Annotated in this window: 59 protein-coding genes and 1 pseudogene (1 of these 60 running past the window's edge); 20 read left to right on the plus strand and 40 right to left on the minus strand. The window is 32.4% G+C overall.

Annotation, left to right across the window (positions count from 1 at the left end; genetic code table 11):
• Positions 1-102 precede the first annotated feature (102 nt).
• Positions 103-822, minus strand: a complete 720-nt coding sequence (locus tag L987_RS04330; protein WP_002482838.1) for a type 1 glutamine amidotransferase — start codon at positions 820-822, stop codon at positions 103-105.
• Complete coding sequence (locus L987_RS04335) at positions 819-2138, minus strand: Mur ligase family protein (RefSeq protein ID WP_047503213.1); 1320 nt, start codon at positions 2136-2138, stop codon at positions 819-821. Before L987_RS04335 ends, L987_RS04330 begins: the two co-directional genes overlap by 4 nt.
• A gap of 166 nt (positions 2139-2304) precedes the next feature.
• Here L987_RS04335 and L987_RS04340 point away from each other — a divergent pair, with 166 nt between their 5' ends.
• Both L987_RS04340 and L987_RS04345 read left to right on the plus strand, forming a co-directional pair.
• Positions 2305-2808, plus strand: coding sequence for a ferritin (locus L987_RS04340; RefSeq protein ID WP_011302773.1), 504 nt, complete (start codon positions 2305-2307; stop codon positions 2806-2808).
• Positions 2809-2979: 171 nt separating this feature from the next.
• Positions 2980-3534: a 3'-5' exonuclease gene (locus tag L987_RS04345; protein ID WP_011302772.1), complete on the plus strand. Its 555-nt coding sequence runs from the start codon at positions 2980-2982 to the stop codon at positions 3532-3534.
• Between the two features lie 61 nt (positions 3535-3595).
• On the opposite strand, the gene dinB is transcribed toward L987_RS04345, so the two are convergent.
• The 7 genes from dinB to gatC form a co-directional block, all read right to left on the minus strand.
• Positions 3596-4666 (minus strand): DNA polymerase IV, encoded by a 1071-nt coding sequence (dinB, locus tag L987_RS04350; RefSeq protein ID WP_011302771.1) that lies wholly within the window; start codon positions 4664-4666, stop codon positions 3596-3598.
• Positions 4667-4862: 196 nt separating this feature from the next.
• Positions 4863-5423 carry a DUF3267 domain-containing protein gene (locus L987_RS04355; protein ID WP_011302770.1) on the minus strand — a complete coding sequence of 187 codons (561 nt, stop codon included), beginning with the start codon at positions 5421-5423 and terminating at the stop codon, positions 4863-4865.
• A gap of 224 nt (positions 5424-5647) precedes the next feature.
• Positions 5648-7009 (minus strand): 23S rRNA (uracil(1939)-C(5))-methyltransferase RlmD, encoded by a 1362-nt coding sequence (rlmD, locus tag L987_RS04360; protein WP_011302769.1) that lies wholly within the window; start codon positions 7007-7009, stop codon positions 5648-5650.
• An 85-nt stretch (positions 7010-7094) separates the two neighbouring features.
• On the minus strand, positions 7095-8012 hold the full coding sequence (locus L987_RS04365; protein WP_002482831.1) for a diacylglycerol kinase: 918 nt from the start codon (positions 8010-8012) through the stop codon (positions 7095-7097).
• 158 nt (positions 8013-8170) lie between these two features.
• Positions 8171-9598 carry an Asp-tRNA(Asn)/Glu-tRNA(Gln) amidotransferase subunit GatB gene (gatB, locus tag L987_RS04370; RefSeq protein WP_011302768.1) on the minus strand — a complete coding sequence of 476 codons (1428 nt, stop codon included), beginning with the start codon at positions 9596-9598 and terminating at the stop codon, positions 8171-8173.
• 12 nt (positions 9599-9610) lie between these two features.
• Positions 9611-11068 carry an Asp-tRNA(Asn)/Glu-tRNA(Gln) amidotransferase subunit GatA gene (gatA, locus tag L987_RS04375; RefSeq protein WP_002482829.1) on the minus strand — a complete coding sequence of 486 codons (1458 nt, stop codon included), beginning with the start codon at positions 11066-11068 and terminating at the stop codon, positions 9611-9613.
• Between the two features lies 1 nt (position 11069).
• Positions 11070-11372 carry an Asp-tRNA(Asn)/Glu-tRNA(Gln) amidotransferase subunit GatC gene (gatC, locus tag L987_RS04380; RefSeq protein ID WP_002482828.1) on the minus strand — a complete coding sequence of 101 codons (303 nt, stop codon included), beginning with the start codon at positions 11370-11372 and terminating at the stop codon, positions 11070-11072.
• A 375-nt stretch (positions 11373-11747) separates the two neighbouring features.
• On the opposite strand from gatC, the gene putP reads away from it, so the two are divergent.
• Positions 11748-13283: a sodium/proline symporter PutP gene (gene putP, locus L987_RS04385; RefSeq protein ID WP_047503218.1), complete on the plus strand. Its 1536-nt coding sequence runs from the start codon at positions 11748-11750 to the stop codon at positions 13281-13283.
• Positions 13284-13405: 122 nt separating this feature from the next.
• Here putP and L987_RS04390 read toward each other — a convergent pair whose 3' ends face one another.
• From L987_RS04390 to L987_RS04440, 11 genes are all read right to left on the minus strand, one after another.
• The gene (locus tag L987_RS04390) at positions 13406-14614 is read right to left on the minus strand and encodes a CamS family sex pheromone protein (RefSeq protein ID WP_011302765.1); all 1209 of its coding nucleotides are present in this window, start codon (positions 14612-14614) and stop codon (positions 13406-13408) included.
• 12 nt (positions 14615-14626) lie between these two features.
• Entirely contained in the window at positions 14627-16630 is a 2004-nt protein-coding gene (ligA, locus tag L987_RS04395) for an NAD-dependent DNA ligase LigA (protein ID WP_011302764.1), read from the minus strand.
• A 3-nt stretch (positions 16631-16633) separates the two neighbouring features.
• Positions 16634-18850 (minus strand): DNA helicase PcrA, encoded by a 2217-nt coding sequence (pcrA, locus tag L987_RS04400; RefSeq protein ID WP_047503220.1) that lies wholly within the window; start codon positions 18848-18850, stop codon positions 16634-16636.
• Positions 18850-19539 (minus strand): heptaprenylglyceryl phosphate synthase, encoded by a 690-nt coding sequence (locus L987_RS04405; RefSeq protein WP_011302762.1) that lies wholly within the window; start codon positions 19537-19539, stop codon positions 18850-18852. Before L987_RS04405 ends, pcrA begins: the two co-directional genes overlap by 1 nt.
• A gap of 118 nt (positions 19540-19657) precedes the next feature.
• On the minus strand, positions 19658-20332 hold the full coding sequence (locus L987_RS04410) for a M15 family metallopeptidase (protein WP_047503222.1): 675 nt from the start codon (positions 20330-20332) through the stop codon (positions 19658-19660).
• A 249-nt stretch (positions 20333-20581) separates the two neighbouring features.
• A complete protein-coding gene (locus L987_RS04415) occupies positions 20582-20884 on the minus strand; it encodes a YerC/YecD family TrpR-related protein (protein ID WP_002482821.1) in 303 nt (100 codons plus the stop codon).
• Between the two features lie 86 nt (positions 20885-20970).
• On the minus strand, positions 20971-22266 hold the full coding sequence (purB, locus tag L987_RS04420; protein WP_041079959.1) for an adenylosuccinate lyase: 1296 nt from the start codon (positions 22264-22266) through the stop codon (positions 20971-20973).
• A gap of 214 nt (positions 22267-22480) precedes the next feature.
• Positions 22481-22669: an NETI motif-containing protein gene (locus L987_RS04425; protein ID WP_002482819.1), complete on the minus strand. Its 189-nt coding sequence runs from the start codon at positions 22667-22669 to the stop codon at positions 22481-22483.
• Positions 22666-23244, minus strand: a complete 579-nt coding sequence (locus L987_RS04430) for a DUF2179 domain-containing protein (protein ID WP_037538142.1) — start codon at positions 23242-23244, stop codon at positions 22666-22668. Before L987_RS04430 ends, L987_RS04425 begins: the two co-directional genes overlap by 4 nt.
• 85 nt (positions 23245-23329) lie before the next feature.
• On the minus strand, positions 23330-24151 hold the full coding sequence (gene nadE, locus L987_RS04435; protein WP_047503232.1) for an ammonia-dependent NAD(+) synthetase: 822 nt from the start codon (positions 24149-24151) through the stop codon (positions 23330-23332).
• A complete protein-coding gene (locus L987_RS04440; protein WP_011302757.1) occupies positions 24144-25613 on the minus strand; it encodes a nicotinate phosphoribosyltransferase in 1470 nt (489 codons plus the stop codon). The genes nadE and L987_RS04440 overlap by 8 nt, the downstream gene beginning before the upstream one ends.
• A 223-nt stretch (positions 25614-25836) precedes the next feature.
• Here L987_RS04440 and L987_RS04445 point away from each other — a divergent pair, with 223 nt between their 5' ends.
• Positions 25837-26901, plus strand: a complete 1065-nt coding sequence (locus L987_RS04445) for a nitric oxide synthase oxygenase (protein ID WP_011302756.1) — start codon at positions 25837-25839, stop codon at positions 26899-26901.
• Positions 26902-26940: 39 nt separating this feature from the next.
• A complete protein-coding gene (locus tag L987_RS04450; RefSeq protein WP_011302755.1) occupies positions 26941-27744 on the plus strand; it encodes a prephenate dehydratase in 804 nt (267 codons plus the stop codon).
• 120 nt (positions 27745-27864) lie between these two features.
• Here the strand turns inward: L987_RS04450 and L987_RS04455 are convergent, their stop codons facing one another.
• Positions 27865-29424, minus strand: a complete 1560-nt coding sequence (locus tag L987_RS04455) for an SLC13 family permease (protein WP_011302754.1) — start codon at positions 29422-29424, stop codon at positions 27865-27867.
• A gap of 134 nt (positions 29425-29558) precedes the next feature.
• On the minus strand, positions 29559-30641 hold the full coding sequence (locus L987_RS04460) for a glycosyl hydrolase family 28-related protein (protein ID WP_011302753.1): 1083 nt from the start codon (positions 30639-30641) through the stop codon (positions 29559-29561).
• Positions 30642-30778: 137 nt separating this feature from the next.
• On the opposite strand from L987_RS04460, the gene L987_RS04465 reads away from it, so the two are divergent.
• The 4 genes from L987_RS04465 (at position 30779) to L987_RS13465 (ending at position 34233) form a co-directional block, all read left to right on the plus strand.
• The gene (locus L987_RS04465; RefSeq protein WP_011302752.1) at positions 30779-31330 is read left to right on the plus strand and encodes a cysteine hydrolase family protein; all 552 of its coding nucleotides are present in this window, start codon (positions 30779-30781) and stop codon (positions 31328-31330) included.
• A gap of 56 nt (positions 31331-31386) precedes the next feature.
• Positions 31387-32316 carry a manganese-dependent inorganic pyrophosphatase gene (locus L987_RS04470; RefSeq protein ID WP_011302751.1) on the plus strand — a complete coding sequence of 310 codons (930 nt, stop codon included), beginning with the start codon at positions 31387-31389 and terminating at the stop codon, positions 32314-32316.
• A 145-nt stretch (positions 32317-32461) separates the two neighbouring features.
• Positions 32462-33841 carry an aldehyde dehydrogenase gene (locus L987_RS04475; protein ID WP_047503235.1) on the plus strand — a complete coding sequence of 460 codons (1380 nt, stop codon included), beginning with the start codon at positions 32462-32464 and terminating at the stop codon, positions 33839-33841.
• A 299-nt stretch (positions 33842-34140) separates the two neighbouring features.
• Positions 34141-34233 carry a type I toxin-antitoxin system Fst family toxin gene (locus L987_RS13465; protein WP_011302749.1) on the plus strand — a complete coding sequence of 31 codons (93 nt, stop codon included), beginning with the start codon at positions 34141-34143 and terminating at the stop codon, positions 34231-34233.
• Between the two features lie 133 nt (positions 34234-34366).
• On the opposite strand, the gene pglS is transcribed toward L987_RS13465, so the two are convergent.
• On the minus strand, positions 34367-35404 hold the full coding sequence (gene pglS, locus L987_RS04480; protein WP_047503237.1) for a 6-phosphogluconolactonase: 1038 nt from the start codon (positions 35402-35404) through the stop codon (positions 34367-34369).
• A gap of 132 nt (positions 35405-35536) precedes the next feature.
• On the opposite strand from pglS, the gene L987_RS04485 reads away from it, so the two are divergent.
• Positions 35537-35941, plus strand: coding sequence for a YolD-like family protein (locus tag L987_RS04485; protein ID WP_002482807.1), 405 nt, complete (start codon positions 35537-35539; stop codon positions 35939-35941).
• A 125-nt stretch (positions 35942-36066) separates the two neighbouring features.
• Here the strand turns inward: L987_RS04485 and L987_RS13685 are convergent, their stop codons facing one another.
• Positions 36067-36237 carry a hypothetical protein gene (locus tag L987_RS13685; RefSeq protein WP_002482806.1) on the minus strand — a complete coding sequence of 57 codons (171 nt, stop codon included), beginning with the start codon at positions 36235-36237 and terminating at the stop codon, positions 36067-36069.
• A gap of 616 nt (positions 36238-36853) precedes the next feature.
• Here L987_RS13685 and L987_RS04490 point away from each other — a divergent pair.
• Entirely contained in the window at positions 36854-37894 is a 1041-nt protein-coding gene (locus L987_RS04490) for a C45 family autoproteolytic acyltransferase/hydolase (RefSeq protein WP_002482805.1), read from the plus strand.
• A 68-nt stretch (positions 37895-37962) separates the two neighbouring features.
• Here the strand turns inward: L987_RS04490 and L987_RS04495 are convergent, their stop codons facing one another.
• From L987_RS04495 to L987_RS04505, 3 genes are all read right to left on the minus strand, one after another.
• The gene (locus L987_RS04495; protein WP_047503239.1) at positions 37963-38814 is read right to left on the minus strand and encodes a DUF4097 family beta strand repeat-containing protein; all 852 of its coding nucleotides are present in this window, start codon (positions 38812-38814) and stop codon (positions 37963-37965) included.
• On the minus strand, positions 38811-39371 hold the full coding sequence (locus L987_RS04500) for an HAAS signaling domain-containing protein (RefSeq protein ID WP_011302746.1): 561 nt from the start codon (positions 39369-39371) through the stop codon (positions 38811-38813). The genes L987_RS04495 and L987_RS04500 overlap by 4 nt, the downstream gene beginning before the upstream one ends.
• Positions 39372-39466: 95 nt before the next feature.
• A complete protein-coding gene (locus tag L987_RS04505) occupies positions 39467-39913 on the minus strand; it encodes a hypothetical protein (protein ID WP_156676095.1) in 447 nt (148 codons plus the stop codon).
• A 206-nt stretch (positions 39914-40119) separates the two neighbouring features.
• On the opposite strand from L987_RS04505, the gene L987_RS04510 reads away from it, so the two are divergent.
• Positions 40120-40680, plus strand: a complete 561-nt coding sequence (locus L987_RS04510) for a thioredoxin family protein (protein WP_002482801.1) — start codon at positions 40120-40122, stop codon at positions 40678-40680.
• 81 nt (positions 40681-40761) lie between these two features.
• On the opposite strand, the gene pmtD is transcribed toward L987_RS04510, so the two are convergent.
• The 7 genes and pseudogenes from pmtD to L987_RS14090 all read right to left on the minus strand — a co-directional run bounded on the left by pmtD (position 40762) and on the right by L987_RS14090 (position 45037).
• Positions 40762-41490, minus strand: coding sequence for a phenol-soluble modulin export ABC transporter permease subunit PmtD (pmtD, locus tag L987_RS04515; protein ID WP_011302743.1), 729 nt, complete (start codon positions 41488-41490; stop codon positions 40762-40764).
• The gene (gene pmtC, locus L987_RS04520; RefSeq protein WP_011302742.1) at positions 41490-42362 is read right to left on the minus strand and encodes a phenol-soluble modulin export ABC transporter ATP-binding protein PmtC; all 873 of its coding nucleotides are present in this window, start codon (positions 42360-42362) and stop codon (positions 41490-41492) included. Before pmtC ends, pmtD begins: the two co-directional genes overlap by 1 nt.
• A 20-nt stretch (positions 42363-42382) precedes the next feature.
• Complete coding sequence (gene pmtB, locus L987_RS04525) at positions 42383-43045, minus strand: phenol-soluble modulin export ABC transporter permease subunit PmtB (RefSeq protein WP_011302741.1); 663 nt, start codon at positions 43043-43045, stop codon at positions 42383-42385.
• Between the two features lie 15 nt (positions 43046-43060).
• Positions 43061-43947: pseudogene (pmtA, locus tag L987_RS13470) on the minus strand (phenol-soluble modulin export ABC transporter ATP-binding protein PmtA).
• Complete coding sequence (gene pmtR / locus L987_RS04535; RefSeq protein WP_011302738.1) at positions 43944-44324, minus strand: PSM export ABC transporter transcriptional regulator PmtR; 381 nt, start codon at positions 44322-44324, stop codon at positions 43944-43946. Before pmtR ends, pmtA begins: the two are co-directional and overlap by 4 nt.
• Before the next feature lie 206 nt (positions 44325-44530).
• Positions 44531-44719 (minus strand): SE1626 family protein, encoded by a 189-nt coding sequence (locus tag L987_RS04540; protein WP_002482795.1) that lies wholly within the window; start codon positions 44717-44719, stop codon positions 44531-44533.
• A gap of 222 nt (positions 44720-44941) precedes the next feature.
• Positions 44942-45037 (minus strand): Trp-rich small protein, encoded by a 96-nt coding sequence (locus L987_RS14090; protein WP_100217374.1) that lies wholly within the window; start codon positions 45035-45037, stop codon positions 44942-44944.
• A gap of 203 nt (positions 45038-45240) precedes the next feature.
• Here L987_RS14090 and L987_RS04545 point away from each other — a divergent pair, with 203 nt between their 5' ends.
• The gene (locus L987_RS04545; protein WP_047503240.1) at positions 45241-46530 is read left to right on the plus strand and encodes an aminotransferase class I/II-fold pyridoxal phosphate-dependent enzyme; all 1290 of its coding nucleotides are present in this window, start codon (positions 45241-45243) and stop codon (positions 46528-46530) included.
• Between the two features lie 47 nt (positions 46531-46577).
• Here L987_RS04545 and L987_RS04550 read toward each other — a convergent pair whose 3' ends face one another.
• Positions 46578-47045 carry a bacillithiol transferase BstA gene (locus L987_RS04550; protein WP_002482793.1) on the minus strand — a complete coding sequence of 156 codons (468 nt, stop codon included), beginning with the start codon at positions 47043-47045 and terminating at the stop codon, positions 46578-46580.
• A gap of 298 nt (positions 47046-47343) precedes the next feature.
• Here L987_RS04550 and L987_RS04555 point away from each other — a divergent pair, with 298 nt between their 5' ends.
• Positions 47344-47832: a GNAT family N-acetyltransferase gene (locus tag L987_RS04555; protein ID WP_047503242.1), complete on the plus strand. Its 489-nt coding sequence runs from the start codon at positions 47344-47346 to the stop codon at positions 47830-47832.
• A gap of 28 nt (positions 47833-47860) precedes the next feature.
• On the opposite strand, the gene L987_RS04560 is transcribed toward L987_RS04555, so the two are convergent.
• The 4 genes from L987_RS04560 to groES form a co-directional block, all read right to left on the minus strand.
• Complete coding sequence (locus L987_RS04560; protein WP_047503244.1) at positions 47861-48334, minus strand: MarR family winged helix-turn-helix transcriptional regulator; 474 nt, start codon at positions 48332-48334, stop codon at positions 47861-47863.
• Positions 48335-48529: 195 nt separating this feature from the next.
• Positions 48530-48736 carry a hypothetical protein gene (locus tag L987_RS04565; RefSeq protein ID WP_011302733.1) on the minus strand — a complete coding sequence of 69 codons (207 nt, stop codon included), beginning with the start codon at positions 48734-48736 and terminating at the stop codon, positions 48530-48532.
• Between the two features lie 318 nt (positions 48737-49054).
• Complete coding sequence (groL, locus tag L987_RS04570) at positions 49055-50677, minus strand: chaperonin GroEL (protein WP_047503246.1); 1623 nt, start codon at positions 50675-50677, stop codon at positions 49055-49057.
• 62 nt (positions 50678-50739) lie between these two features.
• Positions 50740-51027 carry a co-chaperone GroES gene (gene groES, locus L987_RS04575; RefSeq protein ID WP_002482789.1) on the minus strand — a complete coding sequence of 96 codons (288 nt, stop codon included), beginning with the start codon at positions 51025-51027 and terminating at the stop codon, positions 50740-50742.
• 177 nt (positions 51028-51204) lie between these two features.
• Between groES and mroQ the strand changes: the two genes are divergently transcribed.
• Entirely contained in the window at positions 51205-51957 is a 753-nt protein-coding gene (gene mroQ / locus L987_RS04580) for an intramembrane glutamic endopeptidase MroQ (protein WP_002482788.1), read from the plus strand.
• A gap of 56 nt (positions 51958-52013) precedes the next feature.
• Here mroQ and L987_RS04585 read toward each other — a convergent pair whose 3' ends face one another.
• Entirely contained in the window at positions 52014-53618 is a 1605-nt protein-coding gene (locus L987_RS04585; RefSeq protein ID WP_231558573.1) for an SdrH family protein, read from the minus strand.
• A gap of 219 nt (positions 53619-53837) precedes the next feature.
• Here L987_RS04585 and L987_RS04590 point away from each other — a divergent pair, with 219 nt between their 5' ends.
• The 5 genes from L987_RS04590 to agrC form a co-directional block, all read left to right on the plus strand.
• A complete protein-coding gene (locus L987_RS04590) occupies positions 53838-54467 on the plus strand; it encodes a nitroreductase family protein (RefSeq protein ID WP_047503250.1) in 630 nt (209 codons plus the stop codon).
• A 170-nt stretch (positions 54468-54637) separates the two neighbouring features.
• Positions 54638-55423 carry a carbon-nitrogen family hydrolase gene (locus tag L987_RS04595; RefSeq protein WP_047503251.1) on the plus strand — a complete coding sequence of 262 codons (786 nt, stop codon included), beginning with the start codon at positions 54638-54640 and terminating at the stop codon, positions 55421-55423.
• A 758-nt stretch (positions 55424-56181) separates the two neighbouring features.
• Complete coding sequence (locus tag L987_RS04600; protein WP_011302729.1) at positions 56182-56751, plus strand: accessory gene regulator AgrB; 570 nt, start codon at positions 56182-56184, stop codon at positions 56749-56751.
• Between the two features lie 2 nt (positions 56752-56753).
• Entirely contained in the window at positions 56754-56915 is a 162-nt protein-coding gene (agrD, locus tag L987_RS04605) for a cyclic lactone autoinducer peptide AgrD (protein WP_002482783.1), read from the plus strand.
• Positions 56916-56940: 25 nt separating this feature from the next.
• A protein-coding gene (gene agrC / locus L987_RS04610) for a quorum-sensing sensor histidine kinase AgrC (RefSeq protein ID WP_011302728.1) crosses the window boundary here: on the plus strand, positions 56941-57671 show its 5' portion. It continues 565 nt past the right edge of the window; the window shows 731 of its 1296 coding nt (coding positions 1-731); the start codon lies at positions 56941-56943; its stop codon lies beyond the right edge, outside the window.

Consider the following 57671-nt stretch of genomic DNA (forward strand, 5'->3'; position numbering starts at 1 on the left):
TGTTTGCCCATAAAAAATACACCCCTAAAAGTTAGATTTTTAGTCCAACTTTTGGGGTGCGCATCAAATTCATATCGCTTTACGAGTGTGCTTTTTTATAATTTAATTTTTAGCTACGCGATCAACAATAACTTGTTTAGCAGCTTCTTCTTCAGTATTATCTACTTGTTTAGGCTCAAAAGCAATGCCTTTACGTTCACATGCTTTTTCTAATAAATAATCAGTAATTTCATGGTTTTTTGGTAAAATTGGACCATGTAAATATGTACCTAATAGATTTTTATAATGAATACCTTCTTTTGCATCTTCATCATTATTTCCATATCCATGTGTAACGTGACCTAAAGTACCAAATTTATGATATGTACGGCCACCATGATTTTCAAAACCAACTATTGTTCCAAAAGTTTTACTTTCAATCACAATATCGCCTGTAAGACGATTTGTTTGTGACTCAGTATAAAAGTCTAAAATATTTAAACCAGCTAATTCTGTACCATCTGGTGTAATGTATTTACTCCCCAAGAACTGATACCCACCACAAATTGTCAGACCGGGCATGCCTTCTTCAATGGCATCTTTCAATACCGTTTTTATTTTGCTTAATTCTTTCGTAGCCAAGGCTTGTTCTCTATCACTGCCACCACCAATGAAAAATATATCACAGTTATCTAGCGTGATACCTTCTGTTTCATTGATATCAACTACATTTAATTGGATATTCCTCAATTTAGCACGTTGTCTTAACGCAATGATATTACCAATATCACTATATAAATTTAATTTATCAGGCATAAAATGATAAACAGTTAATTCATTCATTTCGCTTTGACCTCCTCAAAAGAGTGGTTTAATTGTTCTAACATAGGTGCGAGCGAAGTATAATTTGGAATTGCTACAGTAAAGCTCTCTTTATATTCCATAGATTTAGCAGTCGCTTTGTAAATATCGCGCTCTAAGATAACAGGTACTGTAACACCAGCCAATTTTAATCTTAATTGAAGTTCTTCTGCTCTAGTTCCTGTAACAATAATTGTCTCTATTTGTTGTCTTGTTAATTTTTCAAAATCTGCATCATATATCCACGATGTATCTCTACCATCTGCAGCATTATCATTTAAACTGATAAGGTAAACCTTACTACCGCTTAATTGTTCACCTACTGAGAGACTTGCGTTCATCCCTGCAGGATTTTTGGCTAAGTTTATCATAGCTTCTTTGCTATCTTGTTTAAAATATTGCATACGGCCGTTGTCTGATGTATACGTTTCAAAACCTTTTCTGATGCCGTCATCATTAATGCCTAACTCTCTTAATACAGAATATGCAGCAATCGCGTTATAAGCATTAAAATCACCAGCTATTTTCATATTAAACGTTTTAGAACCAATATTTAAGTTTATAAACGGTGTCAGTGTAAATGAGGATACTTCATATTGTGTATCCTCACGTTTAAAACCACATTCACAGTGATAATGACCAATTTGGTTATATTGGATATAGTCATAATGGAGTAAACGTCCGCAGTTTGGACAATAACGGCTTTCATTCATTGTACTTTGTTCAAATTCGTGTGCGTGTGCCTTCATGCCATAGTAAACAACCGTGTCACTCGCAATTTTCAACCTACTCACAAATGGATCATCTGCATTCAATAATAATTTAATGCCCTTATTATTAATCGCCTTTGCTATGTTATTAACCATAATATCAATTTCACCAAAACGGTCCATTTGATCTCGGAAGAAATTCGTAACAACCATCATCGTTGGTGTTACTTCGTTAAGCACTCTCGGAATAGAGCCCTCGTCAATTTCAATGACTGCGATTTTTGTATTTTTCTTATTTTGCAAAATAAAAGCAGATGTAATACCTGCAGCCATATTTGCGCCTTCATTATTATGTATGATTTCTATATCATTAGCTTTTAATGTATGACCGATTAGGTTTGAAGTGGTTGTTTTCCCATTCGTACCACTTATAAAAACAATCTCATCAACTTGAGATGCTAACTTTCTTAATATATTTTTATCTACTCTTCTAGCTACTTGACCGGGCAAGTCTGTGCCTTTTTTGCCAGCAGCTTTACTTGCTTGCCTTGCCAATTTTGCTAAGCGGGTTGCAGTCCAGTATCTCATTTAGCTCCTCCTCTACTCTTCACTCAAATATTATAACACGATTATGTTGTATTCCAAACAATTCTCAATCCAATTTACATGAGTCTTTTTCAAATAAAGTAGCGTATAATTTACTACTAAGTCTAGTTTTGCTATACTGAAAAAAAGTATAGGAGGCTTATTAATTATGTTAAACAAAGAACTATTAGATGCTTTAAATGAACAAATGAATCATGAATTTTATGCTGCTCACGCTTATATGGCTATGGCTGCCTTTTGTGACGACAATTCTTACGAAGGTTTTGCAAATTTTTATATTCAACAAGCTAAAGAAGAAAGATTCCATGGTAAAAAAATATATGACTATATTAACGATCGTGGAGAACATGCTTTATTTACAGCAATTCCTGCACCAAAAACAGAGTTCAGCAGCATCTTAGAAACGTTTGAAGATGGTTTGGCTCAAGAACAAGACGTTACACATAGATTCTATAATTTATCAGATTTAGCTAACAAAGATAAAGATTATGCTACGATTTCATTCTTAAATTGGTTCTTAGACGAGCAAGTTGAAGAAGAAGCTATGTTTGAAACGCATATCGATTACTTAAATCGTATTGGTGATGATAGTAATACACTTTACCTTTATGAAAAAGAGTTAGCTGCACGTTCATTTGATGAATCAGAATAATTAATAGGTAATACTCACGAATTTATATATCAGAAAAGTCTGGGACATCAATAAATGTCCCAGACTTTTTTGATTAGGTAGTAAATGTTAGTTCAATTTCATTAACTTGACTGTTTTTCATTTATTCTATAAAGTCATAACATATTCCATTATAGAAAGGGAACTTGCTCCATGAGTAACGATGCATTTATAGCTTTAGATTTTGAAACTGCCAACGGTAAACGTACAAGTATTTGTGCTGTTGGTATGGTTAAAGTAGTCAACCACCAGATAACAGAATCTTTCTATACACTTGTTAACCCTAATGACTATTTCTCACAACAAAATATCGCAGTACACAGCATACATCCTGAACAAGTTGAAGATGCGCCTACATTTCAAACAGTATATCCCTATATGTTGCAATTTATCGGCGATTTACCCGTCGTTGCACACAATGCAGCATTTGATATGAACGTTCTACACGAAAGTATTAGTGCTTTTGGTTTTGATACCCCTAACATGACTTACTTTTGCTCTTTACAACTTTCAAGAAGAACAGTAGAAAATCATCGCTATGGTTTAAATTACATGATGCAATATTATAATTTAGATTTTCATGGACATCATGATGCGCTCAATGATGCTAAAGCATGCGCTATGATTACGTTCCGTCTCTTAAAACATTATGATGATTTACCTAGTATGTTAAATATCTACGGCAAGGATTTAAAAGATAAAGATTAATTCTATTTCCTTGATATGTCTGTAAAATAGCTTATCTACTATAAATCATTTTCTATCTTAATTAAATATAATCGTATATTGTCATATTTTCATATGTCGCTTTTTCAAGATTACCAACAGTCACCCCTACAAGACGAATAGGCGTTTCAGGATTTTTTAATTCTGTATATAAATCATAAGCAATATTGTATATGTCAGTTTCTGAGCGAACCGGGTCTCTAAGACTACGTTGTTTCGACAAAGATTCAAACTTAAATGTTTTAATTTTTACTGTTACTGTTTTTCCAGATTTTTGTAATTTAGCTAGACGTTCTGCTGTTTTATTACTTAATTCCCAAATTTTTTGTAAAATTTCTTCATCATCATTCATATCTGTGGCAAATGTTCGTTCTGTACCAACAGATTTCCTGATTCTAGTAGGCTTTACTGGATTATGATCTATACCCCTCGCTTTATTGTACAAGCCATGTCCACGCTTACCAAATAGTCTAATAAGGTCCCGTTCACTTTGATTATATAAATCTTGTCCTGTATAAATCGCTTCTTGATGCATTTTTTGTTTTGAAGCTTTACCAACACCAGGAAAATCTCCAATATCTAAGCCCATTAAAATATCATGAACATTTCTATAGTCAATAACTGTTAAACCGTTGGGCTTGTTCATACCACTTGCTAATTTAGCTAAAAATTTATTATATGATACACCTGCTGACGAAGTAAGCATTGTAGCTTCATAAATATCTCTCCTGATATATTGAGCGATTCGAGAGGCTGGTAAATCAGGTCTGACAAGATGTGTGATATCCAAATATGCTTCATCCAAAGACAAAGGTTCAACAACCTCTGTATAACTTTTAAATATATTCATAATCTTTTCCGATGCAGTTTTATAAGCTTCGAATCTTGGCGTCACATAGTACCCGTTAGGACATAATTTATGCGCTTGTGCAGTGGGCATCGCAGAATGTACACCATATTGTCTTGCCTCATATGATGCCGTTGATACGACCCCTCTTCCACTAGCTTTACCACCAACAATGACAGGTTTTCCTTTTAGTTTAGGGTTATCCCTCATTTCTACTTGTGCGAAAAAGTAGTCCATATCCACATGTATAATCCGTCTTTCTGACAATGCCCTCACCTCCTGTATTCGATATAATTTATAATTGTGTTGTTTTTATCTTACATCCTCCATCATCATTTTTCTTTGAATTTGCTCAATAAAAAAAAGGAACAGTACACGTTTAAGTGAATCAGTTTGAATTTAATATTCAAATGATCATTTACTCAAACGGAGCTGATCCTTTATCAAAGTTACATTTATCATTTTATGATTTCAATTCAGTTCGAAATTCTTGAGCAGGGGCAGGCGCTTGTGTATAAAATTTAATCCCTTCTTCTGTATCTTCAATAAGTTGTACATGTTTATTTAATAAACCTGTAAGGAAATACATATCCATTACGCAATATCCTATGTGAAAACATGCAATAAAGATAATAGATGAGTAAGCAAAATACGAAAATATTACTAATAATACGCTTGTGATAATGACTAAAGGGGCTAACATAATTGTCATGTATTGCCATTTTTTAAAATAAACATTTGGCATATGTGTTGTAATCAAACCTGATTTAATACGATATGTAGGTTTATTACCTTTTGACATTACTCTGAACATTATATTATGAATAAATTCATGTAAGAAATACACTACTGCAAAACCAACAATACCAAAAATAATATTAAAAATTATGTTTTGTTCTATAATATGGGTCATAGAATATGCCATTTTATAAGAAATCAAAATGCTAATCATCACAATAGTTAATTGAAATAAAATAAAACCTTCAACTGCTTTTTTATTAGAAAACAAATCAATTTTAAACATTAGACGCCCTCCTCGTCACTCGTTATTAACTAGAGTATACAACGATTATCACCACTATGAAAGGGGGTAAAGTGAAAGTAAGTTGCTTGTAATTGAATTTTAACAAACTTACTCATTTTGCAATATTTTGCAATGTTTAGCAAACAAATTATTAATTATTTTTACACAAGTCATATATACAAAACGTATTTAATTATAAGTAATACAGTCTTTACATCAATGCTTTATATACGTTCAAATTGTGCCACTGTTTCAACATGTGTCGTATGCGGAAACATATCAACCGGTGTAATTTGTGTTAACTTATATTGGTTTGCTAATAATTGTGCATCACGCTGTTGCGTTGATGGGTTACATGATATGTAGACAATTTTTTGAGGATTTAGCTCTAATAATGTCTTCAAAAATGTTTCGTCACAACCCTTTCTAGGTGGATCAACCATTACAACATCTGGTCTTATTCCTTCTGATTTCCATTTTAAGATAACTTCTTCTGCCTTACCACAGACAAAAGTAGTATTTTCAAATTGGTTTATAGTCGCATTTTGTTGAGCATCTGTAATGGCTTCTGGCACAACCTCAACACCATAGACATGTTTTGCTTTGGGAGCCATATATAAACCAATGGTACCAATACCGCAATAAGTATCCAACACTGTTTCTTCTCCCTGTAGCTCAGCATAATCTATAGCACGTTGATATAGTTTTTCTGTTTGGATAGAATTAATTTGATAAAATGATTGGTCATTAATTTTAAATGTGACATCTGACAACATATCGACAATCTCATCTTTACCATAAAGTGTATATGAATTTTGTCCCATTATAACGTTGGAATGTGTATCATTTACATTTTGTTTAATACTCACAATTGCTGGAAAATGTTGTTTTAAACGTTCTGTTAGGATGTCACCTTGTTTAAATTTTTTGCCATTTGTTACAAAAATGACCATGAGTTCTCTAGAATGATGCCCTGTTCTTATTACAACATGACGCATCATGCCTTGCTTTTTACGCTCATTATAAACACTGATGTTTAGTTCATTGAACCACGCTTTTAATTTATTTATAACTTCTTGGTGTAGTTGGTCTTGAATCAAACATTCATCCATATTAATAATATCGTGGCTACGTTGACGATAAAATCCTGTTATAACTTTATTCTCATTGTTTTTACCCACTGGAATTTGTGATTTATTTCTGTAGTACCAAGGATTTTCCATACCAATCGTGTCATGAATGATTGTATCTTTAAATCCAGCTTTACGTTGAAATAAATTCACAACTTGTTCTTTTTTCATATTTAACTGCGCTTGATATGTCATGTGCTGCAACTGACAACCACCACATTTATAATAATATATACACGGTGGTTCTACTCGATCAGTGCTTTTTTCTTTAATTTCAACCAGCTTACCAATTGCGAAGTTCTTTTTCACTTTGATTACTTTAAACGCTATCACTTCATTAATGAGTGCATTGGGCACAAAAATTGGATAACGATCAAATTTCACAACACCATGACCTTCATGTGTTAAATCTATCACTGTTCCTTCAATTACTTCATTTTTTTGTATCGCATTCATTACTTCACCCCACATTAAAAGAGGTTAGGATGTATGTTGACTGACCTAACCTCGTAGTTTAATCTAAATCGTATTTTTATTTGTATCATTGTTCTATAATTTCTTCATTTTTAATATCATTTGGTGTGAATACTTCAATATGTTGTTTCAAGTTTAAAAAATTACCAGGTAATTTGCCTCCATATTCACCATCTACATTTAATTGCATATCGGTGAATGATGAAACGCTAATAGATTTGGCCTTCTTGTAATGTACTTTAGGATGCTTGGTATGTTCACCTCTTGATGCTAACGTCATAATGTGGCCTAATTCAGCTAAGTTAGCTTTTTCAACGATAATTAATGTAAAGTAACCATCATCCAATTTAGCATCGGGGACTAATTTTTCAAACCCAGCCATTGAATTCGTAAGCCCTAGTAAGAATAACAAGGCTTCTCCTTGGAATACTTCGTCATCATATTCAATACGAATATCCACGGCTTTCATTTGAGGTAACATTTCAAAACCTTTGATATAATACGCGAATGGTCCTACAATGGATTTCAACTTACTCGGAGTTTCGTATGATACTTGAGTTAGTTGTCCACCTGCAGCTAAGTTAATAAAATAACGACTATTCATCTTACCAATATCCACACGTGTCATATGTCCCTCAATAATGACATCTATCGCACTCATGATATCTGTGGGTAAATGTAATGCACGACCAAAATCATTCACAGTGCCCATCGGTATAATACCTAAACTTGGTCTATTTGGCTTTTCAGCAATGCCATTTATGACTTCATTTAAAGTACCATCTCCACCAGCTGCAATCAGTACATCGTAATTTTGTTCTAAACTACGTGCTGCTTCTGTAGTTGCGTCGCCTACTTTTTCTGTGGCATATGCGCTTGTTTCAAATCCAGCTTTTTCTAATTTAATTAAAACATCTGGTAATGTGCGTTTAAATAATTCCTTTCCAGATGTTGGATTATAAATGATTCTAGCTCTTTTTCTCATAATTTATCCCTCTACTTCATATACTCAATACCTATATTATATGATTTACATAGATGTTAAAAGCATTTTAGGTTAAATTCCAAAGAAAATATTTAAGGCACATCGCATTTAAAAGACCCTGTAGCATAATTTGAGCTACAGGGTCTAGATATATTGAATTATCGTTTATCCAATTCTTGTTTTAACAATTGGTTAACTAACTGTGGATTAGCTTGGCCTTTAGAAGCTTTCATAATTTGTCCAACTAAGAAGCCCATAGCCTTACCTTTACCATTCTTATAGTCTTCAATAGATTGCTCGTTATTATCCAATGCTTCATTTACAAATTTAAGCAATGTTGCTTCGTCAGAAATCTGCACTAAGCCTTTATCTTCCATAATTTGTTTTGCATCCCCGCCATTTTCAGCTAGTTCAGGGAATACTTTTTTAGCTATTTTACTACTCATTGTGCCATCTTCAATTAATTTAATCATACCCGCTAAGTTTTCTGGCGTTAACTTAGTATCTAATAAATCAATTTGATTTTTATTTAGATATTCGTTTACGCCACCCATTAACCAGTTAGATGTCAATTTAACATCTGCACCTTCTGCAACTGCACCTTCGAAGAAATCAGACATTTCTTTTGTCAGTGTAAGTACGTGTGCATCGTAGGCAGGTAAACCATATTGATTTACATACTTTTCTTTTCTTTCATCAGGTAATTCAGGAATCGTTTGACGAACGCGTTCTTTCCATTCTTCATCTACATATAAAGGTACAATATCTGGTTCTGGGAAATAACGGTAATCGTCAGATCCTTCTTTAACACGCATTAATAATGTCTTACCATTAGACTCGTCAAATCGACGTGTTTCTTGTAAAATTTCTCCACCATTTAACAATTCTTCTTCTTGACGTTTTTCTTCGTATTCAAGACCTTTACGAACATATGTAAAGGAGTTTAAGTTTTTCAACTCAGCTTTTGTACCAAATTCTTCTTGACCATACGGACGTAATGAAATGTTGGCATCACAACGTAATGAACCTTCTTCCATCTTACAATCTGAAACGCCTGTATATTGAATGATTGAACGTAGTTTTTCTAGGTATGCGTATGCTTCTTGAGGAGAGCGAATATCTGGTTCCGATACGATTTCAATTAATGGTGTACCTTGTCTATTTAAATCAACTAAAGAATAACCATCTTTATGTGTTGATTTACCAGCATCTTCTTCCATGTGTAAACGCGTAATACCAATGCGTTTTGTTTCACCATCAACCTCGATATCGATATAACCATTTTCACCAATTGGTTGATCAAATTGTGAAATTTGATAAGCTTTTGGATTATCTGGATAAAAATAGTTTTTACGGTCAAATTTAGATTCTGTAGCAATTTCCATGTTCAATGCCATTGAAGCTCTCATGGCCCAATCAACAGCACGTCTGTTTACAACTGGTAATACACCTGGATATGCTAGGTCGATAACATTTGTGTTTGAGTTCGGTTTTGCTCCAAAATGCGCTGGCGCTGGAGAAAACATTTTAGAATCTGTTTTTAACTCAACGTGGACTTCTAGTCCGATAACTGTTTCAAAATGCATGATTTCCACTCCTTATAGTTTTTCGTATTCATTATGAAAATTAAATTTTGTTTCATATTGGTAAGCGACACGATATAGTGTTTTTTCATCAAATGGTTTACCTATAAATTGTAAACCGATTGGGCGGCCATTTGATTGTCCACAAGGAACAGAAATACCTGGTAAACCAGCTAAATTAACTGGCGTTGTTAATAAATCGTTCGCATACATTGTAAGTGGATCATCTATTTCGTCACCTAAATTGAAAGCTGTTGTAGGTGTAGTTGGACCAACGACAACATCATAATTTTCAAATATACGATTGAAATCATCTTTGATTAATGTTCTAACTTTTTGTGATTTTTTATAAAATGCATCATAATAACCTGAACTTAATGCAAATGTTCCCAAGAAGATACGGCGTTTAACTTCCTCACCAAAGCCCTCACTTCTAGACATTTTATATAATTCTTCTAATGAGTTCGCTTCTGGAGAATGATATCCATATCTAATACCATCGAAACGAGACAAGTTAGAAGAAGCTTCAGAAGATGCAATTACATAATAAGAAGGAATCCCATACTTCGTATTCGGTAATGATACTTCTTCTACAGTGGCACCAAGACCTCTTAAAGTTTCGACTGCTTCTTTTACAGATGCTTTGACTTCATCAGAAACACCTTCACCTAAATACTCACTTGGAAGCGCGATTTTCAATCCTTTAATATCTTTACCGATATCAGAAGTGTAATCAGCATCTTCAACTGGCGCACTTGTTGAATCATTTTCGTCTACCCCAGTAATTGCTTCCAAGACTAATGCATTGTCTTTAACTGTACGTGTCAATGGTCCAATTTGATCTAATGACGATGCAAAGGCTACTAGACCAAAACGTGATACACGGCCATATGTTGGTTTCAAACCGACAATTCCACAATAAGCTGCTGGTTGACGAATTGAGCCACCAGTATCAGAACCTAAACTGAAAGGAACTAAACCAGCTGCAACTGCTGCGGCAGAACCACCCGAAGAACCACCAGGTACTGCAGTATGATCGAAAGGATTTACAGTTTTTTTGTAATATGATGTTTCAGTGGAACCACCCATAGCAAATTCATCCATATTTAATTTACCAATAAGCACTGCTTGTTCATTTCGTAATTTATTCATCACAGTTGATTCATAAATTGGTACAAAGCCCTCTAACATTTTACTAGCACATGTTGTTTCTACACCTTCAGTAATAATGTTATCTTTAATACCCATTGGAATACCAAATAACTTGCCTTCCATTTGGTCTTTTGCTTGTAATTCATCTAATTCTTGTGCTTTTTTAATAGCATTTTCTTTATCTAATGCAAGAAACGATTTGATCGTTGGATCAGTTTCTTCAATTGCATCGTAAATATCACTTACAACTTTAGATGGTGTAATTTCTTTGTTTTTGATTAAGTTGATCAAATTCTCAACAGATTCATAACGGATGGTCATCTTAAGCGTCCTCCTCATTCATGATAGATGGTACTTTAAACTGTCCATCTTCCGTCTCTTTAGCATTTTTTAATGCAAGCTCTTGAGGGATGCCCTCGATTGCTTTATCTTCACGTAATACATTTTGTAAATCTAGTACGTGATATGTTGGTTCAATTTCACTAGTATCCGCTGTATCTATTTGATTAGCAAAGTTTAAAATGCTTTCTAATGTATTTTGCATTTCAGTCGTTTCATCTTCAGTAATTTGAAGTCTTGCTAAATTTGCTATATGTTCAACTTCTTCTCGTGTAACTTTAGCCATTAAATAAAAGCCTCCTTTTTACTCATTCATTACAAAATTGTACCAAAATTTCGTTGAAAAATCTAAGTTTTTCAATAATAACGGTAAATTAAAATTTTATATTGCTATTATTTACTTGTCATTCATACGTTAAAAATGGCATTGTTTAAATTTCACCACCTAAATCACGCACGATTTATTTTTTTAAATGCATAATCAATCATTGCACTTTATATTTCATGTAACTATACATCATTATATGGAAGCGCTTAACAAAGCATGGCTAAAATGTATTTTTTCATTAAACTAAAATAATACTATTCTATTTATAAATTACATTGTATAATAATTCATATACCACAATAGAATCATTTAAAACAAAGGGAGATGAGGACGATGCTGATATTAGGCACTTCATTGGCCAACCAAGTACATGCAAGTTGGCAAACATATATAATGATCATCATATATTTCACTATATTATTATTTATCGGTTACTACGGATACAAACAAGCTACAGGTAATTTAAGTGAATTTATGTTAGGTGGTAGGAGCATCGGTCCTTATGTGACAGCACTTTCAGCAGGTGCATCAGATATGAGTGGCTGGATGATTATGGGTCTACCAGGATCTGTTTATAGTACTGGGTTATCTGCTATGTGGATTACCATTGGTCTTTCATTAGGCGCCTATGTAAATTATTTTGTCGTTGCACCTCGTCTACGTGTCTATACAGAATTGGCTGGTGATGCGATTACATTACCAGATTTCTTTAAAAACAGATTAAATGACCACAATAATTACATAAAAATTATATCCGGCTTAATTATTGTTGTTTTTTTCACTTTATACACACATTCCGGTTTTGTATCAGGTGGTAAATTATTCGAAAGTGCCTTCGGTTTGAATTATCATTGGGGATTACTAATGGTTGCATTTATAGTCATATTTTATACATTTTTCGGTGGTTATCTTGCGGTATCTATCACCGACTTCTTCCAAGGAGTGATCATGTTAATCACTATGGTGATGGTCCCTATCGTTGCACTTATCGATTTAAACGGCATCGATACGTTTAAACAAGTAGCAGAGAGGAAACCAACAAATATGAATCTATTTAAAGGCACAACCGTTTTAGGTATCATTTCACTGTTTGCTTGGGGATTGGGTTATTTCGGACAACCTCATATTATTGTTAGATTTATGTCTATAAAATCGCACAAATTATTACCAAAAGCACGAAGATTAGGTATTAGCTGGATGGTGATTGGGTTATTAGGTGCTGTTGCAGTTGGTTTAACAGGTATTGCCTTTATTTCTGAACGCAACATCAAGTTAGAGGATCCTGAAACTTTATTTATCGTTATGAGCCAAATTTTATTCCACCCTTTAGTTGGAGGCTTCTTATTGGCAGCAATTTTGGCAGCCATCATGAGTACAATTTCTTCACAATTACTGGTAACTTCAAGTTCCTTAACGGAAGACTTTTATAAACTCATTCGTGGTGAAGATAAAGCTAAAGCACACGAGAAAGAATTCTTAATGGTTGGTCGTTTATCTGTATTAATTGTAGCGATTGTGGCTATATGGATTGCTTGGTCGCCAAACGATACGATACTAAATTTAGTTGGTAATGCTTGGGCAGGATTTGGTGCCGCATTTAGTCCATTAGTTATCTTCTCACTCTATTGGAAAGGTCTATCACGTACTGGTGCACTTGCAGGCATGATTACCGGCGCATTGGTCGTAATTATTTGGATTGTTTGGATTAAACCATTAGCTTCTATCAATGAGCTATTTGGTATGTATGAAATTATTCCTGGATTCTTAGCAAGTGTGATTACTACTTACTTTGTTAGTAAATACACTAAAAAACCTGGTTCATTTGTGACACATGACCTAGATAAAGTAAAACAAATCGTAAAGGAATAGTTTGATATTATAACTGTTAAATCAATACAAAACGCCAAACTGGTATATCATTATAATTGATATCAGTTTAGCGTTATTTTTTGTCTATGCAAGATTGTCATTATCTTGGTTAATTGTTTCGGTTAATTGTTGTTTTTATAAATATGAACTTGTGGTTCTTTGTCGTCTTTCGTTTTACTTATAAGTGCTTTCGGATTATTACCATCTTTAATATGAATTTCATATTCATCAATACCATCAAAATATTTATCAGCTTGTTCTGTTACATATTGAGTGATACCAATCGTTTCTGCTTTACCGTAATAATCTATAGGTAAATCAACGGATAGTTGTTTCGCTTTTTTATTATCAAATTTAACTGTACCCACTGCTTGTGTGAAATTATTAAAATAGGTTTGTAGGTTGTCATTAAATTGTTTGAAATCGGAATTTAAATTTTCATCAAGCTCTCCCGCTTCTTCAGAAGGTAATAAGGCTGTTTTTTGATTAATATCTTTCCAATCATTAATACGTGTCTTACCATCTTCAACCGTTGTCCCTGCAATAAACTCACCTGGAACAATTGAATTTTCACCAGATTGTTTATAAATAGCAAAATGTATAGGTATTTCTTTCAAATCCTTATTTTCCCGAATTCGAGAAAGTAATTCTTCTGCCATTTGTTTACCTTGTTTTTCAATTTCTTTATCGTCGAGGTCTTTGCTATAGGTTTCACCGTCTTTTTCTTTTTGATAATAATATGTACTATTCATAGCTAAACCTATTGTCATACCTTTTATTTTTTTACCTTTTGTATCACCACTCGCATAAAAATCTTGTTCTAAAATATTAGATAAATATGCAGGTGATTGTTCAGCAATTTTTTCAGGATCTGTTTCACCTTTGTGAGATGGATTTAGTCCCAAGTTTTCATTTGCTTTTTTCTCTTTTCTATCACTTTCATCCATTTTGTTAACTTCATCTTTAGTATACTTTGGATTTAGAAAAGCGTTAATCATATCTTTATCTAAGTATTGTCCATCTTGATATAAGTAGTCATCCGTTGGAAATACACTTTTACTTAAATCTAACAAACCATTTTCAAAGTCTTCACCATTGTAACTGTTCGCCATGTTATCTTGTAATAATCCACGTGCTTGGCTCTCCTTAAATGGTAAAATCGTTCTATAATTATCACCTTGCACATTTTTATCCGTTGCAATTTCTTTTACGGAACCTGACTCTTTTTGTTGCTCTTTTTCATTAGATTGTTCTTTTGATTTTTCATCATTATTTCCACAAGCTGTTAATACCAAAATTGCTGAGATGAATAGTATAATCGTTCGTTTCATGCATAATCTCCTCTATCCCTCTATTTCATTTTGTTTCTGAACAAAAGCTTCTTCTGACCAAATTTCTGTACCAAATTTTTCTGCTTTAGCTAGTTTAGAACCAGCATCTTCACCTGCTATGACCAAATCGGTATTTTTTGTTACGCTATTGGTTACTTTTGCACCTTGTAATGCTAACCAATTGGATGCTTCATTTCTTGTCATTTGATATAACTTACCAGTTAGGACAATTGTTTTGTCTTTAAAATCTGGGTGTCCTTCTAATTCTGTTGTCTTAACACCTTTATAAATCATATTAACATTTTTTGCTTTTAATTTATCAATTAATGCACGTATATCTTCATTTTCTAAATAAGTTACTACAGATTGAGCTAGCTTATGCCCCACATCATGAATATCCATTAACGCTTCTTCCGTCACATGAAACAGTTCATCTATCGTTCCATATTTTTCAGCAATCACTTGGCTAGCTTTAACGCCTAAATGTCGAATACCAAGACCAAATAATAATTGTTCTAATGAATTCGATTTAGCTTTTTCAATAGCATTGAGTAAATTATCTACTTTTTTCTCGCCCATACGGTCCAGTGGTAAAAGATCTTCTTTCGTCAAATAGAAAATATCTGCTACATCTTTTATTTTCTCATTTTCATATAACTGTTGGATTATTTTAGTTCCTAAGCCATCTATATTCATCGCTTGTCGTGAAACAAAGTGAATTAATCCTTCTACTAATTGCGCTTGGCATTTAGGGTTAATACAACGTAATGCCACTTCGCCTTCTATTCTAACTAATTCATGTTCACAACTAGGACAATGTGAAGGCATGTGATAGATTTCTGCATCATCAGGTCGTCTGTCTAATACACTTTTAATTACTTCAGGTATGATGTCGCCTGCTTTTTTAATTACAACGCTATCACCTATTCTTATATCCTTATCATGGATTAAATCTTCATTATGTAGTGAAGCGCGAGAAACGGTTGTACCTGCTACCCTAACTGGTTCAAGAACAGCTGTGGGTGTAACAACACCTGTTCTACCGATACTCAATTCAATATCTAATAATTCCGTAACCACTTCTTCAGCGGGAAATTTATATGCAATAGCCCAGCGCGGTGATTTTTGAGTGAAGCCTAATGTTTCCTGTTGTTCTAAAGCATTGACTTTAATAACAATACCATCAATATCATAAGGCAAGTTTTCACGTTGTTTTGTCCATTTGTCAATGTAAGTCATAACTTCTTCTATCGTTTGAACGCGTTGACGTTCTTGGTTTGTTTTAAAGCCTAGTTGGTCAAGTTCATCTAATGCTTCACTTTGAGTATCTGCATTAAACTGGGTAAAATCATTCACACTATATAAGAAAACGCTCAGTTTACGTTTGGCAGCTAACTTTGAATCTAATTGTCGTAATGAACCAGCCGCTGCATTTCTTGGATTAGCAAATGGCTGTTCTTCATTCGCAGCTTTCGCTTCATTTAAATTAACAAAAGACTTTCTAGGCATATACGCTTCGCCTCTGACTTCAAAAGTTCTACTTTCATTAATTTTTAATGGTATCGCGTGTATTGTCTTTAAATTTTCAGTAATGTCTTCGCCCGTGGTGCCATCCCCACGAGTTAAACCTTGAACAAATCGACCGTTCTCATATTTTAATGAAACTGCAAGTCCATCAATTTTCAATTCACACATGTACTCAACATTTCCTATATTATCACGTATACGCTGATCAAATTTTCTTAAATCTTCTTCGTTAAACGCATTACCTAAACTAAGCATAGGCGTATCATGATTCACTTTTTCGAATGTGGACTGCGCACTACCACCTACTCTAACTGTAGGTGAATCCGCAGTACGATATTCTGGATGTTGCGTTTCTATATCTATCAATTCATGGAGTAATTTATCATACTCACTATCAGGTACTGATGGATTATCTTTCACATAGTACTCATAGCTATATTGATTTAATAATCTATGCAACTCATCTACACGCGATTGTATATCAGCCACTTGTTACTCCCCCTTTTTTTCAATAGGTGCAAATTGTGCTAGCAAGCGTTTTGGTCCTTCAGATTTAAAGATAATATCTAATTCGACAGAACCATTTTTTTCTTTTACATTACTTACCATGCCTTCGCCCCATGACTTATGCATTACTTTATCACCAACATTCCAATTGGTAGCTGATTGCTTTTGTTTTGTTGCAGTAGCACGTTGGCTATGCGCTCGTTTAGCAGGTTTTTTGGTAGCATTCTGGAAACGATTGCTCGTTGCCTGTGCTTGAGATTTTGATTTACCTTTAGATTCATTTTCCAATAAATCTTCAGGAATTTCTCTTAAAAATCTCGAAGGCATATTGGATTGAGGACGACCAAATAACATTCTAGATGTTGCATGTGTTAAGTATAAGGTCTCCTCAGCACGTGTTATTGCAACGTAACAAATACGTCTTTCTTCCTGCATTTCATGTTCATCATCACTCTTAATCGCTCTGATATGTGGGAATAAAGATTCTTCCATACCCATTATAAATACAATTGGAAACTCAAGACCTTTGGCAGAGTGCATCGTCATGAGCGTAATACCATCTTCAATTTGAGCATCATCAATATCAGCAACCAGTGATAAATCAGTTAAAAAGTTAATTAGCGATTGCTCTTCTAAGGGTGTGTTTTCTTCATAATCTTTAGGTACAGACATAAATTCATCGATATTTTCTAATCTACTTCTAGATTCGAGCGTTTGTTCACGTTCTAACATGTCTCTATAGCCTGTCTTAGTCAATACTTCTTCTACAATCTCTGTAATTTCAAGAAATTCTTGTTGTTTAATTAAATTTTGCATAACATCATAAAAACTAATACATTCTTGCGTCACTTTTTTAGATAGTCCTATAAAATCAACCTCTGCTAATGCATCAAACATACTTAAATCATTTTGTGCCGCATATGCTTGAATTTTATCTACAGATGATGGACCGATGCCGCGTTTAGGAATATTGATTACTCGACGTAAACTAATGTCATCATTACTATTTGCAATAATACGTAAGTAACTTAATAAGTCTTTAATTTCTTTTCTGTCATAGAACTTTTGACCACCAACCATAGTATACGGTAAGTTCGATTTCATAAATGTTTCTTCAAGTACACGTGATTGTGCGTTTGTACGATATAAAATGGCCATATCTTGATACTTTTTACCATTTCTTTGGTGTTTCATAATTTCACGCACGACGTATTCAGCTTCATCTCGCTCAGTCGTAGCTTCATAGTAATGAATTTTATCGCCACTCGTATTACCAGTCCATAACCCTTTCGGTTTACGTTCTGAATTATTTTTAATGACTTCATTCGCTGCATTTAATATATTTTTTGTAGAACGATAATTTTGTTCTAAGAAAATCGTTTTGGCTTCTGGATAATCTTCTTCAAAAGAAAGAATATTTTGGATATCTGCACCACGCCAACCATAAATTGATTGATCTGAATCTCCAACAACGCATAAATTTTTAAATTTAGCGGCAAGTAATTTAACTAAAGTATATTGTGCTTTATTCGTATCTTGATATTCATCGACATGAATGTATTGAAATTTATTTTGATAATAATCTAATACATCTGGTACACGTTCGAATAATCGAATCGTCACCATGATCAAATCATCAAAATCAAGTGCTTCATTTCTAGATAATTGTCTTTGATAACCTTTATAAACGGTTGCAACCATTTGTTCATGATAGTCATTTGCTTCTTTTTGTGCATCCTCAGGTGTTTTCAATTCATTTTTAAGGTTACTTATCGCCCCGATAAACATTCTAGGTTCGAATTTTTTACTATCTATATTTTCATTTTTCAGTACATCTTTAATCACTGATTTTTGGTCAGTTGGATCAATAATTGTAAAGTTACGTTCTATACCAATACGGTCTGCATCTCTTCTCAAAATCCTCACGCACATTGAGTGGAATGTAGACATCCACAATACCTGAGCTTGTTCTCCAACTAATGTTTCAACACGTGCTTTCATTTCTTTTGCTGCTTTATTAGTAAAAGTAATCGCTAAGACGTTATACGGAGACACGTCTTTTTCATCTAGCAAGTATGCGATACGATGGGTTAACACACGTGTTTTACCTGAGCCGGCACCTGCCATAATTAGTAGTGGCCCCTCTGTCGTACGTACTGCTTGACTCTGTTCATCATTCATCTTGTTTACTAATGCATTCATTAATGTGTCTCCTTTACTTTAACTGTTTTTAGTGCTTTGTTTATATCTTCGTATATAATATTTCCGACAATGATTGTATCTGCAATAGAAGCCATCATTTCTGCTTCTTCGTAGTTACTAATACCGCCACCATAAAATAATTGTGTTTCCGTTAACATGTCTGCTGCTGCCTTTACCAAGTTAGTTTCGCCATACACACCACTATACTCTATATACATAACTGGTAATTGATACATATCATTGATCATTTGTGCATAAGCTTCAATATCTTCATCATCTATCATCGTGTCAGCTTGCGTTAATTTGGCTACCTTGCAATCTGGATTAAGTACCACATATCCTTCGAACACAACTTCATTAAAATCTATCAATGTACCATATGACTTTAACGCTTCTAGTAATAAACCATTATGGTATTTTACATCTCTACTGTTTAAAACAGTTGGAATAAAATATAAGTCAAAGCCAGGTACAACACTTTCAAGATTAGATATTTCAAGTACTATTGGTAATGAATAACATTTAACTTTATGCATTAAGTGCGCAACATTTTCTTCAGTGATGTCATCCGTTCCACCAATCATAATTGCGTCCGTATCTGATGTACAAATTTTCATTAAATCTTCGTCACTGATGGGCTTTGCGGGGTCCAATTTAAAAATATGTCTCCACTTATTCATGTCAGTCATGATATGTTTCTCCTTCTTTTAGCATACATATGATTATATCATTTTTATGTCTCGAGTTCTAAAATACTGAAGAAAAAATCACCCCAAATTTCTGAGGTGATTTTGCATCATCTTGATATTACTTATTAAGATGGTAATAGCTTTCTAAATTTGTATTTTTCTCATTGATTGTTTTTGCCAATTGAGGTCCTACATACCTTAAATGCCATGGTTCATAAGCATAGCCAGTTTGTTTTGATTGGTTCTTAGGATACCTAATAATAAAACCATAATTGGCTGCATGTTTAGCTAACCATTGTGCTTCTTTAGTTTTTTCAAAATCTGTATGAAAATCATTTAATGGTTGGCTTGTTCCTACATCAAATGCTAAACCTGTTTGGTGTTCAGAATGTCCAGGTTTAGCAGCATATTTAGTTGTCTTTTGCTTACCATCCTTCTCAACAAAAGTATCTACCACTTTTTCTTGATTCTCAAAATTTCTATATCCACTTGTCATGGTCAAATCTAAATTTCTTTTTTCTGCTTGCTTCAATAATTTGTTTAGTTGCTTTTTAGCTATTTTATTTTCGCCTGGTTTATATTTCGCCGGAAGTGCAAGTTGTTTATTCACAATGACATGACCATTGACATAGGTTACACCATTGTTTTCATATTTGAGTGGTAAGGCATTCTTGGGTTTAACAATATTGTCATTAGTTGGTTTAAAATTATTAGCTGATAGAATCATAATAAAAATAACAATAAGACATAAACATACTAAAGTGAACAGAAAAAGCATCACTTTTTTTGACATAGATCTCTTCCTTTCATTCTATAAAAACCATCGCCTATTTTAAAATGGAATCCCATTTTCATAAATGTCTGCTACATATTTCATTACCCTTCTTCAATGTTATAAACCGCAAAAATAATACAAAATGCCAGACAATCACATCGTTATAATATCTCATATTTTAAAATCAAATCCATCATTAGTATAAAAAAATGACGACTTTGGTTACTATACCTAGTCGTCATTCGATAAAATTTATGGTTTAAATCATTAATCGGCCGTTTCTATATTCATACGATCAAGAATCATCGTGTAAGCATCATTACCCCATTGTAGTGATCTCTTCACACGAGAAATTGTCGCTGTTGATGCACCTGATTCTTGTTCGATGGTTGCATATGTGTAACCTTGTTTAATCATTTTTGCAACTTGTAATCGTTGTGATAATGATTGGATTTCGTTCACTGTACATAAATCATCAAAGAATTCATAACACTCTTCTCTATTTTCAAGTGTCAATATTGCATCGAACAGTTCATCTAATGCTTTTCCTCTAAGTTTTTCTATTTGCATTTAAAACAACCCCTGTATTTTTCAATATAATCTTATTTTAACGTATTAGTACATTAAAGTGTAACGATTTCACTTGAAAAATTTTATTATTCTAAACCAGCTCTTTGGAAAATTGTATCCACTTGATTTAGATGATGCTTTGGATTGAAACACTCATCTAAATCTTCTTTTGTTAGTAAGTCTGTAATTGTTGCATCTTCTTCAATTAAAGTTCTAAATGGTGTTTTTGTTTCCCAAGATTCCATAGCCTTTGGTTGTACTTTATCATATGCAGCTTCACGTGCCAAACCTTTGTTAATCAATGCTAATAATACGCGTTGAGAGTATATTAAACCAAATGTTTTATCTATATTCGCTAACATATTATCTTCGAAGACAGTTAGTCTTTCTACAATATTTGTAAACCTATTCAGTCCATAATCTAATGCAATGGTTACATCTGGTAACATAATTCGTTCTGCAGATGAATGAGAAATATCTCTTTCATGCCATAATGGCACGTTTTCATATGCTGTTGTAACGTATCCTCTGATTACACGTGCAATACCAGTGATATTTTCTGAACCAATCGGATTACGTTTATGTGGCATGGCAGATGAACCTTTTTGACCTTTTGCAAATGCTTCTTCTACTTCACGTGTTTCTGTTTTTTGTAAATTACGAATTTCTACAGCAAATTTTTCCATTGAAGTGCTAATTAAAGCTAATGTTGCAACATAATATGCGTGACGATCACGTTGTAGTGTCTGCGTAGACACTGGTGCGGCATCTAATCCTAAATGCTCACACACATAGGCTTCAATTTCTGGAGGAATGTTCGCAAATGTACCAACTGCCCCGCTCATTTTACCAACTTCAATCTCTTTTCTTACTTGTTTAAAACGTTCTAAATTACGTTTCATTTCTGTATACCATAAGGCCATTTTCACACCGAAAGTAGTTGGTTCAGCATGAACACCGTGTGTACGTCCCATCATCAAAGTATATTTATAGTCTTTCGCTTTTTGTGCTAATACATCAATAAAACGTTCCAAGTCTTTTTCAATAATTTCATTTGCTTGTTTGATGACGTAACTTAATGCAGTATCAACTACATCTGTTGAAGTTAAACCATAATGGACCCACTTGCGCTCTTCACCTAATGTTTCAGAAACTTGTCTTGTAAACGCAACTACATCATGACGTGTTTCTTGTTCAATTTCTTGTGCGCGAGCGACGTCTACTTTAGCATTTTCACGTATTTTCTTAACATCTTCAGCTGGAATATCACCTAATTTGCTCCATGCTTCACATGCAAGTATCTCTACCTCTAACCATGCCTCATAGCGATTTTGATCCGTCCAAATATTAGACATTTCTTCTCTAGAATAACGTTCAATCATTGAAATAAGCTCCTATCATACATAAATTTAGTTTGATTCCATTAAAACATGTACATTAATAAATAATTCAGACTAAAAGTTCGTGTTTACCTTTTCAGTAATAGTTTAACAGAATTATATTAAAAAGTATAAGGCTTTTAAGTCATCTTTATAAAATATTTACACATTCCAAAAATAACCGCTACGGATACGATGATCCATAACGGTTCATAAATTATTGCTCTATCATTTTTCCTACAAATTCAATTTCTTGCTTCAATACTTCTAAACTGCCATCTTTATTCTCTTTATAAATTGGCTTTTCGAACCGTTTGACCGGCGCATACCCCGCTTCACGCATACGTTGTAAGCAATCTTGAATCGTCTCGTTATCTGCGACTTTAAATTTTTGCTGTTTTTTCATATACTTTCAACTTCATCCGTATCGTATTGCTTAAGTTTTTTACTTCTAACACCTTTCGCCCAGAAACCACCGTGTATTTGACGTGGTTCATATGCCACAATAAATGCTTTTTCATCGATTTGCTTAATGGTATCAATTAATTTAAATTCGAAACGTCTTGGCGTTAAAATTTGTAATATTAAGCGTTTGCCATCTCGACCATATGCTGTATTGTGGGTTACACCATAACCTAAATCTCTTAATTGTCTCGGTAAGTCTAACTCGTATTCTGATGATGTCACATTTACAACTGTGTAGCCAAGCGCAAGTTTTTCTTCTATCTTCATGCCTACTATGATACCAATTGAAAATCCAAAAGCGTATGCGAACACATTTTGAATTTGATCTAAACTAGACATGACCATACCTAATCCAACAACATATACAAGTACTTCTAAGAAACTGACAATAGCAGCTACATAGCGATATCCTTTAAGTGTTAAGATTGTTCTCATTGTAAGACACGTCACATAAGCAACGTTTATAATAAAAATTGCTAAAACCATTAACCATGGATTAGATGTTATTACTGACATGACCATTTTCCTTTCTCTTACATTAAATTCAAGTAATTTTATCAACTATGATTTCGTTTGTCACTAAAAAGTTATCGGAATTAAATTAATTTTTAGGCCATGTGTATCTTGTATAAGCTAATTCTCGTTTATGCGCATTTTTTATATAATGATTTTCTATTATTTCTTTAGATTCACTTGATACAGATTTGCCTTCTAGATAATCATCAATATCATCATAACTTACACCCAATGCTTCTTCATCAGGCAATTGTGGTTTGTCATCTTCCAAATCAGCGGTTGGCGTTTTTTCATACAAATGCTTAGGCGCTGCTAAATACGCTAAGAGCTGTTTACCCTGGCGCTTATTCAAACCAAATAAAGGTGCAATGTCTGCAGCCCCATCTCCATATTTTGTGTAAAAGCCTGTGACATTTTCAGCGGAATGATCTGTACCAACGACAATCCCTTTTTGTTTAGAAGCAATAGAAAATTGAACTTTCATCCGTTCTCTTGCTTTTTCATTGCCTTTTTGAAAATCTGTTAGATTCACACCAGCTTCTTTCAACGACTGAATACTTTGATCCACAGCTGGTTTAATATTTACAGTTATAATTTTGTCTGGTTGGATATAAGTTAACGCATCTTCTACTTCTGCAGCATCTTTTTGCTCACCATAAGGGAGTTTAACAGCTATAAATTCACAATCATTGCCGTCCTCTTTCAGTTCGTTTACTGCTAATTGACATAATTTACCTGCTAAAGTTGAATCTTGACCACCAGAAATACCTAGTGTTAAAGATTTAATAAACGAATGCGATTGAACATAGTTTTTTATAAATTGGATAATATGTCGTGTTTCACTTTTACTTTCAATCGATGGTTTCACTTTCATTTCTTTCACAACTATATCTTGTAAATTACTCATTTTCTTCCTCCATCTCTTTAACATGTTCTGCAACTTCAAAGATACGTTTGTGTTTATTTTCCCAACATAACGTACTTAAATCAACCGGATATTCCTGTGGGTTTAAGTGACGTTTATTCTCGTCCCATAAATATGCGAGACTATCTTTCAAATAGGCTTGTGCTTCATTTTCATTTGGTAAATCATATACAAGTTCTCCATCTATGAAGATGTCATGATGTAAGTCTTTAGCAATAAATGATTTTATGAATTTCATTTTATATGTGTGTACTGGGTGGAATAATTTCAAAGGCGATTCATCGTATGGATCTTCATGTTCTAAAGTAATGTAATCTCCTTCTGCCTTATTCGTTTTTTTATTAATTATGCGATACACCTTTTTCTTACCTGGTGTCGTTACTTTTTCTGCATTATTTGATAACTTAATGCGGTCAACGTATGATCCATCACTGTCTTCTACAGCAACGAGTTTATAAACAGCACCTAATGCTGGTTGATCGTAACCCGTGATTAATTTAGTTCCTACACCCCAAGAGTCTACTCTAGCGCCCTGCGATTTTAAACTCGTAATCGTTTGTTCATCTAAGTCATTAGATGCAATAATTTTTGCATCAGTAAATCCTGCTTCGTCTAACATACGTCGTGCTTCTTTTGAGAGGTAGGCAATATCACCTGAATCTAGTCGAATACCAACAAAATTAATCTTATCGCCTAATTCTTTAGCAACTTTAATCGCTGTTGGCACACCAGATTTTAATGTATGGAAGGTATCTACTAGAAACACACAATCTTGATGTCTCTCAGCATACTTTTTGAATGCTATGTATTCATCACCATATGTTTGAACCATCGCATGCGCATGCGTCCCTGAAACAGGTATCCCAAATAACTTACCAGCGCGTACATTACTAGTTGAGTTAAAGCCTCCTATATATGCAGCTCTAGCTCCCCACAATGCTGCATCTGCTTCTTGCGCTCGGCGCGTACCAAATTCCATTAACATATCATCATGTGCAACTTGTCTAATTCTGCTTGCTTTTGTCGTAATTAATGTATGAAAATTAACAATATTTAAAAGCATTGTTTCTATCAATTGAGCTTGGATGAGTGGTGCTTCTACTCTAAGCAATGGCTCATTTCCAAAGCAAAGTTCTCCTTCTTGCATTGAACGTATGCTTCCAGTAAAACTCAAGTTTTTCAAATAATTTAAGAAGTCGTCTTGATACCCTATTGATTTTAAATATTCAATATCTGACTTTGAAAAATGAAAACTATTAATATATTCGATAACACGTTTTAATCCATTAAACACTGCATACCCACTATCGAATGGCATACTTCTAAAATATAGATCAAACACTGCCATACGCTCATGGATCCCATCATCCCAATAACTTTCTGCCATATTTATTTGATATAAATCATTATGCAACACTAATGTATCATCTTCATATTGGTACACAACCATCTCTCCAATCAGCTTTTCCATCATTTTAGCATAAATGAAGTATTGTTAGCACTTTAAATAGGACTGATTTACGAATTCAAAATAGAAGTAAAGATATCAGTTATTTATTTAAAATTTGTTTAAAATGTGACATGGTTAACGACAAAGTCATGACAGTTATATGTTTTATCATTTTATAAATTTAAAAATGATATATAATATTTATGAGGTGTTTTTAATGCTAAATGAAGCTAAGTCTTTTATAGAAACCATGTATAATGAATTAAATTATGATAAAAATAAAATAACAGAACGAATTGCTGAAATTGAGTCAGCTATCCTTTCTACTGGAACTTATGAGCATACATTTGAAGAATTGAATTATGGAGCCAAAATGGCATGGAGAAATTCCAATCGTTGTATCGGACGATTTTTTTGGGATTCTTTAACTGTGTCTGATGCAAGACACATACAAAGTGAAGATGAATTTATAGAAGCAATTGAAAACCATATTGACATTGCGACTAATAATGGAAGAATCAAACCTTACATCACAATTTTCTCAAAAGATAACCCCCCGCAAATTTATAACAATCAATTAATTAGATACGCAGGGTACGAAACATGTGGAGATCCAGCTGAGAAAAAGATTACCAAATTAGCACAACATCTTGGATGGCAAGGTCAGTATACACATTTTGATATTTTGCCCTTAATTTACAAAATGCCGAATAGCAAAATAAAATATCATGAATACCCTAAAAATTTAATTAAAGAAGTATCTATTACACATGACAGATTCCCCAAACTGCAACAACTCGGTTTAAAATGGTATGCCGTCCCTATTATTTCAAGTATGGATTTAAAAATTGGTGGCATCACTTATCCTACTGCGCCATTTAACGGTTGGTATATGGTAAATGAAATTGCCGTTCGTAATTTTACTGATGTCTATCGCTATAATTTGTTAGAAAGTGTTGCAGAAGCATTTGAATTTGATACACTTAAAAATAATTCTTTCAATAAAGATCGTGCATTGGTTGAATTAAACGATGCTGTGTATCATTCTTTTAAAAATGCTGGCGTCTCTATCGTCGATCATTTAACAGCATCTAAACAATTTGAAAGATTCGAAATGAATGAAACGAAACACGATAGAGAAGTTACTGGTAAATGGTCTTGGTTAGCACCCTCTTTGTCTCCCACATTGGTGCCCAATTATCATCACGGATACAAAAATGTGATGAAAGAACCTAATTTCTTTTATAAAAAAACCGAAGACTCAGGTTGTCCATTCCATTAAATGATTCACTATATTTAGATAAACAAGGGGTTACATTACATGAAACTTTATTATTTAGGACCAAAGGGCACATTTTCTTATTTAGCTGCGACACAATATAAATCAGAATCAGAAATTGAATTTGTTCCAAAATCTAATTTATACGAAGTCGTCGCATCTGTTTCAGAAGATAGTCAAAGTATTGCTGTTGTGCCTATAGAAAATTCAATAGAAGGTACGATTAATATCGTAGCCGACGCATTAACACAACAGAATATATATGCACAAAGTGAACTTCATTTAGATATACAATTTGCTTTATATGGTTCAGAAAACGCAACCGTAAATGATATTTCAACAGTATACTCAATTGGGCCTGCTATTAGTCAAACCAGCCAATATATACAAGCGCATGGATTTGATATTGCTTATGTAGACAGTACAATTAAAAGTTTAGATAAAATTTCACAAAATGTTGGTGCAATCGCACCTTTAGGTAGCGGTGAAGCTTATGGCTATACATCAATTGCACAAAATATTGAAGATTATCCACATAACGTCACTCGTTTCCTAGTCGTCAGTAATCAACCAAAACACATCGAACAAGCAACCGACACGATGTTATTAATTACACCGAAATTTGATAAACCAGGTCTATTAGCCAGTATATTAAATACGTTTGTATTATTTAATATTAACTTGTCTTGGATTGAATCTCGTCCATTAAAAACGCAATTAGGTATGTATCACTTTTTCGTTCAAGCAGACACACCTATTTCCGAAGACCTTTCAAAAGTGATAAAGATACTTAATACTTTAGACTTTCAAGTCACGATTATAGGTACCTTTAATAAACTCAATTAATTCTTGCTAGTAACTGTCCCATACAACTGTTTAGATGTTTTCATAGCAAAACTTCATCTTGTTATCATGTTGAATATGAAAAGAAGCGTTTGTAACAAAGTTTTGTTACAAACGCTTCTTTTATTTCAATGGCAATGGTTGTGTAACATCTATACCTAAAACAGGTGGCACTAAGAAGTATACAACCAACACGATTACGACAATACTTAATAAATTCACCCAAAAACCAACCGATGCCATTTTTTTGATACTGATTTTGCCAGTGCCAAATACAATGGCATTCGGAGGCGTTCCTACTGGTAACATATATGCACAATTTGCTGCCATAGCAGCAGGAACCATGAGTAACAATGGGTGCACATTAACTGCGACAGATAATGTGGCTAAGATCGGTAATATCATTGTAGCTGTAGCTGTATTGGATGTGATTTCAGTTAAGAATAAGACAAAAATTGTAATTACAAGCACAATAACCAATGGGCTGACACCTTCAATTAACTTTAATTGTTCTCCTAGCCAATTCGCTAAACCACTTTCTGAGATACCTTTTGCTAGTGCTAAACCGCCACCAAACAAAATTAATACTCCCCATGGTAAATCCTTAGCTACTTCCCAGTCTATAATACGTTTATGCTTTTCTTTATTTTTAGCAGGAATTAAGAATAATAAGACAGATATAAACATGGCAATCGTCCCATCAGCAACTTCTGAAGTGAATGTCCAATGCTTTAATAAAAATTCTCGTGTTATCCATAAAAAACTAGCAAGTAAAAATACAATCAATACTACTTTCTCTTCATATTTCATTTTTCCAAGTTCACTTAATTTTTTTCTAATTAAATCTTGCCCACCTGGCAATGTTTTCATATCATGTTTAAACGCAATGTAACGAATATATATCCAAACTAAAAACAGTAAGACGATGACTGTTGGTACACCAATAATCATCCATTTTGCAAAGCTAATTTCTTCACCAAAAGCTGATTGATATTGCCCCTTTAATATAATTAATGGTGGTGTTCCAATTAATGTACCTAAACCACCAATCGTACCCGCATAACCTATCGCTAAGACTAATGCTTGCTCAAATTTAGAAATACTTTCAGGTTTTGTATCTCCGTGTTTCAATTCATTTGCTTCTTTAATAATTGCTAAACCAATAGGTATCATAATCATAACCGCTGCAGTGTTCGAAACAAACATGGATAAAAAACCGGTTGCTATCATAAAGCCTAATAATATTCTTCCTGTACTCGTACCTAATGTATTAATGATTCGGAGCGCTACCCGAGTATGTAGATTCCACCTTTCCATTGCAATAGCTAGAATAAAGCCCCCTAAAAATAAGAAAATAATGTCATTACCATATTGAGCAGATACTTCTTCTGGATTGAGCACATGACCAACTGGAAGTAATATCAAAGGTAATAAACTTGTAGCAGCAATTGGAATCGCTTCGGTAATCCACCAAGTGGCAATCCATAATGTGATAGCTAAGACAAATACACCTTTATCAGATAAATTGTCAGGTTGAAATAACAACAATGTTAGTACAAAGAGCAAAGGACCTAAAATTAACCCTACTAATTGACCAACATTATAAGATTTATTCTCTTTTTTATTTGAGAAAAACATCAAATACTGCGACCTTCTCATATCCCCTTTATTTAAATTATTCATCAAGCTCCCCCTTTAAATTATTATCAGAATATTCACAATAATTCATTAGAGTATAACATAATATATTTCAAATTGGTTTATAATTTTAAATCGTTTACATCACCATTATTTATTATTCAATTTACAAATGATAATCAATCTATATTTACTTTTTTGAATCTGATATCGGCTTCGTTAGATATGTAAAGATGTTTGATATCCTTTAAATACACGCTTTGTGACTCATGATCAAATTCATTTTTTGCTATAACGATATTTTCATGTTTGATATTATTATAACTTTGAATACGTATAGCTTCTTTACGCATTTCTCCTATAAATTGATTTTGGAAAATATTTAAATTGTTTCCTGCTTGTGTCCCCCTTTCATTACCTTTCATATCTTTCGCATTTTTCCCATCTTTTACAGCTAAAAAGCGTATACCGCCCTCACAATTTTTAAAAACATTATGGTGAATATACGTATTTTTATTTTTCAATGGTGTGAGTGCATATTGTTTCATATTTTCAAAAACATTATAGCGAATATGAATATTGTCATAGTATTTATGATAACGGCTTGCATGAGAACCAATTGCTCGGTTCCAAGGTTGCATACCGGGTGTTTCTGAATTACCAAAATAGCAATTTTCTATTATGACATTCTTCGTAATTGTCCCATCAGTTGCACCAAATTTTGGAAAAGCACCTGAAACTTGTATATCTAACTGCACCGCTTCAGAAAAAAATCTTGTGCCATCCGGATCATTGAAACCTAAGAACTTGCATTGATTGATGTACAAACCGTTCACTCCACATGCATCCAAACAATGTCCTCCAACCACATCTTTAAAAGTAACATCCACAATTTGAACGTCACATGCATGTCCCATGCACATCGTCGTATTATTATAAGGGTAGTCGTACCCATTCATATCAAACGTGCCACCTGCTATATGAATATGACTATTTCCGTTATAACCATAATACGATTTAAAACGACGTCCGTTTTTCAATAATGTATCTTTACCGCATCTTTTTAAAATTGCTTTATCATCTAAAAGTAATGTTGTTGCCTCATATATCACAAGCGGCTTGCGAATATGATATTCTCCTTGAGGCACATATATCGTTGTTCCTTTATTTTTCTTTGCATAATTGAGTGCTTTTTGCATTGCACGTGTATCTGCCCATTTGTGTTCCCCTTTTAAACCAAATTGTTTTGCATTAATAATCATAGGCCAGTTCCTTTCATCGTTATTACTTAATAATTAACATAAATATGTTTTTTTAAACGCGTTTACTATATCTTTAATGATTTATCATCTTAGTATATAATTACTATTATATTTAATATTGGGAGTGTAACCATAATATGAAAAAAAGTGCGTTAATTGTAGTAGACTATTCAAATGATTTTGTAGCTGAAAATGGAAAATTAACTTGTGGACTTCCAGGTCAACAAATTGAAAGCTACATAGTGGAAAGAATCGAAGTTTATAACAAAAAGCAATCTGATATCTTTTTTATGATGGATTTGCATTATGAAGAAAATAAATATCATCCTGAAAGTAAGTTGTTTCCACCACATAATATCATCGGTACATTTGGTCGTGAACTTTATGGTAAAGTAAATGATATTTATCAAAATATTTTATTTAACGATCATATCCACTATTTAGATAAAACACGTTATGATTCATTTTGCGGTACACCTTTAGACTTAATGTTGCGTGAGCGAAATATTAATCATTTAGAAATCGTTGGCGTTTGTACGGATATTTGTGTACTCCATACTGCAATCAGCGCATACAACTTAGGATATGGTATTTCCATTTCACATAGAGGTGTCGCTTCCTTTAATCCTTCAGGTCACGAGTGGGCATTAGATCATTTTAAAAATTCACTAGGTGCTGAAGTAGAATAACAATGCGAAATCATGCTAGAATAACATTAACTACTTAAAATAAGGAGAATTTAGATATGGCAAAAACTTATATTTTCGGACATAAAAATCCAGATACAGATGCAATTTCATCTGCTATTATCATGGCAGATTTTGAACAACAAACAGGTAATGCTGAGGCTACTGCATACCGTTTAGGCGAAGTAGGCCCTGAAACACAATACGCTTTAGATCATTTTAATGTAACTGCACCAGAGTTACTAAATGATGATTTAGCCGATCAAAATGTCATTTTAGTTGACCATAATGAATTCCAACAAAGTGCTGATTCAATTGCTGATGCAGCTGTTCAACACGTTGTCGATCATCACAGAATAGCTAACTTTGAAACTGCAGCACCTTTATATTACCGTGCTGAACCAGTTGGCTGTACTGCAACAATTTTATACAAAATGTATAAAGAACGTGGATTTGAAATCAAACCTGAAATTGCTGGTTTAATGATATCTGCAATTATTTCAGATAGTCTATTATTCAAATCACCTACTTGTACTGAGCAAGATGTACAAGCTGCAGAAGCATTAAAATCAATTGCTAATGTTGATTTAGAATCATATGGCTTAGAAATGTTAAAAGCTGGTGCTTCTACAAAAGATAAATCTGTTTCTGATATTTTATCTATGGACGCAAAATCATTTAATATGGGAGATTTTGTTACACGTATTGGTCAAGTAAATACAGTAGATATTGATGAAGTATTTGCACGCCAAGAAGAATTAGAAAAAGAAATGCTTGAAGTAAGCGCCAATGAAAAATATGATTTATTTGTATTAGTTGTTACTGACATTATTAATAGTGATTCTAAAATTCTTGTTGTTGGCGCCGAAAAAGATAAAGTCGGCGTTGCCTTCAATGTAACACTTGATAATAATACTGCCTTCTTACCAGGTGTCGTTTCACGTAAAAAACAAGTTGTACCACAAATTACAGAAGCATTAACGAAGTAATACATCTTTATTAACACAACACTTCGTACAATTTATTCAACATATTAAGTTTTTACAATTCATTATACTGGGACATAGTTGATATGTTCCAGTTTTTTATCAATATAAGTATATTGGACACCCATTCGTACTAGGAGGAATACATTTGAATTCAATAGAACAAACTTTCCATAATAGTAAACAATATTTTAATACACATGCGACCAAGGATCTTAAATTCAGAAAAAAACAACTAAAGCTCCTAAGCAAAAGTATTAAAAATCATGAAGATGCATTATTAAATGCTTTTCAAGAAGATTTAGGTAAAAACAAAGTAGAAGCCTATGCAACAGAAATCGGCTTTACTTTAAAAAATATCAAAACGGCTCGTAAAGAATTAAAAAACTGGGCTAAAAAGAAACAGGTTAATACACCGCTTTATATGTTTCCTACCAAAAGTTATATTGTTAAAGAACCATATGGCACAGTACTAATTATTGGGCCATTTAACTATCCATTCCAATTGCTTATTGAACCGCTTATAGGTGCTATAGCTGCAGGCAATACTGTAATCATTAAACCTTCGGAATTCACGCCACATGTGTCAGCAGTTGTAAAAAATATTATTGAAGATGTGTTCGACCCTGAATACATCAGTATTTGCCAAGGTGACGCCGATACTACACAGTCACTGATTCATTTACCCTTCGATTATATCTTTTTCACCGGAAGCGAACGCGTTGGAAGAATTGTTTATCAAGCAGCAAGTACCAATTTAACACCTGTCACTTTAGAATTAGGTGGCAAATCACCTGTCATCGTAGACGAAACCGCTAATATCAAAGTCGCTAGTGAACGCATCAGTTTTGGTAAATTCACTAATGCTGGCCAAACATGTGTCGCTCCAGATTATGTTCTTGTAAACCATAAAGTCAAAGAAGACTTGATTAAAGCTTTAAAAAATACAATAACAGAATTTTATGGTAAAGAAATACAAGCAAGTCCTGACTTTGGACGTATCGTAAATCAAACGCATTTTGACCGTTTAAACGATTTATTAGGTGTACACAAATCGGAAATTGTTTTTGGTGGCCATTCTGATTCAGCTGAAAACTATATCGGACCTACTTTATTAGATGGTATTACATTTAATGATAAAATTATGGAAGGTGAAATTTTCGGTCCTATACTACCAATTATTACTTATGACGATTTTGATGAAGCGATTGATTTAATTCATACGAAACCCAAGCCACTCAGCCTTTACCTATTCAGTGAAGATGAAAACGCAACAGAACGTGTTCTAAATGAAATTTCTTTTGGTGGCGGTGCTATCAACGATACATTGATGCAATTAGCAAATCCAAACTTACCATTCGGTGGTGTTGGTGCTTCCGGTATTGGTCAATATCACGGCAAATTTAGTTTTGACACATTCAGTCATGATAAATCTTATATATTTAAATCAACTCGATTAGAGTCAAGCCTACTCTTTCCACCTTACAAAGGAAAATTTAAGTATATTAAAACATTTTTCAATAAATAATAAACACCTTTTTATAGGCTTGGGCTATAAACTGTAGCTAATGAGAGTGGAACAGAAATCTTTATTTTATAATTTCTGTTCCACTCTCATTTATGTTATATAGTCACTACTTAAGTATTGGCCTGGATGTTCTTAAGCATATTATTTTCTATTTCATGATTACTTTCCTATTTTATGTCATCGACAATTTTAAACAAACATCCCCTTTTATCTTCTATGGTTAAGATGCTACAAATGATATAATTGAAAAGTCGTCGTTCTACTTCTGTGCTGATTTTAGCATGGAAGGAGGTGACATCATGTGCATTACACTATTTGTAACGTTTATAGCACCTATCGTAGTAGGTGTTATTGTCACATTATTTTCTTATTGGCTGAATAATCGTGACTGACGACGGCAGTGCCAATACACCAAAAAGAGCCCGATAGCTATTCGTAGTAGCTACCGGGCTCGGTGTTTATCATGTTAGTACACTATTTGTTAACTGCATTATAACACCATTCATAATAAAAATGCAAAGTATATTATCTTAGAAACTGTACACAAACACCTTCTGGTGCCGTTTCTTGATTATCAACGATTTCTATGTTTCCAGTAACTTTATCACGTTTAAAAACGGTCAGAGCATAATCGCCTTCTTGGTGTGCACAAACTAAATAATCATCAGATTCAGTTATATTGAAGTCACGTGGAAATTCTCCACCACTTTTAACGATGTCTACTAATGAAATTGTTGCACCCTCGTCTCCTACTTTAAATATAGCAAGACTATCATGACCGCGATTACTTATATATAAGAAATTTTGATCATGCGATATTCTCACTGCTGCCAATTTAGTATCACCATCAAAGTTTTCTGGAATTGTTAAATGTCTTTCGATTTCAGTAAAATGACCATTCTCATATTTTAAAGTACTTACGATATTTGATAACTCATGTACAACGTAAGCATGTTTTCCATTTTCATGGAACGTAATATGTCTTGGGCCATCTCCAGGCTCAAAATCTATAGTATCGTATACTTTTAAACCGTCATCTCCATATTCGTACGTAATCACTTTATCTGTACCTAGATCCATTGCCACAACATATTTTTCATCTGGTGTTGTGTTGAGATAATGGACATGTGGTTGCTCTTGTCTTTCAGAAGGACCAGTTGGATAATCATGCGCTAATTCTTGTATTAGACGAACAATTTCTCCTGTTTCTGGATTTGCTTCATAAATTCTTGCTAAACCAGCACCATAAATTGCTTCGAATATATATTTTCCATCCGGTGATGCAGATACATAGCAACCATTTCCAGCAGTTGACGCTAGACATTTGTTAATCAGACTTAATGTACCATCTGACTCTATTTTCAAACTAGCAATACCACAATCATCGCCTTCTTTAGTTACAGCATATAAAAAATGATTATGTTGATTTACATATGTTGATGCTTCTAGTTCATAACCTGTTTTAACTTCCGTTATCTTGCCAGTTTCTTCATCTAGTTGGAATCGGTAAACCCCTTTACCTTCTTTTTTTGTATATGTTCCAATATAACCTGTTGTCGTCATGTAAACCCCTCCATATTATTATACTCATATTTTAATAAAGATTTTGGGCAAAAGACAATATAATGATTTAACCACTTGAAAAATAGAACGTATGTTCGTATAATGGATATATACTGATTGGAGTGATAATAAGTGAATGACTACAAGAATCAAGAAACAGATTATAGAAAAATACCTAGAGAACAGTTGAATCCCAACATACCGCAAGGCCGTGGCATGGTCAAATGGGCGCCCTTTGCTACTTTACCTGAACAATTCGAAAGTATTCAACAATATTTAATAGATCAAAATAAAATTGATCGTCCAATACTGTCAGATGACCAGCTAAACGAACTTAATTTACAACTCCATCAAGCCTTACATTCAGATACTTTTGTACATATTGAATATTATAAAGACGGATGGCTAGAAAATATAACTGTTAAAATTAAAAATATAGATATGACGCAAATGTTTTTAGAAGGATACCTTTTAAAAACTTCAAACACAATCAAATTGTCCCTTTTTGATATTACAAAAATCACGATAGATAACTAGTTAGCCAACCATATTTAAGCATAGTCAAGTATTCTATAGGGCATACAAGCGATATGAATAGCATAAAAAACTGTCGATAACATTATCGACAGTTCAAAGTAAAAAACCTATTCATTTTCAATCAATTAATTATTAGATTCGATATCTGAAATAATTTCTTTTGTTTTGCTTTCGATATCTTCAAAGTCTTTTTTGAAAATATAAGCAAATACAACTGCACCAATGCCTGCTGCTAATGATACAGTTAGGATTGTACCGAATACAAATTTAAATAAACCTTTAATAAAATTCCACATTCTGTTTCACCTCAATAAATTATTAACATCACTATTATTAATGATAGCATATTTGATTACATCAATAAATATATACCCACTTTTCATTAATTTAAATCAACATATGAAAGTCGTAATTTTATGATATTATTGTATTAATGCTTCAACAAAACATAAAAAAATTGTTATCTACCAAAGGTTCTTACTACTTTAATATTCAGATAAACATGCGTATTACGTTTATAAGCATTTAAACATAATCATGAACATGAAAAAATTCAAACTTGTTTTGCTTTTAATATATATAGATTCATAAACATTCCAGTGATTATGCTTAATTGATAGAAATTTGCGCTATCACTATCATTGAAGGTGGTTTAAACAAAAAAGAGTGATCTGAATATATCAGGCTCACTCCCATCGTAATTTGATTTATCTCCACCAAGTGGATACTGCATCTTTAATAGCATCATAATAGTTAGCCATTAACAATCACCTCATTAAAAGTATAATTCCTTAATCAGTCGTCGTTGTTATTCTTAATGATAAGGTCTAGTACCCTGTAATGCAATTAACACTACGTTACATTAAAGTTACAATTTTGTAAGACTACACTTTAAACATAGGAGATTTTGAAATGCAAAAAGTAAAATCAGATATTTTAACGCATCGTGGTTCACATTTCGACCTAGGTGTACAAACTGCACAATGGATGCAACATACACCACTATTAAAAAATAGAGAACAAGAATGGAAAAAACGTATGCCACGCTTTGATATTCACATCAAAGAGACTTATGATATTTTTCAAACCTACGCACCTCAAATCTGGGAAGAAATCAGAGGTATGCAGGAAGTGCTTAATTTACCTACACGTCAAATGATTTTAAATTTTGCCCATTACCGCTTTACACCTTTGAAAAATAGCGGTTGCACTGTCTATTTAGGTAACGATTATATGGTACGTAATTATGATTATCACCCTGCCACATATGATGGTCGCTATTTATTGTTTCAACCCAATGATGGTGGTTTAGCTCAAATTGGGCCAACATCTCGTGTCACGGGTAGAATGGATGGCATGAATGAGGCTGGATTAGCAATGGGGTATAATTTTATGCATCGTAAACATCCCGGTGACGGCTTTGTATGCTACATGATTGGCAGACTTGTATTACAGTACTGTAAAGATGTTCCTGAAGCTATTAAATTATTAAAAGAAATACCTCATAGAAGTTCATTTAGCTACATTGTTATGGATAAATATTTAAACCACGCAATCATTGAAGTTACACCACGTTCCATCGATGTGCGTTATGATCATACTTGTACAAATCACTTTAAATTATTAACGCATGAAAATAGAAATTATACAAAAGAATCAACAGAGCGTTTAGATAGGTTAATTAAACAAACACCTGCTCAATTAGGGAAAATGGATGCTTTCAAACTTTTTAATAACCCTGAATTTGAAATTTACAGTAAATTATTTAAAAGTTGGTCTGGCACGATACACACAAGTATGTATGAACCTCAATCGCTAACCGCTCATATTACTTTAGGTGAGAATAAGGCACCTGTGGAAATTGACTTTCAACAATGGTTGAATGGTGAATCTTTGAACATAAACGAACTCACAGGTCAAATTGATACCGAATTAACCTTTGCAACATATTAATATCAAAAGGAAAAAAAGAGTGGGATTAAGAAATCTTGCATACTTTGATTTCTATCCCACTCGCTCATTTAATTTATATAAATATCCCCATTTAATGTATAGAATTCCAATACATGATTACCAGCGCCTACTCTATCATTTGCAAAAGTTTTGTTATTAACGTTGGCTTTCCCTTTTTCTGGGTTTAATTTCAGCAAAGTATTATCCGGTGCTTGATTGTACGACATCTTTATATCCCCATGTTGTGTTGACGCTTTAAAAGCAGAGTCAATATCCATATCACTTAAATTGATATTACCCTGTTTCGCAGATAGTACCGAATCTTTAATTAGAGATTGCTTTCCGATAATACTGGCATTTTTAGTTTTTATATCTGCGTTCAAGATCTCACTGCTATTAAAGTGAACTGTGGATTTTATACCTCTGTATATTAATTTTTTAATTGATGAATTCTTAATGAAAACACGTGCTGCACCAGTTTCAGGCATTGATAAATTAGCACTTTCGATATCTAAGTTCTGTATATTCACTTTATTAACTCTATTAGAAACATACAAATCATCCATTTTTTCACTTGGCATTGTGATATTAATTTCAGCATGTATCTGCCTAAAGGGATTAAAATTCAAACCGTACTTATCTACTTTTTCATTGGTTTCATGAACACTTAACTCATTACCTTCTTGATTGATATCTACCTTATTTTGCCCCTTGTAACGCACTGTAAATTTGTCACCTTTTGTGATATTAACTTTAGTTGATATCCCTTTTATATTTAAAGAGTCGATCGATTTATCAGTAATGTTTTTATCTATGGTATTAATTTTATTATTTTGTTTTTCAAAGCCAAACCACGTTATACATCCTAGAAGAAAACAGACAATGAACAAACTAAAACCACTCAAAAATAATTTCTTCATTCTTCTGCACTTCCTTTAATCGTTCTAATATTCCAGCGTAAATATTTTAATATTAATCGATACACCAGTTCAGCCAACTTCGCAATAATTACAAATAAGACAATACCTAAACCACTAAATGCAAATGCAAATAAATAATTACTAATAGCCAAACTAAACATACTGTTCAGTAATCCATGTATGATTAAGAGTAACGGACTTATAACTAAAACCATTGCAGCACATAACAATATCAACATAAATCCACCGACAAATATCATTGGAATCAGTATAATCACTAAGGATAAAATGCCCATACCTAACGAAGCCATGATTGCTCTTAAAATTGTCCTAGCATTGGTCCGGTATTCAGCAGATACAATTGCACTTCTAGCATTTATTTCTTTACCTATTTTTTTAGGTGGTTCTAAAGCCCCAATAATTTGATATTCATTTTTACCTTCACTTTCTTGCTCAAAAAAATATTGTTCATATTCATACATCACTTTATCTCGCTCAGCCCTAGGTAAATTATCGAGCTCTTGTTCAAGTTCATTTAAAAAAGTGATTTTATCCAAAATATCTACCACCATTCAAATTCTAAAGTCTATTTCTTAAATTATGTAAAATTAAAGAATGGTAATTATCCAATAAAATCACCATTCTTTAATTATTATTTTGAGTAAACTTCAATCTTTTTTATTTTATCATGTTTGTATATAATAGATAACTTTATATGATTATCTTTATCATAATATATCATTAAACGATAGGCATCGCGTAATTTCTTTTGTTTATAGCTACTTCCTAAATGATGTACAACATCTTGAATATTCCCTTCAATTTTCCCACCAAAGTTTGTATTAACATCAGTGTTTTTAATTAATGTCATACCCTTTATTTTTGAATTACCTTTATTCACTTTAAATACTAAATTAGGTTGATTATGTTTAGTGTATAAATTGTGTTTTTTTAAAAGAATTTCGTCATCTTCTATAAATTTATCTTTGTCTATTTTTGCATTTAATTGCATGTCATCAATGGTAATACGAGATAAATCTGTAGTATGTTCATTTTTTATGTAACTTACAATGAATAATGTAGCTATTCCCATTAACATAAAAACACTCCATACTAGCCATTTATTTATTTTATGAAAATTCACTTTCCTTCAACTCCATTTACTTAATCAATATAGCATACACAATAGTCTCTTTCATCTTAAAAGAATGTCGTAAAATGCATAACTTTTCAAAGTATTTAAAATTTTCTTTCATATAAAATAATTGATATAATAATATCTAATAAGCTAAAGGGGGAAATATTATGACAAGTTTAGAAACATATTTCAAAAACAGTCAACCACTTGATCAATATATCGAGGTCATGACTGAAAACAAAGAGAATGTCTTATCTATTTACAATTCTTTCTCTTTACCATTAAATGATGATCGTATTGAAAAAATTAAATCATTAAATTATTCAAAAGTGTTAGTTATCACGGAAGATTGGTGTGGCGATGCCATGATGAATGTACCTATCTTAAAACATATTAGTGAAGCTTTAAATTTAGAAGTTCGCGTTTTCCATCGTGATGAGAACACTGATTTAATTGATCAGTATTTAACAAATGGTACTGCACGTTCAATACCTATTTTTGTATTCCTTAATGATAATTTTGAACAAGAAACGGTTTGGGGTCCCCGTGCTAGACAAGTTCAACATTTTGTTGAAGATACACGTTCAGATGTCCCTTCAAAAGATGATCCTACCTTTGAAGATAAGTCTGCAGAAGCACATAAAATTATGACGAATCGTTATAAAACAGATTCTCAACTTTGGAAATATGTATATGACTCCATTTTAGATAAATTAATCATTAAATAGTAAAAAGACGTATGAATGATGCTGAGACTAACCGCAAATTCATACGTCTTTTATATATTGACTTACTTATCGGTTATTATTTTAAATATCTTTCTTAGAAACATAGAAAATATTTACAATAAATAAAATTACAATTGAAGCTGAAGTAATAAACCATTGCCAATTTGTGAATGTATAGTCCCCAGAAGTTGTTTTTGAAGTTAAATAACTAAAAGGTATATACTTTAATGAATCTTGAATATTATCACCAATTTTAGGAATCATTGGTAAAAATGGTTCTGCGAAAGGAACAATTAATACTAAAAATATGCCTAGTGTAAAAATAAGTGCTGTCTTAGGCACAATAAGTGAAAATAAATAAAGTAATAAACCAAAGAATAAATGGAACATTAAGAAGAACCATAGTAATTCAAAAGCTTTACTAGTAGTAATGTTCTTCCCATCAACTACACCTTGCACAATAAGTACAAATCCCACAAGAACTGCTGTAATCAGTATCGCAATAAGTATGATAGAAATTACTTTAGCTATTACATAACCAATACGGCTTGATGTTTTATTCATATAAAGCTGAATTGTACCTTGTGAAATATCACGCGTAATTGTTTTTATTACAAATAGTAAGCCCATAATTGAAAAGAACCAACTACCGATAGAGAGTAATGTATTACCATTCATTTCATCTGATTGTTGAACAAATAATATTGTAAAACCAATCAATGGTAAAATTGTTAAAAGTAACGCTAAGTAAGTTAATGGACTTTTAAAAATACTATACATATCATATTTTACGAGTTGTAAACTATTCATTATTGGCCACCTTTCTGATTAATATTGAAGTAAGTATCACGTAACGAACTCTTACGCGTCTCAATAAATTTAGGGAAAACAGATTCACTTGCTAAACCTTTTAGTACTTTTTTATAGCTGCGTTGTGCATTGATAATCACTTCGCCACTAGCTTCTTGCGTTTGTACTACATTATATTGCTCTTTTAAGAAGGCTAATCCAGCTTCAAAATCCTCATTTTCAAATATAATGACTGTAGAATCAGATGCTGTGCCCTCTTTCATATTTACATCTTGCACGAACTTACCATCACGTAAAAATACGGCTCTATCACAAATCAATTCAATATCTTCAAGTTTATGACTAGAAATTAAAATTTTCATATCTAAGTCTTTAACAAGCGATTGTATTGTTTTAAGCACATCAATTGAACCATCCGGATCCATACCATTTGTTGGTTCATCTAAAATTAAATACTTTGGTTTATTCATTAATGAAACTGCTATGGCCAATTTTTGTTTCATACCCATAGAGTATTTTTTAACTTTCTTTTTAACATAGGGTCTCATACCAAATGCATCGATAATTTGATCTGCATATTTTTTATCAAAACCATTACCAAGGACATTAGCAAAAAGTTTTAAATTAAATAAACCTGTTTTATTATCATACAATTTAGGATGTTCAATTAAGTAACCAACATTTTGCTTATTACCTAATTTGACGTCTCCTTTATAATTGATAATATTTCCATTCATGACTTTCATTAAGGTTGTCTTTCCGACACCATTTTTACCAATCAAACCAACAATCTGACTTTGACCAAAATCAAAATCAATATGGTCAAGCACATTATTATTTCCATATGTTTTTGTTATATTCTTTAATTGCATAAATGCGCCTCCTTTTAAAGTTAATTTACTTTTTTATACTGTATAAAATAATTAGCTATAAGAAAAATGATACTTAAGCCTAAAAAGCCATAATTAAAAACTGGCTCAAAATAATCAAGTGCAGTTAACTTAATTTTGAATATGAGTAATACTGCTAATGTTATAAGCACTGCAACAATTGGAATAATGAATAACATCACAAGCAAATACATTAAATAAGAAATATTTTCAGATTTTTGTTCGGAATATTTTTTAAATGCGATAGGTATAGCAAAGAAATTAATTGCGATATATGAATAAGGTAAAGTAACATCAATACTAATGCCACTAGCAGCAAAATTTGAATTAGGAATATGGGAAAGTGATAATATTCCAGCCCCAATCAGTGTAAATAAAATTAAGGTTACATAGTTTGCATTAAGCATATCCTTTTTGGATACTGGCAAACTACCAAAAAAATCATACGCATTTGAGTGGCCTAACTTACTATTCAGTCGAAATACATGTCCTGAATCAAGGACAGAAACAAATAGTAAAATCATAGCAACTAAAGAATAAAGTATTCTTGTAAGCAATGAATGATTTTCGATTATTAATTGTAATGGAGATATTAATAATAATACGGCATAAATAACGATAGTCCATTTACGTAGTTTAATATTTCTAATTAGTAAATTCTTCATCGAATGGCCTCCCCACTATATAATTCCATCACTATACTGTTTATGTTTTCGTTGCCCTTTTTCGAGGTAAACCATTAGTTCTTCGATGGTTGGATTCGTTATTGCCACATCACTACCAAATAGTTCTTTAAACACATTAGCATGTGTCGTAAGTGCTGTAAAACCCGTATGATTATATTCAATGTAATGCGTTAAATCAATCAATTCATTATCTAGTTGATTTGGGTCGCCTTTAACAATTTGATATTGATTTAGAATATCATCTGAAAATTGGTTCAAAATGATTTCTCCATCCTTGATATAAACCAGATAATCAGCAATTTTCTTCAAATCTGAAATGATATGTGTAGAAATAAAAACGGATTTTTTTCATCAATTAATTCTTCTTGAATGACATCTAACACTTCATTTCTAACAATTGGATCGAGACCAGAGGTTGGTTCATCAAGTATAAATAGCTCTGCATGATGACTAAATGCTATTGCTATGGATAGTTTCATTTTCATACCTGTTGAAAAACTTTTAATCTTCTTGTTTACAGGTAAATTAAATTTTTCAAGAAAAAAATCAAAGCGTTCATAATCCCACTCACTATAAAAAGGCGCAATATAAGACTCAATTTTTTTAACATTCCACTTATCATTTAAATATAATTCTGAATAAATAAAACCAATTTTATTTTTTATTTCAACTGCATGACGATCCATTCTTTTATCAAATAAGCGAATTTCACCTTCATCTGGTTCTATAAGATCCATAATTAATCTAATGATTGTCGTTTTACCAACGCCATTAGCTCCAATAAATCCAGTAACAAATCCTTGAGGAACTCGAAAAGAAACGTCCTTTAGTTTGAATTCTTTATACTGATAATTGACAGCATTCAATTCTATCGCGTTCATTCTTCGTCCTCCTCAAAAATCAGCTCAACGATTTCTTGTAATTCAGATAAAGACATGCCTATTGTCTTAGCTTCTTTACTCATTGATTTAGCTAATGACTCAATAACAATAAATTGTTTTTCTTTTAAAATCGAATTATCTTGTTCCTTAACATAGGTACCTTTTCCTCTAACAGTATAAACAAAGCCATCTTTTTCTAAATCTTCGTATGCACGCTTTGTTGTTATCACGCTAACACTTAAATCATGTGCTAATTCTCTCATAGACGGTAAATGCTCACCTGGTGCAACATAGCCCTTTAAAATGTTTTCTTTAATTTGTTGCTTAATTTGTTCATAAATAGGTCGTTCACTACTATTTTTTAAAAGTATTTTCATGGACGTCCTCCCCTACAACTGTATATACGCAATATATACAATATATACACGTTTGTAAAGTGTTAATTTATAATTACATACACTTTATTATTTTACTTGATAATGCAATTCGTCATTAGTCATTTTGCGTTTTAAAATATAAAAAAATATAGCTAGTGCTTTGCTAAATTCGACTCAGCTCCACACTAACTATAGTTTTATTGACTCTATTTTCGATTTTGATTTCTCTTCTTACGTCTATTATTGCTTCTATTAATAAAAGCACAAATCATAAACATAATTGCAGCAATAAGTAATTTAATTCCAGAATCTTCTTGTCCTGTTGCCTGTAAATAATAACCAACGATGAACAAGACGATTGCAATAATTACAAATATCTTTGTTAAATGTTTCATCTCTTCACCTCAAACAATGTTATTGTATCAAATTTTACCAATAATTACTAAAAACCTATAATTGAGAACTTATATTTTTTTAATCATAAGTTATGTTAACTGTAAAATAAATTGATTGCAGTATTTCGTTCTGGATGATAAACTTGTAAATGTATCCACGGATTATATTACACAACCCCAAGTCTGGGCCAACAGACTTGGGGTTTTTTTGTGTAAGGCCACCTATTTGTCATTCCATTTATTTTCTAACCAAACACGAAAAACAACAAGTAAGCTACCTGTTAATAAAGTTGTAATTATTTCTTGCCACCACGAGATCATATTACACCTCCCACAGAAAAAAGTACCATGTAGGAATTCGATGGCCTATCCACATTCTAACACAAAACAGAACGTGTGTTCGTATAAATGTATAGATTTTTTAAATTTTAATTTAATATAGCCACTAAGCTTTAATTTTAAGCTATTTCAAGATAATATAAAGGTATCATTGAAAAAGTAAAAGAGAGGTTGACCCACATATGAATCCTTTAGCTTTAGATTTAAATGAACAATTATCTAAATCAAACCCTGAAATTGCAGATATGTTATCTGACCTAGGAAAATTAATGTATTATCCAAAAGGCATTTTATCTCAATCTGCTGAAGCAAAATCTACTCAATATAATGCTACAATTGGTATGGCAACATATAAGCATAGCAAGATGTATGCTGACACGCTTAATGACGTTTTTACAAACTTAGAACCAGATGAAATCTTTCCATATGCCCCACCACAAGGTATAGAATCTCTACGCGATTTATGGCAGCAGAAAATGCTAAAAGAAAATCCTGAATTAAATGCAACTGATATGACAAGACCAATACTTACAAATGCGTTAACACATGGTTTATCACTCGTTGCAGATATGTTTATTGATAGTGGCGATACGATTTTATTACCAACGCACAATTGGGGAAATTATAAATTAGTTTATAGTACGAGACATAGTGCGGATATCGAAACTTATGATATTTTTGATGAGTCAGGACACTTTACGACAGAAAACTTAATTGCAACTTTAGAAAATTATACAAAAGATAAAGTGATGTTAATTTTAAATTATCCAAATAACCCAACAGGCTATACACCTACAAAAGATGAAGTAAAAACAATAGTTGAAGCAATTCAAGCATTAGCTAAACGTGGTACCAATGTAATTGCTTTAGTAGATGATGCTTATTACGGCTTATTCTATGAAGATGTTTATACACAATCATTATTTACTGCACTAACAAACTTGCATTTAGATAATTTATTACCTATCAGATTAGATGGTGCAACGAAAGAGTTCTTCGCTTGGGGATTACGTGTAGGTTTTATGAGCTTTGGTGTATCCAATGAAACAACAAAACAAGTCCTAGAAGCAAAAGTTAAAGGACTAATCAGAAGTAATATATCTAGCGGACCTATGCCTTCACAAAGTGCAGTGAAATATGTATTAGAGCATCCTGAAACTTTCGACAAAGAGATTCAAGAAAATATTGATACGCTACAAGCGAGATACGAAGTTACAAAAGCAGTGGTTTATGACCCACAATATGCATCCTACTGGAAAGCTTACGACTTTAATTCTGGTTATTTCATGGCTTTAAAAGTTTATGATGTAGATCCTGAACAATTACGACTTCATCTTATCAATAACTATTCTATCGGTATCATCGCACTTAACGATACTGATATTAGAATTGCATTTAGTTGTGTTGAAAAAGATGATATTCCACATGTATTTGATTCTATTGCAAAAGCCATTGCTGAGTTACAAAAATAATATAGTTAAAAAAATGGAGCATGTCACATCAGACACGCTCCATTTTTTTATTGTTGTTGTTTAAGTACACGCGACATTTCTTCTATTTTTCCAGCGTGTAACGGAATATGAATCGCATTGAGAACTAATAATTCATTTAATGTACTACAACCAGCTATTGTTTCAGTAAGCTCTTGTTCTAATTGTTCATCTGTAAGTTTGCGAGCACGTTCAGGTAATGTTCTAATGTGTTTAAATATTTCATCAATTGTAGGTACGTCACTATCTCCCCATTTTTCAGGTGAAGAACCATATCCAAATAAATTTGTATACTTAGCAATATCAACTTCATTTTGTTCACATAATGACAATACACTTTCAAAAATCGTTAGCACATGCCCATATTGCCAGTGAATTGTATTAGGAAAAGCGTCAATTTTATCGTCTAATACCTGTTCATTACTCCAATTATCGTAACCTGATAACAGATAATTCACTCCTGAATCAAGAACCTCATACACTGTTGGTTTTGTCATAATTTATCTCCTTTTCTTATAAAATATTAGAAACTTATCACACTTGTATAAGAACCGTTACTAATTATACCTACTTACTTTACCCAAATCGTTAAAAGATTATTCATATAACAAATGTAATCCCTTATCTTATATATTGAAATTTTATTTTCTTAATATGAACGATACGACTCATTGACACTTAATATTTGTTATATAACCAAATTTCTATACATATTTTTAATATTTGACGGAAAATAGTTAAGGTGCTAAACTATTTTTAATTTCAAAAATTCAAAAATAAAGTGAGGAATCATTAATGTATCATTTCAGAACTGTGGCTATGCGTGACTTGAATACTATTTTACAAATTGAGAATAAGGGTTTTTCATCTGAAGAAGCCGCTTCAAAAGAAGCACTTATTAATAGAATTAATGTTATCAAAGATACATTTATCGTAGCAGAATATGATGGCGAAATCGCTGGCTATGTCAATGGTCCTGTTATTAATCAAGCTTTTATCACTGATGATTTATTTGATGAAACTACAAAGAACCCTCCCCATGGCGGCTATATCGCTATTTTAGGGCTGGTTGTAGGTGAAAGTTATAGAAACCAAGGTCTTGCAGGAAAATTATTGGATCATTTAGAACATCTTGCAATAGAACATGAACGTCAAGGTATAACATTAACTTGCAAAGCTTCTTTGATTTCTTTTTACGAACAATATAGCTATTTAAATTATGGCGTTTCTGAATCTAAACATGGCGGCATACAATGGTTTAATTTGGTTAAAAATTTGGATTAATTGTAGTGTCTATCTTTTAATATATAGGTTAATGAGTTCGTGTATCATTTATTAAATAATTTAAGTTTTCACTTATCATGTTTAAAAAATGCTCAATGTTTTCAAAATCTTTAGTATCATATGTTTCTAGTTTTTCTAAATAAGTGTTATAAACGTTACTATCTAATGCCTGATGATATTGAAATACTTTTTCGCCTTTATCAGTTAATTCGATACTGACTTCTCTAGAACTATGTGTACTTTTATTTTTAACAACTAAGCCTTTTTGAACAAGCCTTGTTATTTTTTGTGAAGCCGCGCTTTTAGTTCTATTCATTTGTTTAGCAATTTCAGATATATTCATTACCTTATTGACACCAATCAGATTAATCATATGTGCTTCGACCATATACAATTCATCATCTGTACCATATTTTCTCGGTATATTTTCATATTGATTTAATAAGTGTGCAGTTTCATAAAGTTGGTCAATCGCTTTTAAAAAAGTTGTTTTTCTAGTCATTACGTCGCTCCTAATAATCATTTGGGTTTATTTTAACATATGAAACAATCACATTATAAATCATTATTCAAACTAAAAACGCTTCCCAAAAGTGTAAAACTTATGGAAAGCATAAATAAAATAATACATTAAATTTTTAAAGTTAAATGATAGTTATCAATAAACATACAAAGGTTAGTTAAAAATGGATGAGTTTTACATTATTTCTACTTTTATTGATATTATATGACTAACATTTATATATCTGCCACTATCTTTTAAATAAAAATAACGATGTTTTCTAATTGCTTTTTCAAATCGTTCCAAAGCTAATCTTTCATCGATTTCTAAAACATTTTCTACATACTCGCGAAATACATTCCCATCATTCGTTTCTATTATAAAAACAAAAATTTCATTCATCTATATTCACCCTATGTAATCATTATATATATAATTATCTAACTAATTACTTTTCAATGCAACACAGACACATGCATGACATCATTTTAATTGATATTGATTTAGTATTATTGAAATACATGGACAATTATATCACAAGGATTAACCGAAAATAATCAACGTCCGTTTCAAATAACAATTAGGAAACTAAAAAGACGCTTTCCAAAGGGTTGAGTGCCCTAATGGAAAACGTCTCTAATGAATTATTTTAAATTTTTATGTCAATATGATGTTATTTATGACTTTTAAATGCCTTCAAATCAGTGTTTGAATGCTATTTTACATCATACCTGGCATGCCACCCATACCTGCTTGTGAATCATTGTTACTTTCTTCTGGAATATTAGCAACAACTGCTTCTGTAGTAAGGAACATAGCTGCCACACTTGCAGCATGTTGAAGTGATGAACGTGTCACTTTCGTTGGATCTACGATACCTGCTTCTAACATATTCACCCATTCATTTGTCGCAGCATTAAAACCAACACCTATATCAGCATTTTTTAGTCGTTCAACAATAATTGAACCTTCTAGTCCAGCATTTTCAGCAATTTGACGAACTGGTGCTTCTAAAGCTTTTAAGACAATATTAATACCAGTAGCAATGTCGCCTTCTGCTTCAATTTTAGCTACTTTTTCATAAATATTCATAAATGCAGTACCACCACCAGCTACAATACCTTCTTCAACTGCAGCTCTAGTAGAGTTTAATGCATCTTCAATACGTAATTTACGTTCTTTTAATTCTGTTTCACTTGCTGCACCAACTTTAATTACTGCAACGCCACCAGCTAATTTAGCTAAGCGCTCTTGTAATTTTTCTTTGTCAAATTCAGAATCAGTTTCTTCAATTTGAGCTTTAATTTGGCTCACACGTGCATCGATACTGTTTTGATCTCCATCACCGTCAACAACTGTTGTGTTGTCTTTTGTAATTTCAGCTTTATTTGCAGTACCTAACATATCCATAGTCGCTTCTTTTAATTCTAAACCTAAGTCATCCGTAATTACTTGTGCACCTGTTAAGATAGCTAAATCTTCTAACATTGCTTTACGACGATCGCCAAATCCTGGTGCTTTCACTGCAACAGCAGTAAATGTGCCACGCATACGGTTAAGCACGATATTAGTTAATGCATCGCCTTCAACGTCATCAGCAACAATTAAGATAGGACGATTTGATTGTACGACTTGTTCTAATAACGGTAAGATGTCTTGGAATGATGAAATCTTTTTATCAGTAATTAAAATATATGGTCTTTCAAGATCAGCGACCATTTTATCTGAGTCAGTCACCATATATGGTGATTGATAACCTCGGTCAAATTGCATACCTTCTACTACTTCTAATTCTGTATTAAAACCACTAGACTCTTCAATAGTGATGACACCATCATTACCTACTTTTTCCATTGCTTCAGAAATGTATTTACCAATTTCTTCATCTGCAGCTGAAATAGAACCAACTTGTGCAATTTCATTTTTATTATCTACATTTTGTGAAATTTCATGTAATGCCTCAATTGCTACTTCTACAGCTTTATCAATACCTTGTCTTAAACCAACAGGGTTTGCACCACTTGTTACGTTTTTCAAACCTTCTTGAATCATAGCTTGTGCTAGCACTGTTGCTGTTGTCGTACCGTCACCAGCAATTTCATTTGTTTTATTTGCTACTTCTTGAACTAGTTTCGCACCCATATTTTCATAAGGATCTTCTAATTCAATTTCTTTAGCAATTGTAACACCATCATTAGTGATGAGTGGTGATGTATATTCTTTATCTAATACAACATTACGCCCCTTAGGACCGATTGTAACTTTAACGGCATTTGCTAATTTATCTACACCTCTTAGCATTGATTGACGTGCGTCTTCAGAGAATTTTAAATCTTTCGCCATATTTTATATACCTCCATGTTGTTTCTATGATAATTATTGTTTATTTTTAAAATTTTTTTATATTAAGATTCAATTATTGCTAAAATATCTTCTTCATTAACGATTAAATATGTTTCGTCTCCTCGTTTAACTTCAGTTCCAGCATATTGTTGGAATACTACTTTGTCGCCTTCGTTTACTTCAGGAGCAACACGAGAACCATCTTTTAAAATACGTCCTGCACCTACTGCAATTATCGTACCTTCGTTGGATTTCTCTTTAGCGCTATCAGTTAATACGATACCACTTTTAGTTGTTTGCTCTTGTTCTGATTTTTGAATAATTACTCGGTTACCTAATGGCTTTAACATTTTTCGTTCCTCCTCAAAAGTTTAAATGTTAGCACTTTAAGTTAATGAGTGCTAATGTACTTTCTATAATAATCAAATTTGGTCAACTTTTCAAGTTAAAACCATTATCCTCTTAATTTTGTACAAACGATGATTTTGCGATAAAATAAAGTATCATTTAATTTTTGGAGGTTCATTATGTCTCGTTTATGGGTGTCCATATTGACATTAGTTATTTATGGTTTAGCACAATTTGGTGTTATTTTATTACATATGGCTGGCCTATTTAACAATCTAAGTAGCAAGGAACTTGTCTTTGCTAACATATACACACAAGTTGGTTTATTTATAATAGCTGCTATTTTAATAATTATAATCAATAACTTTATTTCTAATCCTACCCGATTAGAGCAACAAACAAAAGAAAAGAAACGTTACGTTATTGTTTGGGCAATTGTTGGTTATTTCGTTGTTATGATTTATCAGATACTTGCAGGCATGATTAATATGTACGTATTTGGTGCGCCTCAATCAAGTCCAAATACTGAGCGACTGATGAAAGTTGCACAAGAAATACCCCTATTTATCATATTAATTTCAATTGTAGGACCAATACTTGAAGAGTTTGTTTTTAGAAAAGTTATTTTTGGTGAAATTTACAATTTAATTAATGCAAATAAAACGATAAAATTTTTAATTGCTGCCATTGTAAGTTCCATCATATTTAGTGCAGCACACGCAGATCCATCATTTTTTATAATTTATTTTGGTATGGGCTTCATTTTTGCTGCATTATACGTATATACCAAACGAATTTGGGTTCCTATCTTAGTGCACATGATGCAAAATGGATTTGTTGTCATCATACAAGTACTTATTGGACCAGAAAAGATAAAAGAGCTACAAGAATCAACATCATTCATATTTAATCTTTTATTTTTAATAATGTAAATATACAAAGGGAAGTACGTATGATTCATTTAGTTCGTACTTCCCTTTTATTGTTTTTATTTTAATTTGTCATTCTTGCGTCTAACAAAGTAGCCAATAACCACACCAACAAAAATAATAAGCATTGCTGTGATTAAAGCAAATAAAGTTCTTTCAAATTTCATTTGAATCGTATCACTGGCTTCTTTATCTTTCGTATGTGTCATTTCTTCATCACTACTTGTATGATATTCATATTTACCTGTAGTATTTTTATTCTCTGGTTTTTTCAAATCTGGCATAGAACCAATATCACCAGTAATCAAAGCCAATACTTGTTTATCTAAATTTTTATAATAATCTCTTGATTTCAATGGATTAAAATATTGGAATTTAAAATAATTTGTATCTTTTTGTAATTCATTTAAAAATGCATTATCCGCGAAATTTTGTTTTTTTAAAACTGCGGAAATTTCACTATCAGAAACTTGTTCTTTATTACTACCTAATTGTTTAACTTGATTTAATACAAATGGATTGTATTTAAAAGAACCGGTTGTCATTTGATTAAATCGATTCATTAATTGGTGTTCATTCGATTCCCTATTTTGGTTATTTTCTGTTGTTTGATTCATAGACGGCTGATCTATATTATTCGAATTCGAGCTATTTTTCCCATTATTTGATTGACTATTTGAATCATTTTGCGTACTTGAGCGATGTGTTCTATTTACACTGTCACGATTATTTGTTTCTGTGCTCGATGCGTTGCCAGTCTCATTACTAGATTTATTTGAATTACTTGGTGTATAAGCGTTGCCACCTGAATTATTAGGTTTCTCTGGCTTTTCAGTAGTTCCATTGCCCTTGTTTGGCTGTTCTGGCTTTCCATTTCCTTCACCATGCTTATTGGGTTTTTGTGGTTTTCCTGATCCACCACCACTGCCATTTGGTTGTTGTGGTTCTTCGCTCCCTCCACCATCTTCATTTGAGTTGTCTGGCTTACCTGATCCGCCACCACTACCGCCTGAGTGGTTCGGTTCTTCGCTTCCTCCGCCATCTTCATTTGAGTTGTCTGGCTTTCCTGATCCGCCACCACTACCGCCTGAGTGGTTCGGTTCTTTGCTCCCTCCACCATCTTCATTTGAGTTGTCTGGCTTACCTGATCCGCCACCACTACCGCCTGAGTAGTTCGGTTCTTTGCTCCCTCCACCTTGGTTATTGGAATCCTCTGAATCTCCTGATTCTCCATCACTGCCATCTTGATTATTTTGCTTATCTGGATCTTCTGTTGATTGTTTATCTTCTTTTCCATTTTGTTTATCTGGATCTTCGGCTGACTGTTTATCTTCTTTTTCGTTTTGTTTATTTGGATCTCCGGTTGATCGTTCTTCGTCATTCACTTCACTCGTGTTATCTGTTTGCTCAGTTGCTCTAGTTTGACTATCAAATACTTTTTGATTGCTAGGAAGTGACACATTATTAGAACGGTCTACATCACTGCTTTGATCATTTTTATTTGTATTTTTACTATTTTTAGTTAATACATCATTATCATCCTTAATAACTGATGAACTATTATTTTGCGCATTTTTATCTAATTCATTTTCTTGCTGTTCTATTGCTTGTGTCGGGTGCGCAACTATAGACGTACTTAAAGCAATAGCAAAACTTGATATCACAAATTTATGAGTATTATACCGCTTCACATCATCACCTCCATTAAAAAACAAATATATTTATGTACAGTATATAGAAAATACTATACTTTTTCATTAAAAGTTGGTTTTTGAAAGAAAATATTAATACTTTTGAAATTTTATGTAAAATCTATTTACAAATCAAGATATAATAATTATACTAGGTATATAAAATAAATTGACTTGAAGGAGATTTTTCACATGGGATTATTTACAAAAAATGCTTCAACATTAGAAACTTTTCAAAATGCAATTGAAACAAGACGTTCTATTTACAGTTTAGAAAAAGAAATTTCTATATCTGATAAAGAAGTTGAGGATATTATTGAACATGCCATTAAACATGTACCATCTTCATTTAACTCACAATCTACACGTATCGTTTTATTATTAAATGATAATCATGATAAATTTTGGGACATTACTAAAAGAGAACTTAAAAATACAATGGGTCCAGATCGTGAATTCCAAGCAACTGCTGACAAAATTGATAACTTCAAACATTCGCACGGTACAATTCTTTATTTTGAAGACCAAGACGTTGTTGAAGGATTACAAAATCAAATGCCAAACTATGCTGAAAACTTTGCTGTTTGGTCAACTCAAACAAATGCAATGCACCAATTTGCTGTTTGGACAGCATTAGGAACAAAAGGTATCGGAGCATCTTTACAACATTATAACCCACTGGTAGATGTTGCAGTTACAGAGGCTTTCGATATTCCTAAAACTTGGAAACTTGTTGCACAAATGCCATTTGGTAACATTCGTGACGAAGCTGGAGAAAAAGCATTCCAAGATGTTAAAGATCGTTTCTTAGTTAGAAAATAATAAATTAACCTGCGATTCATCGTTTTCTATAAAATTAACGAGGTTCGGACATAGATGATATTGTCCAACCTCGTTTTTTTTATTAAATAAATTATTCAAACAGTGCTTATTTTGAGTTATCAGAATTTTTTTAGTATATTGGGACAAACAGCTTTTAAGGGGCGATTAATATGAATATAGAAATTTTTCAATTTAAAGTAGAACCAGCAAATACAGAATTAAATGAAGAAACAATTGCTACTTGGTTTTCTAACTATGTTACATCACAAACAGATGTCGTTGTATTACCTGAAATGTGGAATAACGGATATGCCCTACCACAACTTCAAGCATTATCTGATAGCCGATTGTCTCGTAGTTACGAGTTTATTTCTAAACTTGCAATAAAGTATCAGGTTGATGTTATTGCTGGATCTGTTTCAAATGCAAAAAGTAATGAAGTATATAATACTGCCTTTGCCGTTTCAAAATACGGAAAACTTTTAAATAACTACGATAAAGTACACTTAGTACCCATGTTGAATGAACATAGCTTTTTAAATGCAGGTAATGCTGTGCCTGAGCCATTTAATTTATCGAATGGTGCGAGAGTCACACAAATCATTTGCTACGATTTACGTTTCCCCGAATTATTACGTTATCCAGCACGTAAAGATGCACAAATTGCTTTTTATGTTGCACAATGGCCATTAGTCAGATTAGATCATTGGATTGCGCTATTAAAAGCACGTGCTATTGAAAATGATATGTATGTCATTGGATGTAATGGATGTGGAGATGATGGTCAAACGGAATACGCAGGTAATTCTATCGTCATTAATCCTAATGGCGAAATATTGTCACAATTAGGTTATAAACCTGACCACATAACTTGCGAAATTGATTTGGAGGAAGTTGACAAGCAAAGAGACACTATTCCAGTGTTTAAAAATTTACGACCACATTTATATAAATAATAAAAAACCGTGAGCTTGGGAGGGACTCACGGTTTTTGTAACTTATTATTAAGGGAATGTTTTTACAGTTATTTCTCTATCTATTTTTGGGGATGTTATTAATTATGAAAAAATTTAGTGAATTTACCGATTTAAAATGATAAATTGAATGATGTTTACGATAGCTTACATGTTAAAACTTTAATTGTCTCTGTTATAGACAATGTTAAAATGATATTTGAATTGAGACTGGGAATGTTCTACAAATTCAAATTAGGGATTGCTTAATTTGCTTAAGCGCGTTGTGTACCTGAAAGTATTATTTTACGAAATCACTAATTACTGCTGAGAAATGGTTTGTCACTACATCAGCCTCCTCTTGTTTGTAATCAATTAATTGAAAAAACGAGTACTAATTGTGTAACTATAATAACTATACGAAGAAAGTACAGTTACAAAGATTAGTGTGTTCATTAGACCCCTGCTCAAAAGTCTAACCAACTTCATCATTCAAACAAAAATTTCAAACAAAATTTGATTAAATGATTTGTAAAATGTAATCACTTCTTTGTGATACAAGTACATTTAACCATGATTTTTCTACTTAGAGTTAAAAATTCCCTAACTCGACAAAATTCGTGCCTAAATGTTTTTAAAAATATGATAAAATTAGTCAGATAAGATTTTCAAACAGTTAGGAATTCAAAATATACAGTTAAGCAATAAGACGCATAAAACTTAATTACAATTGTATAATACGAGTAAGGAGAGAAACCAACATGGTAAAATTTATAGATGCTAAAATAGACAATTTTGCTAAACAACTGCAACAACGAAATAACTTGGACCGTATTGAATATTTAAAGATGCGTTTAGGTATGCAAGTTGTCGTAAATAATTTCTTTAAAACAATTGTTATTTATGGTGTTTCACTCCTTTGCCATATGTTTTTATACACACTAACTGTTCATTTAACATTTTTTTTTATTAGACACTTTGCGCATGGCGCACACGCTAAGAATTCTTTACTTTGTTATATACAAAGTGTAATTTATTTTGTTTTACTACCTTGGATAGTCGGGTATGTACAAGTGTCATCTCTAATTATGTATACTTTAGCACTAGTTGGATTAATCATAATTAGTATATATGCACCTTCTGCTACTAAAAAGCAACCTATACCTGAACGACTAAGAAGAGGCAAAAAAATTAAAGCAATATGTTTAACATTAATCTTTTTATTAATTTCGCTCTTTTTAAATGAGCCCTACCAGCAATTAATGTTATTAGGTATTGTGATTATATCTATTTTGCAGTTCCCGATATTTTTCCCTAAGGAGGATTATTAATAATGAATGTTATAAAATCTATTTCAAAATCTATTTCAAAATCTATTTCAAATTATTTCGCTAAAGTCTTTGCTTCTATAGGTTCAATATCTACTATCAATCCTTGTTTTGGTTATACTGATGAATCTGAAATTCCAAAAGAATTAACAGATCTTTACGAATAATAGTTATGTAGAAAGTGTGTATAATATGGCAGTTTTTTATTCTTTGTTTTTCTCATTATTACAAGCAATTATTATATTTTACAATATGAAACTTATTAGCGGCATCCGCTATACTAAAAGGGATTTTATTTCAATTATTGGAATAATAATCCCTTCAACCATTTTGTTTTTTATTTTTTCTTCTGCATCTGTTATATTTTTATTTTTTACAAGTACAATTCTTATGTATTATAAAAACAAATTTATAGGAGTTGTTACTTCATTAATCTGTTTTTTCATTTTATACATGGCTAACTTTACAAGTTTATGGTTAAGTAGTGTGATTGTAAATGCAATTGGTATTGATAGTGTTTATATGCTATTTGTAGCTATTTCATTCACTATATTCTCCATAATTTACGCTTATATAGCAAAATTCTTTATTAAACAATTATCAGTTTCAGACTTATCGTTAAATAAAATATATTTAACATTAGTTAGCCTATTTTTATTAACTATCTTAGGTCTAATTTACTTTTATTTACCTAATAGAGAGATGTCTTTTGGTGATGCAAAATTCATTTCAATTATGTATGCAGTTGTCATTATCACCACTGCTATTCTTATCATTACAATTTCTTTTAGCATTATTCGCCAAATACAATACAAACGTAATATGCAAGAAATTGAGAATTATTATAAATACACATTACAAATTGAAAAAATTAACCATGAGATGCGCAAATTCAGACATGACTATGTCAACATCTTATCTAC

Origin of the sequence: Staphylococcus sp. ZWU0021, assembly GCF_000798895.1 — a bacterium.
Classification (GTDB): Bacteria; Bacillota; Bacilli; order Staphylococcales; family Staphylococcaceae; genus Staphylococcus; species Staphylococcus saprophyticus.

Bases quoted from the DNA above. Each gene is read 5' to 3' on its own strand.
- L987_RS04555 (WP_047503242.1), top strand. From the start codon at position 47,344: ATGTATCATTTCAGAACTGTGGCTATGCGTGACTTGAATACTATTTTA.
- putP (WP_047503218.1), top strand. From the start codon at position 11,748: ATGCTGATATTAGGCACTTCATTGGCCAACCAAGTACATGCAAGTTGG.
- L987_RS04590 (WP_047503250.1), top strand. From the start codon at position 53,838: ATGGGATTATTTACAAAAAATGCTTCAACATTAGAAACTTTTCAAAAT.
- L987_RS04565 (WP_011302733.1), bottom strand. From the start codon at position 48,736: ATGAATGAAATTTTTGTTTTTATAATAGAAACGAATGATGGGAATGTA.
- gatA (WP_002482829.1), bottom strand. From the start codon at position 11,068: ATGACCATCCGTTATGAATCTGTTGAGAATTTGATCAACTTAATCAAA.
- L987_RS04405 (WP_011302762.1), bottom strand. From the start codon at position 19,539: ATGACTGACATGAATAAGTGGAGACATATTTTTAAATTGGACCCCGCA.
- gatB (WP_011302768.1), bottom strand. From the start codon at position 9,598: ATGCATTTTGAAACAGTTATCGGACTAGAAGTCCACGTTGAGTTAAAA.
- L987_RS04410 (WP_047503222.1), bottom strand. From the start codon at position 20,332: ATGTCAAAAAAAGTGATGCTTTTTCTGTTCACTTTAGTATGTTTATGT.
- mroQ (WP_002482788.1), top strand. From the start codon at position 51,205: ATGTCTCGTTTATGGGTGTCCATATTGACATTAGTTATTTATGGTTTA.
- L987_RS04415 (WP_002482821.1), bottom strand. From the start codon at position 20,884: ATGCAAATAGAAAAACTTAGAGGAAAAGCATTAGATGAACTGTTCGAT.
- groL (WP_047503246.1), bottom strand. From the start codon at position 50,677: ATGGCGAAAGATTTAAAATTCTCTGAAGACGCACGTCAATCAATGCTA.
- L987_RS13465 (WP_011302749.1), top strand. From the start codon at position 34,141: ATGTGCATTACACTATTTGTAACGTTTATAGCACCTATCGTAGTAGGT.
- L987_RS04550 (WP_002482793.1), bottom strand. From the start codon at position 47,045: ATGACAAAACCAACAGTGTATGAGGTTCTTGATTCAGGAGTGAATTAT.
- pmtD (WP_011302743.1), bottom strand. From the start codon at position 41,490: ATGAATAGTTTACAACTCGTAAAATATGATATGTATAGTATTTTTAAA.
- L987_RS04460 (WP_011302753.1), bottom strand. From the start codon at position 30,641: ATGATTATTAATGCAAAACAATTTGGTTTAAAAGGGGAACACAAATGG.
- rlmD (WP_011302769.1), bottom strand. From the start codon at position 7,009: ATGAATGCGATACAAAAAAATGAAGTAATTGAAGGAACAGTGATAGAT.
- L987_RS04545 (WP_047503240.1), top strand. From the start codon at position 45,241: ATGAATCCTTTAGCTTTAGATTTAAATGAACAATTATCTAAATCAAAC.
- L987_RS04595 (WP_047503251.1), top strand. From the start codon at position 54,638: ATGAATATAGAAATTTTTCAATTTAAAGTAGAACCAGCAAATACAGAA.
- L987_RS04505 (WP_156676095.1), bottom strand. From the start codon at position 39,913: ATGTTAATGGGAATAGCTACATTATTCATTGTAAGTTACATAAAAAAT.
- L987_RS04470 (WP_011302751.1), top strand. From the start codon at position 31,387: ATGGCAAAAACTTATATTTTCGGACATAAAAATCCAGATACAGATGCA.
- groES (WP_002482789.1), bottom strand. From the start codon at position 51,027: ATGTTAAAGCCATTAGGTAACCGAGTAATTATTCAAAAATCAGAACAA.
- L987_RS04455 (WP_011302754.1), bottom strand. From the start codon at position 29,424: ATGAATAATTTAAATAAAGGGGATATGAGAAGGTCGCAGTATTTGATG.
- L987_RS04425 (WP_002482819.1), bottom strand. From the start codon at position 22,669: ATGAAAAAACAGCAAAAATTTAAAGTCGCAGATAACGAGACGATTCAA.
- L987_RS04510 (WP_002482801.1), top strand. From the start codon at position 40,120: ATGACAAGTTTAGAAACATATTTCAAAAACAGTCAACCACTTGATCAA.
- L987_RS04340 (WP_011302773.1), top strand. From the start codon at position 2,305: ATGTTAAACAAAGAACTATTAGATGCTTTAAATGAACAAATGAATCAT.
- L987_RS04445 (WP_011302756.1), top strand. From the start codon at position 25,837: ATGCTAAATGAAGCTAAGTCTTTTATAGAAACCATGTATAATGAATTA.
- L987_RS13685 (WP_002482806.1), bottom strand. From the start codon at position 36,237: ATGTGGAATTTTATTAAAGGTTTATTTAAATTTGTATTCGGTACAATC.
- pmtB (WP_011302741.1), bottom strand. From the start codon at position 43,045: ATGAAGAATTTACTAATTAGAAATATTAAACTACGTAAATGGACTATC.
- pcrA (WP_047503220.1), bottom strand. From the start codon at position 18,850: ATGAATGCATTAGTAAACAAGATGAATGATGAACAGAGTCAAGCAGTA.
- L987_RS04465 (WP_011302752.1), top strand. From the start codon at position 30,779: ATGAAAAAAAGTGCGTTAATTGTAGTAGACTATTCAAATGATTTTGTA.
- L987_RS04450 (WP_011302755.1), top strand. From the start codon at position 26,941: ATGAAACTTTATTATTTAGGACCAAAGGGCACATTTTCTTATTTAGCT.
- L987_RS04560 (WP_047503244.1), bottom strand. From the start codon at position 48,334: ATGACTAGAAAAACAACTTTTTTAAAAGCGATTGACCAACTTTATGAA.
- L987_RS04335 (WP_047503213.1), bottom strand. From the start codon at position 2,138: ATGAGATACTGGACTGCAACCCGCTTAGCAAAATTGGCAAGGCAAGCA.
- L987_RS04390 (WP_011302765.1), bottom strand. From the start codon at position 14,614: ATGAAACGAACGATTATACTATTCATCTCAGCAATTTTGGTATTAACA.
- L987_RS04600 (WP_011302729.1), top strand. From the start codon at position 56,182: ATGGTAAAATTTATAGATGCTAAAATAGACAATTTTGCTAAACAACTG.
- nadE (WP_047503232.1), bottom strand. From the start codon at position 24,151: ATGAGTAATTTACAAGATATAGTTGTGAAAGAAATGAAAGTGAAACCA.
- gatC (WP_002482828.1), bottom strand. From the start codon at position 11,372: ATGGCTAAAGTTACACGAGAAGAAGTTGAACATATAGCAAATTTAGCA.
- L987_RS04365 (WP_002482831.1), bottom strand. From the start codon at position 8,012: ATGAGAAAAAGAGCTAGAATCATTTATAATCCAACATCTGGAAAGGAA.
- L987_RS04430 (WP_037538142.1), bottom strand. From the start codon at position 23,244: ATGTCAGTAATAACATCTAATCCATGGTTAATGGTTTTAGCAATTTTT.
- L987_RS04330 (WP_002482838.1), bottom strand. From the start codon at position 822: ATGAATGAATTAACTGTTTATCATTTTATGCCTGATAAATTAAATTTA.
- L987_RS04345 (WP_011302772.1), top strand. From the start codon at position 2,980: ATGAGTAACGATGCATTTATAGCTTTAGATTTTGAAACTGCCAACGGT.
- pmtR (WP_011302738.1), bottom strand. From the start codon at position 44,324: ATGAAAATACTTTTAAAAAATAGTAGTGAACGACCTATTTATGAACAA.
- pglS (WP_047503237.1), bottom strand. From the start codon at position 35,404: ATGACGACAACAGGTTATATTGGAACATATACAAAAAAAGAAGGTAAA.
- L987_RS04355 (WP_011302770.1), bottom strand. From the start codon at position 5,423: ATGTTTAAAATTGATTTGTTTTCTAATAAAAAAGCAGTTGAAGGTTTT.
- L987_RS04540 (WP_002482795.1), bottom strand. From the start codon at position 44,719: ATGAAACATTTAACAAAGATATTTGTAATTATTGCAATCGTCTTGTTC.
- L987_RS04495 (WP_047503239.1), bottom strand. From the start codon at position 38,814: ATGAAGAAATTATTTTTGAGTGGTTTTAGTTTGTTCATTGTCTGTTTT.
- agrD (WP_002482783.1), top strand. From the start codon at position 56,754: ATGAATGTTATAAAATCTATTTCAAAATCTATTTCAAAATCTATTTCA.
- purB (WP_041079959.1), bottom strand. From the start codon at position 22,266: ATGATTGAACGTTATTCTAGAGAAGAAATGTCTAATATTTGGACGGAT.
- pmtC (WP_011302742.1), bottom strand. From the start codon at position 42,362: ATGCAATTAAAGAATATAACAAAAACATATGGAAATAATAATGTGCTT.
- L987_RS04490 (WP_002482805.1), top strand. From the start codon at position 36,854: ATGCAAAAAGTAAAATCAGATATTTTAACGCATCGTGGTTCACATTTC.